The sequence below is a fragment of the Enterococcus sp. C74 genome, assembly GCF_040887125.1.
Taxonomy (GTDB): Bacteria; Bacillota; Bacilli; order Lactobacillales; family Enterococcaceae; genus Enterococcus_B; species Enterococcus_B hirae.
Window position 1 is genome coordinate 57672 of record NZ_JBFOFA010000008.1, and the last position, 57671, is coordinate 115342.

A 57671-nucleotide genomic window follows, 5' to 3' on the forward strand; every position below is an offset into this window, starting at 1 on the left:
AAATTGTTAATAGATAGCGATTTATTACAAAAAGTAATTCAACCACGCCCAGAAAAGTCACATAAAGGAACATTCGGTCGTACTGTCTTGATTGGCGGTAACCATCAATTTGGTGGTGCGATCATCATGAGTGCACTAGCGGCTGTACACAGTGGCGCAGGATTAACGACTGTTGCTACAGACCAGCGGAATCAAGCACCGCTTCACGCCCATTTACCTGAAGCAATGTGCATCGACTGGCAAGAAAAAGAACAACTGTTAGCAGTGATGGACACGGCAGACGTTCTATTGATTGGTCCAGGATTAGGGGACTCCTCATTGAGTTTAGAATTATTAGCATTCACTTTAGCACATCAAAAAAGCCATCAGTGGTTAGTGATGGACGGTTCAGCATTAACATTATTCGCTAAAGAAAATCTAACCCTCCATTTTCCCGAGCAAACTGTTATGACTCCTCATCAAATGGAATGGCAAAGAGTAAGCTCACTTAAGATCGATGAACAAACGCCTGAGAACAACCGCAAGCAGCAAGCCAAATTAGGCGCAACGATTGTTTTAAAAAGTCATCGAACCACGATCTACGGGCAACAAAAATGTTATCAAAATACTACTGGCTCTGCCGCAATGGCCACTGGAGGTACTGGTGATACATTAGCTGGTATGATCACTGGATTCTTGGCACAATTCCCTAAAAACGATGAAACGATCGCAGCAGCTGTCTATCTGCATAGTTTTATTGGGGATCAACTGGCAAAAAAACAATATGTTGTTTTACCGACACAAATCAGTCAAGCAATCCCTCAATGGATGCACTATTTTAGTCAGAAAAAAGATGGAAACAAGGAGTTCTAATGATGGAAAAATTTACTGGATACATGCGTGAGCCGTTTTACTATGAAACCGATCAAATGGGGATCATCCACCACAGCAACTATATCCGTTGGATGGAAGAATCTCGTGTTGCTTTATTGGATCATTTAGGTTTCAGCTATACAAAAATTGAAAAACTAGGGGTGATCATCCCTGTTTTAGAAGTCACTTGCCAGTACAAAGAAATGATTCGTTATGGTGAAACTGTTCGTATTTTGCCTAAAATTGAACAATATAGTGGCACAAGATTAAATTTTAGTTATGAAATCTACGGTTTAGATGACGGAAAATTACGAACAACTGGCTCTAGCAAACATTGTTTTTTACTCGCTGACAATCAGAAGTTAACCAAACTTGAACGGGTAAATCCTGCATTAGATCGCTTATTCCACGAGTATGCACAGTTGGATAGCTGAAGAATAGTCTTTACCTCTTGTATTTTTTAGAATTTCCATTACGGATTTTCTTAAAAAAAATCAAAAAAGCTGCCTTTTTTCTTGTGTTGGCTTGATTCATCCGTATAATAAAATAAAAAGCAGGTGATCATCATGTATGTTGTGAAAGTATTGCACGGTTACATTGATAAAACAGGCTGCCGCACAAGAGAAAAAAATCCAGATAACTTATTGATTTTCAAAGAAAAAAAAGCATCAGAAGCTTTTGCTAAATCGATCGGAGGGCGTGTCAAATAACTGCACGAAGTACGCCCTGATTGAAATAAAACCTCAATCATTAGTTAGTCAACATGGTTGAGGTTTTTGCTTGTCCAAAAAATTTCTTTAAAAAACGAGCTTACCAAAAATAGTGATCCTTTTGGTAGGCTCGTTTTTCTTACTATTTTCTCTCTTCTATCTTGAGAGGGTTAGTTTGTCACCAGTTAATTGAATATTAACAGCATCTACTATTTTTCCTTCTTTTGACAAAACAGCAATATTTATGCCCGCTTTATTTCTTGCAACATTTATATCGCCCACTTTTATCGCAGCAAACTGTTGGTCAGCATACGGTGTAAAACTTGAAGATACTGAGATCTCTTTCCCATTGATTTCTTGGCTAACAGAATTATAGTTCTTTGTCTGTGAAAATTCAGGATTTTTTCCTAACAGACGGATACCCGAAAAATTCCAAGAACTTTCTGAATCCCCATTTTTAAACTCAGGGAACAGCTTACGGATCTCTTCAGCTAACTGCTGGTTCATTTGTGCCTTGTCTCCTGCACCTGCCATCACAACCAAATGATCAGTTTGACTTAATGCTTCAAAATAGGTGTTAGCATTCCAAATACTCATCCATTTTGGATCTCCCTGTTGATAGATTGTTTCCCAAGCCTCTTTTGGTACTGAATGAATGGACTCTAAACCAAAATATTTTGCATTCGCTCGATTGACTTGTTTCGTTATATCCGTTTTTACGTGGGATAGTCCTCCCGAGTAAGCAGTATGACCAGTTTGATTATAAATCGTAAAGTTGGCAATCACCGGATTCAAATTCCCTTGTTTTTTTTGCTCTCTGACGTAATGGTATTGTTGATTGATCTCTCTATAAGAAAGTGCTATGTCATTGACTCCTAAAGCAAAAGTAAATAGAAATTGGGTAATCAATACGCCACTAATCACCCCATAAAACGCTCCCTGGGTAGATTTCAACACTTTATCTGGCCATTCAAACGCCATCGCCATAATGATAAATAAAACACCACCAAAAAATGATCTTCCCCAATCAAGTCCAGCTGGTGAAAGAGATAATACATAGATCGTGGCTATCCCTGCAAAGAGATAGATATAGGATAGTCTCAACCATTCTTTGTGTTTACTAAAGAAAATTCCCAACACGATCAGAACCGCCATCAACACAAAAAGAGCTAAACTATTTTCATATAGCGTTTTTGTGATTGAAAAAACGCCCGAATACAATTTCCGAGGTAAAGACCACTGGCTACGAGCAAAATAAGTAGCTCGAACAGCATTTCCAGGGGCTGTTACCATCATGAATAAGCCAAAAATTGCTCCTAACAATCCTGTGAACATCCATTGTCGTAAAGGCTTTTTCTTTTGATAATAAAAATAGAGGTAGCCAAGAACGATCAAGATCATCCCACCAGAAGTGTTTTCATTACACCAGCCAGCTAAGATTCCTAAAATGAGTAGCAATATGCTATTTACTATAGGATTAAAAGACAATTCTTGCTCTTTCTCATAATAGCGGTGGTAAAGAAATAGGAAACTGACAACGATGATACCTCCCCATAAATAGTTAGCAGCACCAGTTTCCCATAAAATTGTTTGACCGAAAGCTGGGACAAATAACCATAAAAATACATTAATTAAAAAATATTTGAAGGAATAAAACGTAGTATTATCTTTTGTGGTCATTTTATAAATCAATAATGTCAATAAAACATAGATCAGTGGATTGACCAAATTAAATACTGTTTTAGGCATCAACAAAAACAAACGTGCAATGATATGGACAACGGATCTTCCCGTCCAAGTCATATATTGTGTGTATTCATCATGTAAAATAGACGAAAAACTACTTGTTTTATACATATACTCAATATCATCTGCAATTAACGGTGTCAAAAAATTTAAAACAACCATGATAACATAGGCAGAAATAAGAACTAAAATTTTTTTATTATTGCGGATAGTCTCTTTTATTTGTTTCACTTCGCTCCTACTTTCTTCTTAAATTTTGCTATAAAAAGGGTTCCTGTGATTCACAAAGAAAATTATAGCATTTTTTGATTCAACTTACATTCTTACTTTTGTATTCGACTGCCACATAGATCAAATAAGGAAACAACCATCAGTAATCATGAATGCGTGTTATGTACGAATAATCAAAGGACTAACCCTATTCTCCGCCCCTGAAAAAGGGAGATAAAGACAAAGCACCTGACCTGTTCGTTATTCGAAATAAGGCAGCATAAGCAAGATTATCGTAATAGCAAGAGGTCGTGAAAGAAGCGTTCAGCTCCGAGCGAATAAGAGAGGATTTTTTAAAATAGCTCCTCATATTTTAGAAAATCATCGCTTATTGTTGAGGAGTTGCTTCTTGAACGCCGTTTATTCACTTTTAGAGACATCCGAAGAGACTGAGGGGAGTTTTGGACTCCGAGGAAAATAAGAAAATACTTTTCGAAATACTTTCTCATTTTTTGAAACATTAAGGTTTATTTCAATTTGCCTATGTATAAACACCTTCTAGAACAAGAAATCGTGAAAGAATCTTTTCTTCTTTCTGTTCAAATTATTCTAAGATTTCTCTTCACCCACATCATTTTTCATAGCGCACAAATTTTTAGAACATAAATAAATCCCTTATGCTAAAAGCACAAGGGATAAAAAATCTTTTACACTTCATTCGTGTAAGGGTCCCATCAAAATTAAATTGATGCACCGAAAAATAGTATTATTTGTATACGGTTAATTCTTATTTACAAATTAATTGTATTTTCTAAATTCTTTTTTGTCAAGCCACTTATAAACCTTGACTTCTTCTATTAATTAATAATTTTCCCCATATTAACTATCTCTTTAGAAAGAATAAAACAAACAAAGGTTTCTATAAAATCCATCATAAAAGCGCATTTATTTCTATGCTTAAATGTGAATAAATTATCAATCTACGGTTTAGTCAGAACTCTTTATCCTATGCCATAAAAAGGAGATCTTTTATGATATAAATTAAACAATACAAAAAGCAGATAACACAATCAATTACATGTTTGATTACTATGTAGGCACTAGTCCTATAACTAGTAAGAAAATTAGAACCGAATATAAAAAGTATGGCTACAAACTGTTGTCAGACACTATAAAAAGAAGACTAGTAAAGACCTAACATTTATTACTATTCATAGTTTTAGGCATACACTTGTAAGCCTACTATAGTTATCAGAAAGAAATCTAAAAAAAGTACAGGAATATTTCATTCTAATGTGAGAACTACACTAAATGGATACACGCATTTAAATGATAAGCACAGAAAACAAACCGCTGATAAGCTAATGGAGTTTATGAGTTTAGATTAAATTTTAAATAACAAAAAAACCCACTAATTAAAGTGGGCTTGTGGGTATTGAATACCCTTTATTTAGCTAAAGCATCTTTAGCTTGGTCAGCTAATGCAGTAAATGCTGCTGCATCGTGGACAGCTAAGTCGGCTAACATTTTACGGTTGATGTCGATTTCAGCTAATTTCAAACCGTGCATCAATTTTGAGTAGCTCAAGCCATTCATACGTGCTGCTGCGTTGATACGAGCAATCCACAATTTACGGAAGTCGCGTTTCTTTTGACGACGATCGCGATATGCGTAGTTGTATGAATTCATTACTTGTTCTTTTGCTGTTTTAAATAAAGTGTGTTTTGAACCGTAGTAACCTTTTGCTAATTTTAGCATTCTTTTACGACGTTTACGAGTGACTGTTCCACCTTTAACACGTGCCATGTTTAATTCCTCCTAATAAAAATAAATCTTCAAATTTCGATCTTTTTGTTTTTTTTATTTCATTTTTGCTAGTTGTTGGCGAATACGTTTGAAGTCGCCACTAGAAACCATGCTTGCTTTACGCAATTGACGGCGTTGTTTTTTAGTTTTACCGTGGAAACGGTGACTTGTAAACGCGCGGAAACGTTTTAATCCGCCTTTACCAGTACGTTTGAAACGTTTTGCTGATCCGCGGTGTGTTTTTTGTTTTGGCATGACTATATTTCCTCCTCAAAATCTTTCGTTATCCGACTATCGACTGTCCAACAGTCAGTGAGTCATTCAAATTACTTACTGTCGTTTTTCGGTGCCAGCGTCAAGAACATGCTGCGTCCGTCCATTTTCGCTTTTTGCTCAACTGTCGCAATATCAGCAGTTTCTTCAGCTAAGCGATCCAAGACTTTTTGACCAATTTCTTTGTGGGTAATGGCACGGCCTTTGAAGCGGATAGAAGCTTTCACTTTATCGCCCTTCTCTAAGAACTTACGTGCATTACGAAGTTTTGTATTGAAGTCATTCACGTCAATTGTTGGACTTAAACGAACTTCTTTAACATTGATCACTTTTTGTTTTTTACGCGCCTCGCGGTCTTTCTTTTGTTGCTCGAAACGGTATTTTCCGTAGTCCATGATTCGCGCAACTGGTGGCTTCGCACTTGGGGCAACTAACACAAGATCTAAATTTGCTTGTTCTGCAATTTTCAATGCTTCTGCTTTTGTCTTAACTCCTAATTGCTCACCATCTGAACCGATCAATCGTAACTCACGTGCACGAATGCCGTCGTTAACCATCATATCCTTTGCTATGGTCATTCACCTCCAAATATTATGAGAGAAAGAAAAGCGTACCGAATATTCGGCAATAAAAAAACGAGTTCTCTTCCAGAACCCGCACGTACTTCACCTAATTCAATAGATGAAAACTATCTAGCCCAGTGACTGAATCAACTAAGGCGAGAAGCGGGTGCTTCTGCTTTTATTTCTCAACTTCAATAGTATAGCAAATCTATATTTCTTTGTCAATCTTTTTCACTAGAGACTCTCGAAACATTCCCCAACCATTTAATTACTTTAGTTGTATACTTGTCTAAATAAAAAAACTTTTAGCTATCGAAACACACCCTTCATCAGACACTCAACTTTTTTGGTGACCGTCTTCCTAGAAACTACCGAATCCTACGCCACAATGCGATCAGCATCCAAACTGACAATATCAGACTGATGAATAAGGCGATCCCCCAACCAAAGACAGAATGTGTAAAAGGCAATTGTAGATTCATACCGAAAAAGCCTGTCACAATGGTAGGAACAGTCAGAATCAACGACCAGACTGTCAAAAATTTCATCGTGTCATTTAAGTTATTGTTCAACAAATTATTATACGTTCCCGAAAGTTGATCAAGGATCTGGGAGGCCAAATTGGTCATTTCCACTGCCTGTTTTGCTTCAATCAATGCATCATCCAATTGTTCCTTCTCTTTTTCAGTGAGCTTTCGATAAATCGCTAATGCTTTGATTTGTTCTAATAATACGACATTTTGTTTTGTACCAGTCACTAGATAAACTAAACCAACTTCGAGGTCAGATAAAGCTAGTAAATTGCGGTTCGTAGTTTTTTCTCGCAACTTTTGGTTTAAGCGTTGTCGTTCACTATTCACTTCTTCAATCAACGGGAAGAAGGAATCTGAAATCAGAAAGAGCGTACGAAAAAGTAAACTATATACATTTATCTCGGAATCTCGATCTAAGATTGAACGAATCAGGCGAATCACATATTCTGTATTTTGAGTCGTAAATGTAAATAGACCATTTTCTTTTAGAATAAATGCTACTGGACTTGTTTCATAGTGGTTTTCGATTTTTTGTTGATGAGGAACATTGGTGACTAAAAGTAAAATATCATCAAGAGTATCATATTCCACACGAGCACGTTCATTTTTGTCTAAAGAATAGGTAAGCATCTCATCACTAATGCCATACTCTTCCTTAAGATTTTTGATTCCCATTACATCATCTCTAGGCACATTCAGCCAAAAATTTTGATCAAAATTAAAAAAATGTTTTTCTCTCATACCGTCCCCTTCTTCCTGCTTCGATAGATTCATTAGGTATCTCACGACGATTCTTCTAAGTATTCTTGGCGAATTTACAAATCATCAGCACTTCTGACCGCTGTCCTCGCTCTTAAAAATAAATAAGCCGATGAAAAGCGAAAATAGCTCTCCTGTTTTCAATTTCTTCGGCTTAGATATCGAAGTTAGATCTTGTCTTCTTTATACTATCATTTTTTATTGGACTCAAGGAACAAAGACTTCTTGACGAATTTCTGCTAACTTTGCTTCAATCATGTTCAGCACTTCTACTTTTGCTTGGGGATCTTCCACAAAATTGAATCGATCGCCATCAATTTGGATTTTGGGACTTTCATTGTACTCGTCATACCATTGATCATAGCGACGATTCAATTCTTTGTAATAATCATATAAGCTTGGATCGAAGGAAAGTTGTTCATATGATCGTCCTCTTTTTTCGATCCGTTCAAGCATCGTATCAAATGAAACACGAATATGAACCAATAAATCCGGATGTTTTTTATGTGCGGCATACGGCAACTCTTCCATCATATTTGCTAATAGCTCGTCATATACTCGAACTTCTGTTTCAGTTGCCCGACCCAAATCAGCATTCAAATGAAAAAGCAAAGAATCTTCATAGATCGAACGATCTAAAACATTGTTGTCTTCTTTCATTGCCTGCTTGATACTTTCAAAACGTTTATTCAAAAAATAGATTTGTAACAAAAACGCATACTGCTCAGGATTGGCATAAAATAAAGGCAATACCTCATTATCCTCGATTGACTCATAAAAAGCTCGACTTCCAAAGTGTTCCGCCATCATTTCTGTTAAACTTGATTTTCCAGCGCCAATGGTACCTGCTAAAACAATCACACTCATTAACCTCCAACTCACTTTATCACTAAATGTTGTGTCTTTTTCCAATTCTTTTTAAATATACCCCCAATATCTGGTGGTGTCAATTAGGAATAACAGGATATTTCCATTCATAAAATTCAATAAAATCTTAAGAAAAAAGAGGTTTTTCAACAGAAAACGTATTCTTTATTTTACTTCTGGGAAGGTTTTAGTAAAATAAAGATGAATTGTTTTTTGAACTTCTATGTTATACAATCTGTTCGTTAGCGCAAAGGATCCAAGGCGCTTTATTTTTTGCTCAAAAAAGTTATGGGAATAAAAGAAGGAGTTAGATTATGGCAAATTATGGCCAAGGGGAATCAAATGGTAAAATTATTCTGATGGGCGAACATGCAGTTGTCTACGGCGAACCGGCTATCGCTTTTCCTTTTCAGGCAGCAAAAGTAGTTGCTTCCTTGAATGAACACATCACTTCGTCAGGAGATCAGCTTGTTTCTTCCTACTATACAGGAATACTGCGTGATGCCCCACATTCGTTAAAAAACATCAAGCAGTTAGTATTCAACTTAAAAAAGGAACTGCAAATTGAGCAATCATTAGAGTTAACTATTCACAGCACTATCCCTGCCGAACGTGGAATGGGCTCAAGCGCTGCAGTAGCTACGGCAGTTACTCGTGCCTTTTACGATTATCTCGAACAACCACTTTCTCGCGAACAGCTCTTGACAAATGTTCAAATTTCAGAAAAAATTGCCCATGGTAATCCTAGCGGTATCGATGCTGCGGCAACAAGCAGTTTAGAACCAATCTACTTTGTGAAAGGACACCCGTTTGATTATTTCTCTTTAAATATCGACGCTTTTTTGATTGTCGCTGATACCGGAATCAAAGGTCAGACGCGAGCAGTGGTCAAAGACGTTGCTCATTTATTTGAAAAAGATCAGCAGAAAGTTGGACAAAAAATCCAACAACTAGGATACTTAACAAGGCAAGCCAAAAAAGCCATTGTTAAAAATAACCCCGAGCATTTAGCCCAAGCGATGAATGAAGCCCAACTAATTTTAAAAAATTTAACGATCAGCAACGATTTTCTTGATGTATTGATCGAAACCGCTAGAGATTCAGGCGCTTTGGGAGCAAAACTAACTGGTGGTGGTCGAGGTGGCTGCATGATTGCGCTAGCTCAAACAAAAACAAAAGCCCAAGAAATCAGCGAAGCCCTCTTACAAGCGGGAGCAGCTGCAACTTGGATTCAAGGATTAGGAGTACATACCTATGTTTAAAGGCAAAGCACGAGCATATACGAATATCGCCCTTATCAAGTACTGGGGTAAAAAAAATGAATCGTTGATTCTCCCAATGAATAACAGCTTATCACTCACATTAGATGCATTTTATACGGAAACTGAAGTCAGCTTTTCAGAAGCTTACACAGAAGACCAATTTTATTTAGATAATCAATTGCAAGATGAAAAAGCAACCAAAAAAATCAGTACTTTTTTGGATATTGTGAGAGAAAAAGCGGGTACCACGAAAAAAGCAAAAGTGATCAGCCAGAATTTCGTTCCGACTGCTGCGGGTTTAGCTTCTTCTGCCAGCGGCTTAGCGGCTTTAGCCGGAGCATGCAACGAGGCATTGAAATTAGGATTAGATGATCAAGCTTTATCAAGACTGGCTCGTAGAGGATCAGGTTCCGCTTGTCGGAGTATTTTTGGTGGATTTGTTGAATGGGAAAAAGGACACGATGATCAAAGTTCGTATGCTCATCCAATTTCCTCAGACGGTTTTGAAGATCACTTAGCGATGGTCTTTCTATTGTTGAATGAACAAAAAAAGGATGTCTCAAGTCGTGATGGTATGCGCCGAACGGTTGAAACTTCAAGTTTTTATCAAGGATGGTTAGATTCTGTCGAAGCCGATCTTTATCAATTAAAACAAGCAATCAAAACTAAGAACTTTCAACTTCTAGGTGAAACTATGGAACAAAATGGGTTAAAAATGCACGGAACGACATTAGCTGCTCGTCCGCCATTTACCTACTGGTCTCCTGATAGTTTAAAAGCCATGCAAGCGGTGCGGGATTTAAGAAACCAGGGGATTCCTTGTTACTTTACTATGGATGCTGGCCCAAATGTGAAAGTGCTAGTTCAAAAAGACCATCTAGATAAGGTCAAAACAACATTTAGTGACTTATTTAGTAGCCAACAAGTCATTTCGGCTTTTGCAGGTCCAGGAATGACGATTATTGAATAAAGGGAGATTTTTATGATTGAAGTATCTGCACCAGGAAAACTTTATATTGCTGGAGAATACGCAGTTGTTGAAACCGGACATCCGGCTATCATCGTAGCCATTGATCAGTTTGTTACTGTAACCGTTGAAACCGCACGAAAAGTCGGCAGCATCCAATCTGAGCAATATAGTGGCATGCCGATTCGTTGGACTCGGCGTGATGGTGAACTTGTCTTGGATATTCGTGAAAATCCATTTCATTATATCCTTGCTGCCATTCGTTTGACTGAAAAATACGCACGAGAAAAAAATATTTTACTTTCTTTTTATGACCTAAAAGTGACAAGTGAATTGGATAGTTCTAACGGACGCAAATACGGTCTAGGCTCAAGTGGCGCCGTAACTGTCGCAACAGTCAAGGCATTGAATATGTTTTATGCGTTAAATCTTACACAGATTGAAATTTTCAAAATTGCTGCACTAGCAAATTTAACGGTTCAAGATAATGGCTCGTGTGGAGATATTGCAGCTAGTTGTTATGGTGGTTGGATTGCTTTTTCAACCTTTGATCACCAGTGGCTCCAAGAACAAGAAAAACAACATACGATCGTTGAACTCATCGAAATGGATTGGCCTGGTTTATCCATTGAGTCTCTTCCGACACCGAAAGATCTGCGTTTACTGATTGGTTGGACTGGCAGTCCTGCATCAACTTCTGATTTAGTCGATCAAGTCCATCGCTCACGTAAGGAAAAAATGGTAGCCTATCAAAAATTTTTACAAGATAGTACCTTATGCGTTCATGAAATGATTAAAGGATTCAAAGAAAATAACATTGATTTGATCCAAGCCATGATCAGGAAAAACCGACAACTACTCCATGAGCTATCGTCAATTACGGGCGTATTGATCGAAACCCCTGCTTTAAATAAATTATGTAGCTTAGCAGAAGAATACGAGGGTGCAGCAAAATCATCTGGAGCAGGTGGTGGCGATTGTGGTATCGTAATCGTGGATCAAAAATCCGGTATCTTGCCTTTGATGAGCGCTTGGGAATTAGCAGAAATTACACCCTTGCCATTACACGTCTATAGTAACCAACGAAAGGAAAAAGGATGAATCGAAAAGATGAACATGTCTCATTAGCTAAAGCTTTTCATAGTAAACAAAAAAATGAATTTGATACGGTTCGAATCGTTCATAACCCCTTACCTGAAGTTTCCATGTCAGAGATTGATCTACATACGACTGTTGCTGGCTTAACTTTAGACTATCCTTTATATATCAATGCTATGACTGGTGGAAGTGAAAAAACTAAAAAAATCAACCATGATTTAGCGATGATCGCAAAAGAAACAAATTTAATGATTGCCACGGGTTCAGTCAGTGCAGCTTTAAAAGATCCTGCTTTAAGCGATTCTTACACGATCATGCGTGACGTTTATCCAGAAGGAAAGATCCTTGCCAACGTAGGAGCCGGCACCTCTTTAGCACGAGCAAAAGAGGCGATTGAACTATTTCAAGCCGATGCTTTACAACTCCATCTCAATGCACCACAAGAATTGGTGATGCCTGAAGGGGATCGTGATTTTTCCAATTGGAAAAAATTGATCAAAGAAATCAGCGAAGGCATTTCGGTTCCTTTGATCGTGAAAGAAGTCGGTTTTGGCATGACCAGAGAAACGATTGATGAACTAGCCGAGTTGGGGGTTCAGACAATCGATATCAGTGGCCGAAGCGGAACCAGCTTCACTCAAATCGAAAATGCTCGTCGCAAAAAAAGAGAGTTAGATTATTTAGTCGATTGGGGACAATCAACGGTTACTTCTCTGCTAGAGGCAAACGAAGCCCAACACCAAGTAGAGATTCTTGCTTCTGGTGGTATTCGCAATGCCTTCGACCTCTTCAAAGCACTTTGTCTTGGTGCCAATGCAGTAGGCGTTTCTGGAACGATCTTAACGCATCTCATGACACACGGCGTGGCAGAAACGATCCAACTAGTCCAACAATGGCAAGCAGAACTTCAACGGCTATTGACCATGGTAGGAGCTAAAACTATCCAAGAACTTCATCACCAACCCTTGATTTTATCTGGAACTACTAAAGATTGGTGCGAAGCCCGAGGAATCCCTCTGACCAAATATGGCACACGAAAGAAATAAACAAATCGATTCAACTCAAAAAGGTTGTCCAATCATCGAAAAGATGAATGACGACCTTTTTTGTCTACAAAAATACAAAGTTTTCTTAGAATGAGATTTTCTTATGGCGTTGACTCTATTTTATCCTTCACCAATCGCCTCATACGTTTGTTCTAGTTTTCATGCGATAAATAATAGGATACCAACTCTTTTGCATCTGATAAACAAAAATAAAACCTATGTATCTTTGACAAACGGCTATAATTCCATTCCTGGCATCATTGGCGGAGCGCTAGGTTTTATTATACCCATCCCCTTCCCTATCTCAGGATTACTCGTTTCACATACTTTCCCTAGTTCTTTGCTTATTAGATCAGTCAATTGTTTTTTCCCCTGCTGTTTTTCCTGAACTGCTGTTTCACGCTTAAAGTTATCTGGATTGGTTAGTAGATAACTATAAATATCTCTCCAACTCATCTGAAGATCTCGTTCTATTTTTTTTCGTTTTTTATCCACTTTACCACCACTAAATAGATTGAGCGTTTTTCCGCCAGGGTTAATCCTGAATCGTATAATTTTTTCTAGCTGCATAGATCTTTTAAGATATAAACGTATTATGACATAATAGTCTATTTTATTTTGATTAAAACAAGGATTCTTTACATTCCCTAATTTTTTTAACGTTTGATCTAGCTCCTTAAGATTGTGGAGATTATTTTTTAATTGTTGCTTTCGTTGTTTTTCAGTCAATTCTTTAGTAACCAGTTTTAGTTCTTTTGTTGTTACTTTTTCTTTTGCTGCTATATTTTTTTCGGTTGCTGCTTCCTCTTTTAGTTTGTCATCCTCCGGTGTATTTTTTTCATCTGCGACAACTTTAGTGTTCACCACGTACTTTAATAAAGAATGATCGATCCATTTTTCACCTCTCCTACCAGTTAAATACTGCATTTCCTTCGTCAGTTTTTTTATCTCAGACTTGCAATTTTTGATTTCTTTTGCTATTTCGTTAAGCTCTTTTTTTTTGCTCTTGATCGTTTCACCATGTACTCGCTTGGTGCTTTTATATAATGCATTTTTTTTTGCTTTCACTGCGTTTTGAAGTTCCTGCTCACAATATTCCTTTTTTTTAATTTGCGAATGCTTTTTCTTATACCAATCCTCTCTTTTCTTAGCCCGTTCTTCAATTTCTCTCTTTAGTTCATTTTTCAACTCTATGTATAGCTCAGTGCATTTGTGTACGTTTTCAAGTGGTTCTAAGTTTTCCCGCAATTTGACTTCTAATGAATCAACGGTTGACATCAATTGTTCTTTTCCCATATTTTCTTGATTTTTTGTTTTCTCAAATAATGGTTTTGTCATCCTAACAACTTCCTTTCTTTTTTCATTTTTACTTATCTAAAGTAACATGGTTCATTGGTCTTGATAAAACTACTTTTTCTAAAAAAGCGAATTAATCGTTTTTTTCTAACAAAAGAAATTCCTACGCTAGTTCTAACGATATTGATCCCCTTTCCGACAAAAAAAGCCCCTCTTTCCAGATCATCTTTATCTGGAAAAGGGGCTTGATTAACTATACTTGTATTGAATTAACCATTATAAGCATCAATAATGATTTGTTTTAGCTCACTGATCAATGGCTCTTTTGGATTTGCTGTTGTACATTGATCTTCATAAGCAAGTTCTGCCATACGGTCAACCGTTGAATCTAAGGTTTCTTGTGTCACACCTTGAGCCTTCAAACTCATATTGATTCCAACTGATTGTCCTAATTCATAAACTGCTGTTGCTAAAGCTTCAACTAATTCCGCTGTTGTTTGTCCTTTTAACCCTAAGAACTTAGCAATATCTGCATAGTCTGTATCTGCACGGAAGTAATCATATTTAGGGAACATTGCATGTTTTTGTGGATCTTTTGCGTTATAGCGGATGATATGTGGTAATAAAATGGCATTTGTACGACCATGTGGGATACCATATTCTCCACCAATTTTATGCGCAACTGAGTGACAAATTCCTAAGAAGGCGTTCGCAAATGCCATCCCTGCCATTGTAGAAGCGTTGTGCATTTTTTCTCGTGATTCCATATCAGGAGTTTTCACTGATTTTTCTAGGTAATCGAAGACTAATTTGATTGCTTGTAAGCTCAATCCTCTTGTATAATCAGAAGCCATAACAGAAACATAAGACTCAATCGCATGAGTTAATACGTCCATCCCTGTATCTGCCGTGACAGAAGCTGGTACTGACATGACAAATTGTGGGTCGACGATTGCTACATCTGGTGTTAATGCATAATCTGCCAATGGATATTTCACATGTGTATCACTATCTGTGATAACGGCAAAAGGTGTTACTTCAGAACCCGTTCCTGAAGTTGTCGGAATACACACAAATTGTGTTTTTTCTGGTTTATCGATCTTATATGTCCGTTTACGGATATCTAAGAATTTTTGTTTTGCTCCAAAGAATGAAGTATCTGGGTGTTCATAGAACATCCACATTCCTTTAGCAGCATCCATTGCAGAACCGCCACCTAATGCAATCACTGTGTCTGGTTTGAAATCAGCCATCAATTTCGTTCCTGCATAGACTGTGTTTGTTGAAGGATTTGGCTCAACTTCTGAGAAGACTTCGATTTTCACATCATTCTTACGTCTTGATAGTACTTCACGAACCGTATCACAGTAACCAAACTGCACCATACCAGGATCACAAACGATCATGACACGCTCTACGTTTTCCATTTTTTCTAAATAAAGCAAAGAGTTCTTTTCAAAGAAGATTTTTGGTGGTAATTTGAACCATTGCATATTATTTCTCCGTTTCGCTACAGTTTTGACATTGATCAAGTTGATGGCACTTACATTTCTAGAAACAGAATTTTTACCATATGAACCACAACCTAAAGTTAGTGAAGGGATCATTTCGTTATAGATATTTCCGATTCCCCCTTCTGCTGAAGGAGTATTTACTAAGATACGGCAAGCTTTCATCCGTAGACCAAACTTCACATGTAGCTCTTCATCCTCTGAGTGAATCACTGCAGTATGGCCTAACCCGCCTAAGTTCAACATTCCTTCGCATAATTCAAAGGCATGTTCTGTATTGTTTGCTTTAACCATTGCAAGTACTGGAGAAAGTTTTTCACGTGAAAGAGGGTAATCCGCTCCGACACCTTCTAATTCAGCTACTAACATTTTTGTCCCTTCTGGAACTTTGATGCCAGCTAGTTTTGCAATGTCCATTGCAGAATGTCCAACGATTGCTGGATTTACTGCGTATTTACCTTCATTCATCACTGCATCTTCTAATTTTGAAAGTTCAGCTGGTTTCACAAAATAGACTTGATGTGCTTGGAATTCTGCTTTAACTGCAGCATAGACTTCTTTGTCAACGATTACTGCTTGCTCAGAAGCACAAATCATTCCGTTATCGAACGTTTTAGAAACGATCAAGTCATTCACTGCTCGTTTGATTTTTGCTGTTTTTTCAATATATGCTGGTACATTACCTGGTCCAACACCTAAAGCTGGCTTTCCTGTTGAATAAGCAGATTTCACCATTCCTGCCCCACCAGTAGCTAAAACAATTGCGATCCCTGGATGATTCATCAACATTGAAGTCGCTTCAATCGATGGATGTTCAATCCATTGAATACAATTTTCAGGTGCGCCAGCTGCGATCGCTGCATCACGAACGACACGTGCTGCTTCAGCAGAAGATTTTTGAGCACTTGGATGGAATGCAAAAACGATTGGGTTTCTTGTTTTCAACGCGATCATTGATTTAAAAATTGTCGTTGATGTTGGGTTAGTTGTTGGAGTTACCCCACAAACCACACCAACTGGTTCAGCAATTTCAATCAAGCCTTTTTGAACATCTTCATTGATGACACCAACTGTTTTATCGTGCTTGATGTTATTCCAAATATATTCAGAAGCATACATATTTTTGATTGCTTTATCTTCATAGATCCCACGACCAGTTTCTTCAACTGCCATTTTAGCTAACGGCATATGTTGATCTAATGCTGCCATTGCCATTTCATGCACAATATGATCTACTTTTTCTTGATCAAAGTTTTCCATCTCTTTTAATGCGACATTTGCTTTCGTTGCTAATTCATCAATCATTCCTTGAACATCAATAGTTTTTGGTTGTTCTTTCTCCATTACTTTAGCCATTGTCTTCCTCCTAATGGGTCATGGTTGTTTGTTAATTAATTCACATTCTCATCATACAACAAACCTTTTCAGATGTAAACCTTTATTGTGATTTTTTTCACAGTTTTTTAAATTTCGATTAAATCCTTTATTTATCAGTATTTTTATTTATTATCCTAATTATCCAAAGTATTTTATCAAAAAAACAGTTTATTCAAAACTTAACAAAGTCAGAGTTTTAGGATAAAAAAAGAGCCCGAGACACCGTCTCAGACTCAACTACTAAGCTTTACCTATTTGTTTTCTTTACTATCTTCAGGTGTTTCAACAGTTTCAGTAGCTTCTTCTTTCACTTCTACTGTTTCAGCAACTTTTGGTTCTGTTTTTTCTACCGTATTTACTGTCGAATCATTGGTTACGACAGTTCCAGGTTTAACCGTTTTGATGGCTGCTCGATCGTATTCTAGAAAAATCCCTTCACAATCTATAACGACTGTGCGTTTTTCATTGTCGATCTCTGAAACAACACCATGTAATCCGCCGATTGTAACTACTTCATCGCCTGATTTCATACTGTCTAGTAAATTTTGTCGTTCTTGTTGTTGTTTCTTTTGTGAACGTGACATAAAATACCACATTGCTAAAAGAGCAACGAACATGACTAACATTGGTAATGATCCCATTTTTTTCACCTCACTAACATGTATCTACACACTCAACTTTAGCAGAAAAAGGCGTGAGACACTAGTTTTTTACATAAATTTAGTGAAAAAGATTAGAAACTTTTGGCATTCTCTTTATTAAACCCATATTCCTCAAAAAAGGCTGCTCGAAATTCTAATAAATTGTCATCCATGATCGCTTGACGCACTTGTTTCATCAAGTTTAATAAGAAGTACAAGTTATGGTAAGACGTTAACCGTATCCCAAATGTTTCATCACATTTGATCAAATGACGAATATACGCACGTGTATAATTTTTACATGTGTAGCAGTCACATTTCTCATCGATTGGGCGGAAGTCATGTGCGTATTGTGCATTTTTCACGACTAAGCGTCCTTGTGAAGTCATACAAGTACCATTTCTTGCGATACGTGTAGGCAAGACACAGTCAAACATATCGACTCCTCTAATCACGCCGTCAATCAATGAATCTGCTGCACCAACACCCATTAAATAACGTGGTTTATCCTCAGGGATCAATGGTGTTGTAAACTCTAACACACGGTTCATTTCTGATTTAGGTTCGCCAACAGACAAACCACCGATTGAATAGCCAGGGAAATCCATTGAGATCAAATCTTTTGCACTTTGGCGACGTAAATCTTCAAACCCAGCTCCTTGAATGATACCAAATAATCCTTGACGATCAGGATTCAGATGGGCTTTTAAGCCTCGCTCAGCCCAACGTGAGGTTCTTTCCACTGATTTTTTGACATAATCATAGCTTTCATCAAAAGGAGGACATTCATCGAAGCTCATCATGATGTCTGATCCTAATTTATTTTGGATATTAATTGCTTTTTCTGGTGATAAAAACATCCGAGAACCATTTAAATGATTTTTAAAATGGACACCCTCTTCTTCGATGTTACGCATATCGCTTAGCGAGAACACTTGAAAACCACCTGAATCTGTCAAAATCGGTTGATCCCAATTCATGAACTTGTGTAAGCCGCCTGCTTCTTCTACCAAGTCTTCTCCAGGTCTTAACCATAAATGGTACGTATTACTTAAAATGACTCCCGCACCCATTGCTTTTAATTCTTCAGGTGACATGGTTTTGACAGTTGCTAGTGTTCCCACAGGCATAAACATTGGTGTGGGAAATGTCCCATGAGGAGTAATCAATTCACCAAGACGGGCACCGGTATGTTTTTCTTTTTTGATTAAACGATAACGAATGGCAGGTTGTGTCATTCAATTCCCTACTTTCTCTATAATAATCGCATTGACAACTCCCATCATCATAATCGTTCTAACTCTTTTTTGCAAGGGTTCATTGGGTGACAGGTGTTTATTTAACCTTCATTTTTTAAAAAAATTATAATAACAGATAAAAGATAAAGAAAGCCAAATTGTTTCTTCTTTGTTATACTTATGGCATAAATAAAAAGGAGTGAAACTCATGCTATCTTCAAAAGAACTGAAACAACAAGCAAAAGACAGTTTAAAAGGACGCTGGGGACAAGCTGTATTATTGAATTTAGTCCCAACGTTAATCACAATTGCACTCATTATGATCATTGCTATCCCGACTGCTTTATTATTTGCTCATTCTTATAATGATCCTGCAGCTGTCCAAGATATGGCAAACAATACCAACGGAGGTGCTGCTTCTAGCGGTGGTGGTATTGTGTCTGGTATTATCAGCGCACTATTTATGAGTGGGATCTCATGGACCTATCTAGATATCCTGCGTGGAACCAAATCGACCATCGAACCATTTAAAGATGCCTTTCGTGGTTTTACAGGATTATTTCTTGGTGGTGTGATTTTACTAGCTATTTTGATTTCGATCTTTACTACTTTATGGGCGTTATTATTCGTTATTCCTGGTATCATCAAAAGTTATTCTTATTCCCAAAGTTACTTCATTTACTATGATGTTATCACTGAAACAGGGGAAAAACCGAGTGTTCTCAATACGATCACTGCTAGTCGTAAATTAATGGATGGCTACAAAGGTAAATTGTTCTGGCTTGATCTATCCTTTATTGGCTGGCATATCTTAGCCATGCTAACTGCTGGAATTGGTTATTTATGGTTAAATCCTTATATTACAGCAACTAAAGCAGCTTTTTATGAACAATTGCCAAAAAACGTATAAAAATCAATGTCCAATGAAACGACCCTCAAAAGTTAGACCAAAAATCTAACTTTTGAGGGTCGTTTCACATGCTTCAGCCGCAGTCGCTTTTTTCATTTCGCTCACTTCTGCTCAGCTTTTAGAACTTCGCCAGTATACGCATCAACTTTGACTGTCACTTTTTTTATTTTTTCTTTAATAGTAATTGTCCAATACGATTTTCCTGATTGTCTTTCGAGATACCACATTACTGCTTTTCCTGTCCCAGTCGTTTTTTCAGCTACTTTTTCAGCTATTTCAGTAACTTCCGATAAACTTTTTAAGTTTTTGATATTGAACAGATCTGCGGATTGCTCGGTAGTGGCTTGTTCGTGTTTGTTTCGTATCCGATATACTTTTTTTTTTGATGTTCGCTGTTTTAGTTGAAATTCTTACGCTGCATTCTTTAGTTGCATCTCTACCAGTAATTTCGTAATAGTAAGGACCAACAGTCTGACTAACTTTCACAGAAGTAATCGCTTGATGAGGATAACAAGTCTGATAAGTTTCAAGTGCTTCTTTTAATGATACATTGAATTTTTCCGGCTCCTCAATTTCATCCGCAGATGTGGACGAACTAGAAACATTGGCAGCCTTGATTTCTTTCGTTTCATTCCCATAATTTTCATAAGGATAATTAAAAACAAACATCACCAACATCCCCAAACTAAAACTAGTTAATACCGTTAAACACCATACAAACAACTTCATCTTTTCCGCTCCTTCACAATCAATTGTTAGATTCTTGAAATGAACGATTAATCGTTCTTTTTTTAGGAGTTTGAGGCTGGATGAATTGAATCCTCCAGCCTCATTGAGAGAATATAAGAGATAAAGCAAATAATATATCCCTATGTCTTTATTCTACTTAAATCTTTCATCTTATTTTTTTTATTTTTTTACCATCTAGTCATGAACAAATAAAAAAAAAACATATTAGAAAAGCTCCCCCATGGCTTTTCTAATATGTTTCATCATTACTTTTGATGGAAAGGAACGATTTTAGAAGTCAGTGTCACTGATTTCTAAATTTACTGTTACATTTCCACGCAAAGCTTTTGAGTAAGGGCAAACTTGATCTGCTTCTTCAACAAAACGTATTGCTTCATCTTTCGGCATATCTTTGATAAAGACTGTCAAAAGAACTTCTATTGTAAAATCTGCCTCTCCATGATTCAGCAAAGCAACGTTTGCTTTTACTGAACTAGGTTGATTGATGTTTTTTCTAGATAAAACTAATTCTAAGGCACCGTTAAAACAGGCACTATAAGCTGCTGCAAAGAGCTCTTCGGGATTTGTTGCATCCGTGTTTTGGGTTCCAGGTGCTGCGACATCATACAAAAATTTTTTCTCTTGTGAATAAATTTTACCACTACGACCACCTGTATTAATAGTAGCTACCTCATAAATTTTGCTCATAAATTTCGCCCTCCAAAGTTGATTGTAAATATAGTAGTTGGCATCTAGGTAATTGGGTATCACATAAAAGGTTAGTGTATAGGAATGATTGGGTTGTTTACAAGAATAGTAAATTTTACCTAAAACCAAACTGCGTCTATTTACTTCTTTACTCTAAAGGATTATTCAACGTCATTTTTTCTTAAAAAAAAATACGAATCTACTCTTTATTGAAATTATTAAAAATTTTGAGCAAGGAAACTACTCGTGTTCAATTTTCTTTTTTCCATTTCCCTAAACCACTCAAAATAGGGTTATAGCCAAACAAAGACGTTAATAAAAAATAGATAGGGACGGCTATAGAAACTTGGATTAGATTAGTCAAAAAGGTAGGTGACATGCCATTTGTAATTATTCTTGTAACGAACCACATAATAATGGATGAACAAAAAATAACCAGTAAGTTTTTTTTCTTAAAGCTAAAATTTGTTTGATTCAAGAATGATTTTGTACGTACCACTGTTACAAAAATTTCTGCTAAAAGGTTTGAAAAAACCACTCCAAAAAAACCGATCCACGGTAACAAGATTAAATTAGATAAAATATTGATAACCGCACCAATTAATACAGATTTATTGTAGATTTTTACTTTGCCAATCGGTATCAAATATTGTCTAGAAATGGACATACCTAAGGGCATCACAACGATCAAAATAGAAAAAAGTGGAATAACTTTATTGATGAATAAGAATTCTTTCCCAAAAAACCAGGGAACTAATTTATCGTAAACCGTAAGCATCCCGAACATCGCTGGAACACTAAAATATAATTGTAAATGAATCGTCTTATCAATGATATCCACCATCTTATTAATGTTTCCTTTGGCATATAACCCACTCATGTGCGGTAATAGCACCATATCAAGCGTTGTAATAACCGTGATAAATACCGTATTGATTGTTAATGAATTAGTGTAATAACCAACAGCTGTACTACCAATAAAAACACCCAATAAAGTCTTGTTTAGATTCGTATAAAGTAAAATAGCAACCTGTGGGATAAAAAATTCAAAAGATGATCGGATATGTCTAAAGCTATCTAAGAATGCTACCTTTTTAAAATTTATATGTTTATGAATAAATAGCCATGTCAATAGTTGAGATAATAAGGTTCCTACTGACTGTAGTAAAACATATAAAATCGTATCAGAAGAATCTTTAATCAAAAAGATAATTAAAATGAAAGTAACAAATTGAATTCCCAGATTGATCATGCTCGTTTTTCTGAAATCCTCGATTCCCATAAAAAACCACGAAATGTCAAACATAACAGCTATAATAGTGAGGCTTTGTATATAGAAATAGATCTTATTACCTAAAAAAGTAGTAAATAACAAAAAAACTAAAAGTGTAATACATGTTAAAACTGCTTTTAATAAACAGATTTCCCAAAACGTTTTTGAAATATTTTCTTTACGATTATAAACTAATGCGATTTCTCGATTCCCATACATCGAGATCCCTAAACTAGCGACTAACACAAAATATTGAGTAATCGAATTGGTGTAATTAAAAATCCCTAATCCTCCAGGACCTAATGCTTTTGAAACAATTGGGACTGTAATGATTGGCATGATAATCTTTGTCAGTTGAAATAATGACTGATACCCAAAATTTTTAAGCACATGTTTCAATTCTATTAGTCCCTTCCAAATATATCTCGCGTATAGACTTTCATTTCTACATCTTTGAGTAACGGATCAAATCGATTGGCTAATATCACATCTGAATGCTTCTTGAACTCATCAATGTCCTTTATTACTTTAAATGTCGAAAAATGCTCCTTCTTCACTGTCGGTTCATAAATGACTACGTTAATGCCTTGATCTTTCAAAAGACGCATGATACTTAAAATAGATGAATATCTGAAATTATCAGAGCCCGCCTTCATTGTTAAACGATAAATCCCTACTACATCTGGATTTTTTTCCATGATACGATCTGCAATAAATGTTTTTCTTGTATCATTTGACTGAACGATGGCTTGGATCAGATCATTTGGCACGTGCTGGTAATTCGCTAGTAATTGTTTCGTATCCTTCGGTAAACAATATCCGCCATAACCAAAAGAGGGATTATTATAATAGTCCCCTATTCTTGGGTCCATTGAAACCCCCGAGATAATTTGAGCTGTATCTAATCCATTCATTTCAGCATAAGTATCAAGTTCATTGAAATAAGCAATCCTTAATGCTAAATAGGTATTAGAAAACAGTTTGATCGCTTCTGCTTCTGTTGAATCAGTTAAAATAACAGGAACATCTTTTATTCGAGTATTTTTTTTAAACATCGAAGCAATTTTTTGTCCTCTTTTCGTGTTTTCGCCTACAACGATACGAGAAGGATAGAGATTATCATACAATGCTTTTCCTTCCCGCAAAAATTCTGGTGAAAAAATAAAATCCTCTGATTGATATTTCTTTTTTAAATACTTAATATAACCTAAAGGAATCGTTGACTTAATGATAAATACAGCATCCGTACGTACTGCCTTTACCTTTTCGATTACTTCTTCTATGGAGGAAGTATCGAATAGGTTTTTTTCTTCATCATAATCGGTTGGAGTAGCAATCAAAATAAATTCTCCCCATGATGCTGCACTTTTGAAGTCTTGTGTAAAAGTTATTCCCAATTCTCTATTATTCAAAAATTCTTGGATCTCTTTATCTTCGATTGGGGAACAACCTTTTATTAGTTTCTCGATTTTTTTCTGATCGATATCATAAGCAACCACATCATTATTTTGGGCAAGCAACAATGCATTTGCTAGCCCTACATAGCCCATACCGAAAACAGATAGTCTCATTTCTTACACCTTACTTATTTTTTTATTTTTTGCTTGTTTTAAAATTTTTTGTATTTTTTTATTATCCCCCCATACAGCCTTAGAATCATATTTTCTATCGGGATAGGCACCATAATCCAAATGAATATTCAAGTGATTATCTGCAATGAATTGTTCGACACGTTCTTTTAATTTAACAGGATAACCTGAGCAAATATTAATGATTCCTGAGATTTCGTCTTGTTCAACAGCTGCTGCTACTTGAAAACAAAAATCATCATAGTCTAAAAAATCGTATTGGTTTTCCCCCATTGTAAAAGGAAAGTTTACCTCTTCTTCCTTGGCTTTCTCAATGATTTTTGAAAAAACCGAACTACCACCCGGTTGATTCGATACAATGTAATAAGCACGCAACCATTGAAATTTTTTATTGGTTTCTTTAGCCATAAACGAACTGAAATTTCTCAATGAATCTTTTGCAATGCCATAGTAACTCATTGGGTGTGTACTAGTGAATTCGTTAATGCAGCCTTCATAAAATCCAACTTCATGCATCGATCCCATCACTACGATTTTATCGATTCCTGATAAGAAAAATTTTTTTAAAAATAGTGCATGATCGGATAAGTTTCTAATATGACTTTCTGCATTATGGATAAACCCATCTTGCCATGCAAGATGGACTAATACGTTCGGTTCACCAAAATAATGATACGGATCAGAAATATCAAAAAGATTTTCTTGATAGATAGTGGCTTCTTTATTTATTCGATTCGTTCTGACATCTGTCGCAATAACTTCATTTCCATCATTGATCAGTTGGTCTACAATTCCAGTTCCTAAATAACCGTTTGCTCCAGTTACTAATATTTTCATCAATTCTCACTCCCCAAATTTACTATTTTTTCTATTATTTTTTCCCATGAGAAGAGGTCGAGTAACACCTGATCCCCAACAGGGATACGTTTTTTTTCCAAAAATTGAAGCATTTCGTTGATTGAGATCGGTGAATCATCATCCTTTACTTGATAAATATTTTGTTTTACTGCACTAAAAAATGGTGTTTCGCCTGATGTAATCACTGGAATTCCTTGATAAAGTGCTTCGGATACTTTGATAGCTGTCTCAATATTGGCACCTCGTAGATGTAACTTTAATGTACCGATAGCCATTGAAGCTTCACCATAAAGCTGTTCTAATTCTTGACGATCTTTATACCCATGAAATATAACGTATCCTTGTAATCGGTAAGATGCTACCAGTTGTTTTAACTCTTCAATTGCTGGTCCCCCACCAACAATGTCAAAGAAGACCTCTGGTGCTATCTCATCTTTTGTCCGATAATAATATTCAAGTCCTTCAATTAAACGATCCAGCCCATGATAAGGATAAAAATTTCCAACAGCAACTACCCGATGTGTAGGCTGTTCTTCATTTTTCTGATATAAATTGACTGGCAAATTATCCGGATCTACACCATTGTAAAAAGAAACCATCTTCGCCTTTTTTTTATTACTTGTCTTCGCCTCAATTACTGCAATCTTATTGCATTTTTTTTCATACAATCGATCACCTAAGTAATTCCATACTAGACTCAATCCACCCTTTAACTTATTGGGTGCTACATTCAATTGTTCTTTATAATAAGGATAAGTAGGAATTTCCATAATCGTTTGAATTGTTTTTTGCTGAGAGATACTTAGCAGTTCACTCATTATTTTTGTATAATATTGATCCCGAAAATAGAAATGAGTCCATTCTCTCGACAACAATAATTTTTTTGTTGCTATTTGGATATCTTTTATTTTTTGACGGTGATTCGTTGCATCACTCTTTGTTAATAAACTGTCGTGAATCATCTGCTTGTCATAAAACTCACGTACTCTTATTTCTTGTTTTTTAAAATAAAGTAACCAACATTGCTTTTTATGATTGCTCATATACTTTGCTTGGGAACAGTTCTTTTTAAAAATACCTTTATTTTCTTCTGCAGAAATCCCACTCAAAAATAAGATGCTCATTGTATTTTGTCCTTTCTTATAGCCATTCATTCTGATAAAATAGCGGATTAAAAATCCTTTCAGGTATAGAGATCGAAAAATAAGAAACATAAAACCAAGCCAGAAGGTGAATAACTAACATCCCCCACAAAACGAGTTGATAATAGGTGACTTTTTTGTATTTATAACTAGCATTGATCACAGAAATATAAATCAAAGGCAATATACCTCTGGCTAAACGGTAAAATTCTACAGAATACCAAAGCAAAGGAATAAACATCAATAAAATCACCGAAGCATAAAACACATATTGTGAGAATAGTTTATTTTTTTGACTGATTGTACTTTTAGGAAATCCTAAATGTGCCCAGTATGCTAACCCCACATTCAGCAAGAAAAGAAAAATAACTTGTATCGAACCATTTGTTATTTTTTCAGTATATTGTTGGATTCTTCCGGAATTTGTTGAGAACTCTTCGATTAAATAATTCAAATAGGGAGGAGTTCCACTATAGATTACATAGATCAACTCCAGAAAAATTGCACCACCAACCATTAGTTGAATAAAAAACTTTTTGTTTTTTGAAGATAAAAATAAAAACGGTAGATAAAATAAACTGATCGTATGAAATAAGCTAGCGCTAATTATGCCAAAAAAATATTTTATTTTTTTATTTTCTACTAAATATGGAAATGAATAAATCACAAGAGATATCGCCACTAAATTCCTTAGTTGAATAGCATCAATAAAAAATAAAAATAACGTATAAATAATTATAAATAGATGAGTATTTACGCAATATTTTTTAACTGTCGCACCGATTAATAGGGTTGCAAATAAAAAGACCAACCCACGCATACCAAAGAGTCCTAAATTTAATTGTCGGCAAAACTGTGCAAAATAGTAAAAGCCGAATTCTGTCGCTTTATATTTGATACGTGCATCATCAAAATAAGTTGCTTTATAGTAGACCATGTCTGTATTTTCAGTACCACCTGCAAAAATCAATCCGAGGATCAAAACACTTAATAAGAGTAAATATTTATTGCGTTTATTTCTGAAAACTTCAATAAAATTAAGTATCAGTACAGCAAAATAAGCAACGATGATCATCCAGCAGACACCCTATTCAACATTTTTTTTATAAAACTGGTTCCATAAATCAACTGATTCAAGGTTCGATATCTCCGTTTTTCCATTAAACGACTCACCAGACATAAATAGTTTCTATAATACCGTGATGATTCTATGATTAAAGGTTTCTGTATTTTCTCTTTGGACAATAGTTGTTGGATATCTTGTAGCATCTTTTTTTGATTCGCTGTATTCATGCCGAATTGGGTATAGATATTCAACCCATGTCGTAAAAAATAAGTATAGCGATATTTTTGATAGTAGGGATAAACGCGTTCATTCCATTCAATTTCTCCAATTGTTTCTATAAATATTTGAAAATCTTTCACAGCTGAGGGATTATTTTTTAAAGAAGTACTCGTCAATTCACGTTGACTATATTGATAAACTACTTCGGGGACCAGCTGAATCGTTTGACATTTAGAAACATAGTTAAAATTGAATAAAGTATCTTCTTGCCCATAACGAAATCTTTCATCGAATTTCAAATCATACTCATCTATTATTTTTTTTCGGTACAAACAATTCCATAAATGGAGAAACGTCATTCGATGATCTAAATTAAACAAAGCATAAGCAATCTCTTTTTGATCCTTTAATTGCTTTTCTTCATAGGAGTAATCTATTTCAGACAAAAGCAGTTGTTTCTTATCAATCAACTGCATCGATTTGCCGCCTACGATCATATCTGCATCTCCGATTTTGTTAGACAAATAGACATAGATATTGGGATCAATTGCATCGTCTTGATCGATAAAACTAACAAATTCGCCTGTCGCATAAGCTAAACCTGTATTACGGGCTGCACAGATCCCCGCGTTTGTTTGATGAATCAATAATATACGTTCATCTTGTTGTGCAAATTTTTGGCAAATTTGATAACTATCATCTTGTGAACCATCATCAATCAAAATCAACTCGATATTTTTGTAGGGCTGATTCAATAACGCTTGGAGTGTATTTTCTAAATACAAGCTTCCGTTATAGATTGGAACAATCACGCTAATTCTCTTCAATTTTCTTACTCCTTTCCACTGAAGATCCGATCGAGCCAAGTGGATAATTGATAGTTTTTGTAAAGTTGATCATTTAGTAAATGGTAGTCTGTCTCAATAAAACGTTGTGGAATAACTGGCTTTTTTCGGTCAACTACGCAAATGTTATCAGGATGGTAAAAATCATAATTTTTCACTTCTGGATTTGTTGTAATCAGTTTTCTTCTCATTCCATGTGTCTCAATCGTACGCATCGTGAGACCTGATTGATTTGCTAGCTCTAGATCCAAAATAATTTTGCTCTCTTTAACCACTTCATTAACGATTGTTTGCGGAAGTGGTTGATAGATGAATTCTTCTTTTTTGGCTGTTGCGAGTGTCTTAGTTCCATATTTGTAATAATAAAAATGCCAGATAGAAGGAAGATATAGTTTGAAATAGTAGCTATATTGTTTTTTCTCACAAAGTTCTTTTACTTGATTGATAAATGAGTAACGCATGCTATGACCGAATCCCACAAAAGAAAAAAGATAGGTTGGCTCTTTTTTGTTTTTCTCATCGGAATTTATGTAGAATAATGGCAAAAAATTTAATTCTGCGTATTTCTTGCAGTCTTTCGCATCAAAACTATATAAATAATTAAAATAATCAAAGTATCTAGTCACTTGTGAAAATGTAGCAATTGAATCCCACAAATAGGCTAATTTAGGGATCGGTCCAACAATATCGGTCACCTCTTTGATGAACTTTTCAGGAAACAGTACTGGATTGATAACGAAAAAGTAATCATAATTTTCTTGTCCTATCGCTAATAAAATTTGCTTCAGATAACTCTCTCTTAAGGTATTGAACTTTGTAGAAAGTTTCATTTTGAGGTGTGAGTCCGAAGGGATCGCATTATAATACGTCACTTTTGCGCCTTTTCTTTCTAATTCTTCGATGATCAGCTGTGGATAATCGTAAAATTTCCATGCAATAAACAATATTTTTTTATCCTTTAAGCGTTTGTCCATACTATGCCTTCTCTCAATTTTCTCCGTTGTACTGTTTTGTAATCTCTCGAATCATTTGATTTAATGAATAATTTTTTTGATAGATCGCTATTATTTGTTGTTTGTCACAGCTATGCTCTGCATTTAGGATTGCTCGTGCAAATGAGTGAGGACTATCTGTATTTAATAAGCAACCACCTGTTTGTTCAATAATTTCTTCTACTCCTGTCACCTTTTTGCCAATAATCGGAACACCAGCGCGAATCGCTTCGATCAAAGAATAAGGCAACCCTTCATATCTCGAAGTGATCAAATAATGATCATACCCTGCAACGATTCGTTCACTATCCGTTCTTTCTCCTAATAAATGGACATTTCCCGTCAAATCGTGCTTGATTAAAAATGCTTTGACTTCTTTGAATAGTGGTCCATCCCCTGCCCAGACAAAATGATAATTAGGGTCTTGTTGAATGACTTCTTTTGCTACTTCCATAAATAAAAAAGGGTCTTTTTGAAAAGAAAGACGTGCGTTGTTACCAATAACAATATTCGATTCCTTCAACCCTAGAGATTCTTTGATCGTTTTTTTAGAAGGAAAGTCGATTGCAGGCAATCCATTGCGGATGACTATAAATTTGGATGGGTTATCAAGGTGTAATTTTATACCTGCCATTCGTTCTTCTTCAGATACATTAAACGTCTTCTTCGTTGCATACCTACTTAGCATCTTCTCTATCCAAATAAATAGTGTCTTCTTAGATTGCTTAAATTCCGAAGATAAGAAAGAATACGCATGTGGTGTATAAAAAACTTGCTCAATACGATTTCTTTTAGCAGCTATTCGCCCTAGCGCACCGGCTTTCGAACTATGACAATGCACAATATCCGGTTGAATTTCTTTCATTTGTTGTTTCAAGAAGCGGTAAGTAACATAATCATTTTTCACATCGACATTTCTAGTAAAGGTAGGACAGGGAATAAAAGTAGCTCGATCTTTTAACTGCATATATTGATCAGAAAAACAGTGATCCATTTTTTTTGTTCCATGAATAAAGTAAAGATCAAATTCTTCTTGGTCTAATTGTTCAATCAATTGAACGATATGTTTTCTTAAGCCGCCTTCCATTGATTCACTCAAGAGCAAAACTTTTTTTTTCATTTCCCTATCAACACGCTCCTTCAGGACGCAAAATAACAAAAAATGTACGATAGATGATTTTGAAATCAATATAAATACTTCGCTTTTCGATATATTCTAAATCTAGCATCACCATTTCAGAAAAACCGATATTGCTACGCCCGTTAATTTGCCATAAACCGGTACAACCTGGTTTGACCAATAGTCTTTGCTCATCATATTTCGTATATTGCGAAACCTCTCTTTGTAAAGATGGACGAGGACCAACTAAACTCATTTCACCTTTCAAAACATTCCATAGTTGTGGTAATTCATCTAAGCTTGTTTTACGAATGAATCGTCCAAATTTTGTTACACGTGGGTCATCTTTCATCTTGAACATCGCCCCTTCTACTTCATTCTTGCTCAGTAGCGTTGGGAGCTTTTTTTCTGCATCGACACACATCGAACGAAATTTATACATTTTGAATAACTGCTTATTTTTGCCTACTCGGTATTGGGAAAAAATGATTGGTTTTCCCGGCTCTTCCAGATATATCCTAAGAGCAATCCAAAGTAAGAGAGGTGATAAAACCACAAGGCCAATAAAGCTAAAAACAATATCAATGATTCTTTTAGAAAGTTCATATAATTTTTTGCGTTTCAGCTTCACACGATAAAATTGGACTCTCGAGCCAAAGCCCTCTTGAAATTTTTTCGTAACCTCGATATTTTCACTCATCCCATTGCCACCTTTCTTTATCGAATGGATCAAATCAACGAAAGAAACTAAATCGACGATGTTTCACTCTTTGATAAGTAAACGGCTCAATTTTGTTTTCGTATAGGATATCCATCGGCATTTTCTTTAATGATTTAACTTTTTCATTACCATAATCTTTTTGAATAATGTGATATGCTTCTTTTAAATAAAAATTCCTTTTTTCTAAACTATGGGCATCGGAAGCAATCATTTGAACCATATTTAATTGAATCATTGTTTTGGCAGTCTTTTGGATTTTTCGTCCAAACAAACCGACGATACTTGGTGCCGTTCCTTGAGCTAGCGCCCCCATATCTAAGAAAGGCAACAGTTTATTCGGATCATTAATGAATATCCTATTTCTTTCTGGGTGGACGATGATTGGTATATAGCCTTTAGCAATTAATTCAAAAAAGAGCTTTGTTGCATAAAGGGGAACGTCATTCGTCGGGAACTCTATTAGTAGAAACTGTTTTTTCTGCCCAAAACCAATAATTTCTCTTTTTTCTAAATCTTCTATCAACGTACCAGTAATACGATTTTCTTGACCTACGAGCAATTTCAGCTCAATATTGTTACGATCAAATTCAGTTTGTAATTTTGCTACTTCATTGGCTACATTCGTAGCGGGATTCAAAAATCGCCCATTCTTATGATGGGGGGTACACATCAAATGTGTGATTCCTTGTTCTCTGGCTTTCAACGCCATTTTGAGACTTTCATCGATGGTTTTCGGCCCATCGTCAACTCCTGGTAAAATATGACAATGTAAATCGATCATTTTTGAGCCCTACCTTTATTGATAACGACCTTTCTTTTTATCTCACTGATTACATACATTCCAATAGCCATAACCACAGCAAGTATCCCTGCATATATAAATGTTTGGACGAAAGACAATAAGTACCCCCGTACAAAGTAATAAACACTTTCCGTTAAAATACCGATCCGATCAATCACACCACTAAAATAGATCCATGTGGGTAATAATAGGAGTGTTCCGCCAGCGCCTAAAAACATCAAGGCGACAAATCGGAATTTTTGATGTGACCAATGAATGGTGTGGAGTAATAGCAGAAGTAGGCAAACCAAGATCACACCATTTCCAATAATCAATTGATTCAGCAATGGCTTAAATTGCTTCACTTTATTCACATAGTTAGCTAAAAATGGAATTTCTAACGATTTTTCGGTTGCTTCGATCGAAGAATCCACTAGCCTATTGATTACTTGTTCCTTGTCTTTCGTTACTTGTATGTTTTTTGTTTGAATATAGTGATTTAAATGTTGTTGGATTTTCTCTTTGATTTCTTCTTCTCCAGATAAATCGTATGTTTTCCTCATATAAAGGCTAGTTACATACTTTTTGACATTAGTTTGGACAAATGATAACGAGACAATCTCTTTTAACTGATTCGCCGGGACATTGCTACCTCTTCCAATATCTTGAATTTTCTCGTTAATTTCTTGTTGAACTAATTTTGTATATCGAGAATTTTCCATTTGCTTGCTCATGAAATTAGGATTTGCTAAGGTTACTCTGATACAAAGCAAAGACAAAAAGCAAAGACATGCAACCGAGCAAATATAGGTCAAAAATAAGCGTGCTGTTTTCTTTCTTAAACCTTTCTTCATGCCGACTATCCTTTGTTTATTTATTTTCATTGATCATCGGTCCTGCATGTAATTTTGCAGTTACAAATAATCGTTGATCCGTTAAGCCAATGCTGTCGATCGGATAACAGGTATATAGTATTAATTTGGCATTATTTCTTTGACGAATCTCCTGCTTTATCTGAGTATCATGTTTATTGGCTACTCTTACTTCTTCTACCTCATATTGATAGCTACCGTAATTCGTTTGGATTGTTATAATCTCTTGCGCTTTGATGTTAATTAACTTGCCAAATGAATCACTATTATGCCCAGCAATCAATGTAGTTCCTATTTCTCCTGGAAAAGTGGAACCCATATATTGTCCCGCGCCTTTTCTTAAAATAGTTGCTGAATCGCCAAAATATAATGGTGTTTTTAATTGGATCGAAGGGACAGATATCTCTCCATACAATTGACCATAATGAGGAAATTGAATTTTACTAGAAGAAATCTCGCTTTCTCCATTCGTAGAAAGTTGTTTGATAGCTTCTTTATGATTGTTCTCTTTAAATGTGGGTGCCTCTGCAAGTAACAATGTCTGGATAGAGGAGGTGACAAAGTGAATGACTGGTTTGCCAATCACATAAATCAAAGAATAATTGATGACCAAAAAAAGAAACGCCAACAGACATCCGTTAACTATTCGATTTAGCCCTCCCTTGATTCCTCTCTTACTCACTTCTACGTGCCACCCAATATGCGCCTCCAGCCAACATCAATACAGCACCTAAAGCCACATAGCTCGTGGTATAATCTGCACCGGTTTGTTTGATTTCATCTTCTGTAGAATAAATAGGAGTACCTGAAGGATCGACAACCGAAACGCCATCTCGATAAAAAGTCACTCTCAGATTTAAAATTTCTCCAATTTTTAAGACAATCGTTTTTAATTGCTCAATCACTGGACGTGGTAAAGCTTTGATCAGATTTTTTAGTGAATGGATCGAACGAACATCGACATTTTGTGAATTATCTAAGATCAATTGACGTGCTTCTCTTAAGTAATTTGCTACCTTTAACGCATTTTCATCTGACACCTGATGGACCTTCAGATAATTTTCTGCTTTTGTGATATCTGTAATATCAAAATCATATTTTTTCCCTTTCACCGTTACACCGGTATAAAGCTCATTTAAAATATCTCTTTCTGCGTTGGTGATTGCCCCTTGTGTTTCAGCATGAACTGCTGTCGGCAACAATAAACAGATAACTGACACCAATGTAAACAATATCCCTTTAAAATTTTTCATGATCTCTCCGCCTTTCATTAATAAATCCTGTAAATTTAGGATTAACTATGTCTTTTATTCTACTGAGAACCCTCACTTGATTTTTTTTGTTTTTTTAGCCTTCAAACGAATTACTTAAAAAAATAAAAAATGATTTGTATACATAAAAAGAGTTTGAGACAAAAAATTTTTGTCTCAAACTCTTTCATAATTATAAAAGGAAATAAATGAGAGACCTCAGTGTCAGCCTCTTACGACAAATGATTTTTTTCAAAACTTAGGGTCTTCTTTGAAAAAGTTCTTTTGTTTTGTCATTCGTGTACTTTGATGCTTTTCTCTTTAGCAAAGAGTTTCATTTGGAACATGATAGCAGGTCACGATCCATAGTAGTAATAGCCTTGATTTTCATCCTCTTTAGAAGCATTGTAAACTACTCCTAAAATATTGGCATTTACTAATTCCAGTAGATGTTTAGCTATTCGAAAATTCGCTTTTTTTGTTAACTTTTCACTGACTACCATAATCGTTCCATCCACTTTTGAAGACAATATTTGTGCATCTGTCACGGCAGTCAAGGGAGGGGTATCGAATATGATCATGTCATAGGTTGCTTCCAACTCCTCAATCACTTCTTCTAAGCGAGAAGAACCTAACAATTCAGCCGGATTAGGAGGTTTCGGTCCACTTGTCATAACAGAAAGATTTTTTTCAAAACTTTCTTGTATACATTCTTTAGCCTTGATGTTTGTACCTAATAATGTGCTAAGACCTACATGTTTCTCTAAAGAAAAAATTTTGTCTAGGGTTGGCTTCCGCATATCTGCATCTATGATCAATACTTTTTGCCCTAGATTTGCGTAAACCACTGCTAAATTAGCTGCTGTAGTTGATTTACCTTCACCTACACCTGGCGAAGTAACCACTAATGTTTGCACTTTTTTACCATAAGGAAAACTATATTGGATATTGGTCCGAATCGTTCGATAGCGTTCTGTAATCGGTGAAGTTTTATCCATGATTGTAATTAAATTTTTTCTGACTGTGGCATTTCTTCCTCTTCTTGTCTTTCTCATTGATTACACCCTTACTTCTTTTTTCGATTTTTTTTCTCATTGTCATCCATATAAGGGATACTTCCCAGTACCACCATATTAAATTCATTTTGAATCGTCTCACTATCACTGATTGTTCGATCCATGAATTCTAATATCATAATGATCATCAAACCAATAAATAAACCAATAAGCAATCCTTTGGCCAAAACTATTTTTTTATGTGGCTCTGTTGGTGTTGCACTAAGCGTAGCTTTTGAAATAATCGAAATGCGATCTACATTGAGTAATTTTTTTGCATTCTTCTGAAATTTTTCGGCTGTAACGTTAGCAATGTATTGGGCAAGTTTTGGATCAGGATCCGTTGCGACAATCGAAAACATTTGAGAATTTTCCTTTTGTTTGATACTTATAAGGTTTCGTAATTGCTCAATTGTTAAATGGACACCAAAATTTTTCGCTAAGTCTTGAGACACCTCATCCATTATCAAGTCTCCAGTAATAATGTCTTTATAGGTGGTAATCATTTGCAAGTTGCTGTTGACATCATTAATGTCTGCCGTTTCGTTTTTAGGTAAAGTAACGATTAATTGGGCTTGTGATTCATACTTTGGGACTAAGACAAATGCAATCAAAAGCATGGACATAATTAAACCTAATAAAGCAGAAATCACAATCGCAAATTTTCTTTTTTTTATGATACGCCAAAATTTCTCTATGTTTACTGTTTGCTCCATCCTTATCTCTGATTCTCCTAAATAAAATTATTTATAAACTATTTTTGCTCGTTAATTGACGATGTTCACTTTGAAAGAAAATAATACTTTTTTTATCTTTCTTAGTTGCTATCAATTATCTAAGGGATACTACAGTCAACTATTGACTTAATCAATCTTACTGAAATTAGTTTTTTCATTATCCGTTACATATTTGATGACTGTATATTGCTTGAATGAATCTGGTTTTTCAAATGAAATCACTAGATCAAAATCAGACTCTTTACCTTCATAACTATATTTCCCATAAATTTCTTTGACATTTTTATATTCTTGGCCTTTTCCTTTAACTGTCTTTAAATCAGCTGTTGATAATGTTTCTTTAATAAACTTCAATTTTTTTGGGTCCAATTTATTATTTTGGGTAATCGTTTTTTCAGCAATTTTTGTTAATTGCTTTACTTCTATATCTTGCTTATCGGCCCATGTCATTTCACTACTTGTCTGCGTTGGTTGACTGGAAGAAGCTGTACTATCAGTGCTAGTTGTATTAGTAGTTTTAGTTGATTTACCTGCCGAGCAGCCTGCCAATGCGAAGACAACCATACTTGCTAAAATTATTTTTTTCATTTGTTCATCTCTCCTTAAAATCATTTATCTCATTCTTCCTAAATTAGTACAAAAAAATTTAGTTGCTATATTAGTATAGTATTTTCGTTCATAATACTTTCCTAATTTTTTTATAGAACCCCACAAAAAAATTAATAATAAAAAAAATCCCTTTTAAAATTGCTTATAGAATAACTATAGTTACCTTTATTTATATTGGTTCCCCCAAAATTTAACGAACAAAAAATGGATATTTTGCGTTATAAAGTGATATTTACCAAGCGAAGGAAACTTCAAATGGAAGAGAATCAAATCTGTTTAGGAGAATTTAAAATGATTGAAGATTATATAGAAAAAGACATTATTAGAAAAGTAAAGTTAGTTGAATTTTTATTTGAATTAAAAGAACTGAACGTAAGCGAAACTGCAGAAAGATTGGGTGTGACATTCAACACAATCAAAGCGGATTTCCAAAAATTAGTCATTCGACTCGAAGATGATATCGACTATTATAAAATGACTAGTAGTCATCTACTGATATTTTTCAAACCATCTATTAGGCGCTATGATCTCATCAAACAAATTTACCAAGATTCTAATTTTTTAAGAGTTTGTTCCCGATATATCATGGGAGAAAATGATTATTTAACACTTGTGGATGAAGAGTTTTTATCTGTGACAAAAGTATTCAAAATAAAAAAAGATGTAGAGAACTATTTTGCAGAAGCACTCACCCCACTTACGAAGGAACCCGAAGAATCGCATGAGTTACAGTATCGCTTTTTGATCCTTTCAGTTTGGATGCGGTGTGACTATTTAGATACACAAATTGATCCCATAACAATGGAAAAAGCTGAAAAATATGCAGACAAACTACTTCATATCCTGTCTAATCGTTTAAATAAAACTCAATATACTTTCTTCAAATCCGCCATCTATCTTTCATTGGAACGGCGAAAAAGCAATCCAATTGTCTTTCCAAACGACACTATGAACATTTTTAAAGATGGTATCATTTTCAATATGTTTAGAGAGATTTTCATACAAATCGAGGAACCTTTAACAGATGAAGAGATAGCCTATCTAGCCCTTATTTACCGTACACTTCCTTACAATTCACCAAATTATTTCATGATCGAGATCGATTATCATTATGTAAGAAATCGCTTGATCACCAAGTTTAAAGAAATCGATTTATTGATCGAAATGTTTGAAAAAGAATTTGGTGTGAATTTATTTGGCAATATTTTGTTTGAAGTCCCCCTCTTTAACCTGCTATACACGTGTGCTTTGAACGTTGGTAATTTCTTAGTTACCAAACATATTTTCTTAAGTGCAGAGCAACTAGATTTATTAAATAAAGTCAAGTTTATTTTAAATAAATGGATTGAAGAACTTGATACTCCTATTCATCATATTCCTTATTTTCATCTGCAAGAATTTTGTCAGTTGACCTTTTTCATCTTGACCCATGGGAACCAATCAAAAATAGGTGTGGTCATCGTAGCAGAAAGTGAAACTTCGCATATCGTATTTCGGAATTCATTAGAAAAGAAAATGTCTACAAGTGATTTATTGATTGACACTACCCTTTATTATTCCATGGACGATGTGCCTAAATATATCAAAAAAACCGGTCATCTAATTATTTGTGAGCGAACGCTTTTGAATAAGGAAACCTTTAACACCGAGAATATTTTCCCAATCTCATTGAATTCCATCTCTAAGGATATCAATAAGATTGCGACACGTATCATGAACTTTGATTGATCTTCACTTGATACTGAAAAGAATTAGCAAGCAAGATCCAATTTGCTTGCTAATTCTTTTTTCTTTTCTATCACTAATAAAAAAGCTAGTTCAGTACCAATGATTTCACTCTGTTTGTTCGAATAAGCAATATTTCTTTTTTCCACTCAGTAAACTAGTTTGAACAAACTAAGAGCAAGGATGGGACAAAGATTATTTCTCTTCAAATCGCTACTATATAATCTTTATAATCTTTTGCTAATTCTTCTTCTGGCTCTTCGATGATATATCCTTGTTCCTTCAGCACTTTCTTAGTAACAACATAGTGTTTGACACCTGCTTCTACAATAACGACATTCGTTAAAATATTACTAATCTTCCCTGTAGCTAATTCCCCAGAGACAGCACAGGCCGAAACAGTGATTCCACGTTCTAATTTCATGATCATTTCTCCTAACTTCCTAAAATTACTTACTGTTATCATTATAAAAATTTACTTCTGCTCATTTTACAATTATTTTGGTAAAAATTTCTTCTAAGTTACTAAAAATGAAAAACATTCGTTCAAAGACCTTAAAGAATACTTTTTGCAATGAACTAGCAGAAAAAGAGAGCCGCTTTCCTCTTTTCTTAATTTATATTTTAGCAAAACATACAGATAACATTTTTTTATCTATTTCACCTCAGCCTATTTTTTTATCAATAAAATTAACTATCCATTCTTTTTCATTTTTAAACATACTGCTATATTCATACTAAAAACTTAAATGAATCTAGTTGAAAGATAGGATAGAAATAATACATTTCTTTAGCTTCCTTCGGTCAATGACTCTATTTAGTTGCACAAAGTATTAATTTTAACTATTTCTTCCTTTTTTTTAGAACAGCCTCAATAATTGAAAAAAAATCAAAGTCAGTTGGAATTTTTTACTTTTATATCAAAAAGACGAACTTTAACAAAAAAACGCTCAAAGCGTTCTCTATGCTTTGAGCGTCTTTCATACCTTTTATTTAACAGGTACATTTACAGAAACAAGTTGTTTTCCATCGAAACTTAGACTTTCAATTGTAAAACTATTTGCTGAAGCTGGAATCTTATTACCAATATAAACTTCAAATTGGTTGCCTTCTTTTAATTTAAAGCCTGGTTTGTATTCCTTATTATCAACAGTTAATTTGATAGAACGGATATCTCCTTTGTAAGTCCCTGTTAGATACTCTGAATTACGTGTATATTCATTTGGAACTAATTCTGGTTGGGAAACTGAAACTTCTTGACTTACTAAGACATTTCCAGATTTATCTAGACCTTCTAATTTTATAGATTTTGAATCAGCCGTGATTTTATTACCAATATAAACTTCAAATTGGTTTTCACCAGTGATTTTAAAACCAGGATTGCTTTCTTGTCCATCTACTACTAATTTGAATTTCTTAATGCCGTCACCGTTGAATGTACCTCTCATATATTCATCGCCACGGACATATTCATTGATACTTAAAGTTGGGGATTGCACAGTGATTTCTTTTGAAGCCAATTGTTGTCCTGATTTATCTAATCCAATCAGCGTAAATGTCGTTGTTCCTACTGGTACTTTGTTACCAATATATACTTCAAATTTATTACCTTCAGTGATTTTAAATCCTGGGTAATTTTCTTGTCCATTAACTACTAATTTGAATTTTTTAATTGCTTGACCTGTGAACGTCCCTGTTACATACTCATTGCCAGCTAGGTATTCATTTGGTTGTAACTCAGGATTTTGTACATTCACATCTTGAGAAACAATTTCTTGACCTGTTTTATCTATTCCCACTACTTTAATAGAATTAACATTTGCTGGTACTTTATTACCAACGTAAATCTCAAATTTACCGTCAGTTAATTTGAATCCTGGGAAGCTTTCTTGTCCATTAATAATCAATTTGAATTTTTTAACGCCTTCCCCTGCAACAGTACCTGTTAAGTATTCATTACCACGAATGTACTCATTAATTGTCAATTGCGGTGCTTCTACTGTTACATTTTGTTCGACAATTGTTTTACCGGCTTTATCTAATGCTTCAAGCTTAATAACTTTTGAACTTCCAGTAATTTTACTTCCGATATAAACTTCAAATTTACCATTTTCTAATTTAAAGCCTGGTTCATATACTTTACCATCAACAGTTAGTCGGAATTTATTAATGCTGTTGCCTTGGTAAGAGCCTGTCATGTATTCACTACCTAAAACAAATTTATCGACAGACAATGATGGTGCTTGAACTTGTACTGTTTGAGAAGCAACTTGTGTGCCTGCTGGGTTAAATGCTTTTAATGTAAACTCAGTTGTTCCTTCTGGGACACGATTTCCTACATATACTTCAAGTTTTCCATTTTTTAATTTAAAACCAGGTTCATAGGTTTGTCCATTGACAATCAATTGGAATTTTTTGATGTTCCCAGTAATTGTACCCGTTACATATTGATCTCCTAATGTATATGGATTAAGTGTTAATGTTTGTTTCGATTTTTCTTCAAGTGCTTCTTGTGCTTTTTGGATTTTGGCTAATAATTCTGTTTTTGTTTCGCTTGCTTTTAAAGCATCCACTTTTGCTTTGGCTGCATTGATTTGCTCTTGCGTATTTTCTGGTTTTGGTGTTTCTCCATTGAATAACGCATTTACTGCTTCTGTGGCTGCTTGTACTTTCGCAGCTTCTTCAGTTGCTTCATCCAATGCTTGTTGTGCAGCAGTGATTTTTGCTAGTAAAGCTGTTTTTACTGTCTCATTTGTTAATGCATCTACTTTTGCTTTGGCTGCGTTAATTTGTTCTTGTGTATTTTCTGGTTTTGGTGTATCACCATTAAATAACGCATTTACTGCTTCTGTGGCTGCATTTTCTTTTTCTACTTCTGCATTTAAAGCATTTTGAGCTGTCGTAATTTTTGCTAATAAAGCTGTTTTTGCATCACTATTTGCTAATGCATCCACTTTAGCTTTAGCTGCATCAATTTGTTCTTGTGTATTTTCTGGTTTTGGTGTATCTCCATTGAATAACGCATTTACTGCTTCTGTGGCTGCATTTACTTGTATTTCGTCTAAAGCATTCTGAGCTTTTGCAACCTTTGCAAGCAAGTCTTCTTTTGCTTGACTATATGGCAGAGCATTTACTAATGCTTTGGCAGCGTTAACCTGTTCACTTGTATTATTAGGTTTAGGTACTTGATTATCATTGAATAAGTTATTCACTGCTACCGTAGCTTTATTTATTTGATCTACTTCAGCGGATGCTTTATCTAGAAACGGTGTAAGGAAATTAGCCCAGTATGCTGAGATATAGCTACTACTAATATCTCTTGGAATATAATTATTCATTTCTTGACGAACATTATCAATTCTACTTTGAGTAACACCTGGAGCTAAGACACCACTCGTTGAATAAATTGAGTCAAGCAATGTACTGATTCTGTTTCTACTTGTGATTGCACTTTGTGGGACATCGGTGAATTTACGATAGTTACTTGTATTCCAACGAGCAATATCTCCCTTACCAGTAGCCACATTAATAGAAAAATTAGTTGATGTTCCTTCAGCTTGGAATGTCACTTGAACATTTATTGTATTTGAATATTGCGAAGTAGAAAACTTCACATTTTTCCCTTGAACATTAACCTTTATGTCATTCGCTGTTAATGTGGAACTAGGTTGTTTGAAGATTGAAAAAGTAATTTGAAAAGTAGCTCCTCGCACAGTATTTGGTAGTGTCCCAGAATAATTATTCGTCGGTGTTGATGGTAATACTTCTCCAATATTCCAATCAAAATTGGAAGGATTCACTGTTTTTCTTTCTGTAGCTGTTAGATTTTGTTTTTGAGTCAACGTGTTCTCGTTTGAAATAGCCTCCGAATTTTTTGTATTTTTTTCAGCAGTAGTTGCTGTTTGATTTTTTTCTGCTGCATAAACCAATGAGGTTCCTGCACTAGCTGCACTTGAAACAAGCACTAAGCCTGCAGCTGACGCAGCAAGTAGTTGTTTTCTAAGTTTTTTGCTTTTTGATAGATTTTTCTTTCCCATTTTACATTAAAACCTCCTATTAAATTGTCAATAAATTTTTATTGATAGACAAATTATAGGCGACCTCCAAAAAAAATTTTTCACGTTTTTTCAATTTCAAGAATACTTATGTTAAAAAATAAAAATCTCCAATCGAATAAACGTCTATCCTTTTTCCAATAAAAAATGATTGCTCTCCTAAAGTTATCCACATCAAATATTGTTATATCAATGTCTTAACCTATTTCTAGCAAAATAAATTTCTTCTATCTTTTTTGAAATATAAAAAAAAATTATCTGAGCCACTAATAATATGCTTAGGTCCTAAACAGAAATCTTTATTTGGATAGGAGAAAGGATGAAATACAATGAAAAAGAAAATAATTGTTACTTCAGCTACTGGTATCATGCTATTTTCAAATTTACTTTTACCAAGTGCCCAAGTACTAGCTACCCAAGAAAATCTCTCATCAACTAATACTCAAGTTATTCCTAAAGCCTCAACGCAAAGTTTTACATTAAAAGGCTACGATAATACAACTTTTGCTCAAATCAGTGTTGCTAACAGTAACCTTCACTTGCAAACCTTCGCTGTTCAACCACATTGGGGCTTCTATGGAGATACTTACGCAAGTTTACAAATTAAGCGTGGAACACAAGACGTCTACAAAAAAAGCTTTGTCGGCAACCAAAAATTGACAGCTGAACAAAAAGATATTCCTTTGCAGGATGGAGATATCGTAACAATCACTCATCGTGAAGCGAATGATACTCGTTTTGCTGTCAATGACCCATCATTAAAAGGTAATACTTCTGGCGATTACACTTATGTCGTTAAAAATGGCAAATTAAGCAATATTACTTTACAACTAGCAGAAGCGACAAAAGCAGTCAATGATTTATTCAATGGCGACACACCTAAACTGGGAATCACCCAAGAACAAGCAGATGCAGCAGCGGCTAAACTTAACGCACTACCAAATTATCTGCCCCAACTTGGTCAATTATGGAATAAGCTAGAAAAAGCTTACAATGCTATCAGTGTCCATGCTGAGACACAAGGTTTCACCCTAAAAGGTTACTATGATCGAACATTTGCTCAAATTAGTGTAGTGAATAGTACTCTTCACTTACAAACAATGGCCGTTGAACCACACTCAAGATTTTATAGTGATATTTACGCAAGTTTACAAGTTAAACGTAGAACACAAGTGGTTTATCAAAAGGACTTTGTCGGCAATCAAAAATTGACAGCTGAACAAAAAGATATTCCTTTGCAGGATGGAGATATCGTAACGATCACTCATCGTGAAGCGAATGATACTCGTTTTGTTGCTACAGATCCTTCTTTAAAGGGCAATACTGCCGGCAATTACACCTATTTTGTTAAAAATGGCAAATTAGAAAACATCACTTTGCAACTGGCAGAAGCAACGAAAGCTGTCAACGAGTTGTTCAATGGCGACACACCTAAACTGGGCATTACCCAAGAGCAAGCAGATGCAGCAGCAGCTAAACTTAATGCACTACCAGATTATCTAACTCAACGCGATCAGTTATGGAATAAGCTGGAAAAGGCCTACAATGCCATCAGTGTTCAAGCTGAAACACAAGGATTTACCTTAAAAGGTTATGATAATACAACCTTTGCTCAAATCAGTGTTGCTAGAAGTAACCTCCACTTACAAACCCTCGCTGTCCAACCACATTGGGGCTTCTATGGAGATACTTACGCAAGTTTACAAATTAAACGTGGGACACAAGTGGTTTATCAAAAAAACTTTGTCGGCAACCAAAAATTGACAGCCGAACAAAAAGATATTCCTTTACAAAATGGGGATATCGTAACGATCACACATCGTGAAGCGAATGATACTCGTTTTGTTGCTACAGATCCTTCTTTAAAGGGCAATACTGCCGGCAATTACACCTATCTTGTTAAAAATGGCAAATTAGAAAACCTCACTTCGCAACTGGCAGAAGCGACGAAAGCCGTCAATGATTTATTCGATGGCGAAACACCTAAAGCTGAAAATACACAAGAACAATTAAACACAGCTTTAGAAAAAATCAATGCTTTACCTAACGGATTAGCTGAACGAACAGCTTTACAAAAAAAATATGACCAAGCTTATCTTGCATTAAAAACCTATAAAAAAACGATGTTCACCACAGCATATCCAGGAAATACTGCTGCTGCAGGAATTTTAATGGGGAAAGATCATGATCGTCAAGATTTAGGTATCCAATTAACAAAAGGTGCAAAAATTACCATTAGACAAACGAATCCAAAATTCACTTCAAAAATGACGTTGCGTTTATTAACCAATAATTCAAGTACTGAATCTGCTATTGATTTCACAACAAACAATGTCACACTAACTGCTAAAGCTTTAGCAGTACCATTTGTTTATACGCCATATAATCAAGAAAATGGGGAAAAACCACAATTAGAATTTACTGTAGAAGGACAAAAAATCCTATTACCAGTCTTTAGTAAAAATGGGGATATCGAAGCATTTAAAGATACTTGGAATCAAACAAAAGGTTATGGATTGATCAAAGGAAAGAGATTTCAAACTTTCTTACCTGAACAAAATCGCAATCAAGCTTTAAAAGTGGACCTCAACCGTCTAATTGATAAATATGATAATGATATTATCGGATCCTATAATGAATTATTAGGTTTATCTGACAATGACCCAAATCCATTGAACCGTTCTTCAGAACGTAGATATTTCTATAAAGCAGATGCTTCAGGTGCGGGTGCTCTTTATTATGGTGGCCTTTGGGCAGCACAAACTAGTACGTCTGGCGACGCTTGGTTAGGCGATGGTTGGGGAGTGCTTCATGAAACTGGTCACGGCTATCAAGGAAGCTTTATGAACAAAGGAATGGATGTCGGTGAAGTTTGGAATAATCTATATGGTGTAATTTATAATTACAAACACATGGGTAAAACTGCTGCCGATAAAAATTCTTGGCTTTATGATTATGGACACAAACAATCCATTGAAAATGCATTAAAGAATACAATCAATAGTGCTGATCCAAAATTCAATAGTCAAGATTTACGTAAAAAATTAGTCATTCTTTCAAACATCGTTGATAAAGCAGGAAATGAAGGCTTTACAAATTTCTATACAAACTACCGAAAATTTGCTAGTCAGTCAGGATTCAATGCCAATAACTATCCATTACCAGATTTGATCACAACTGAAATGGGTGCACCGAAGAAAGTGGACTTTTCTGCTGTCTTAAACGCTTGGGGCTTATCAGTATCAGAAAAAGCGAAAAAAGCAGCCGCAGATAATGGCTACCAACAAGTGGCTCATTTGGCACAAGTGGTTCCTGATAATCGATTAGATGCAGCGATTCAACAATTGACACAAAATAATCGTCTAAGTTCCGTTTTATCTTTAGTTACAAATGAAGAATTAAAACCATTGAATCTAACAAGCAACGTTACATTGAAGTTTAAAGATGGCAACTTGTTCGAAGGTATGAAATTGCGTATTTTAGATGGAAATAAACTTTATAAAGAAATTACTTTAGGTAGCGATCCAGTTACGATCAACAACATGCCAAATGGTGTATACTCTCTTGAATTGGGAACAGACACTGGTTATATCCAAAAACCATATCTTTTTGTGAAAGACAATGGTACAGTAACTATTTCATTAAATAACTATCTCAAAGAAGCCACAGAAGCAGTTGACCACTTATTCCAAGACAATGATCATTCGAAAATCAAGACAAATCTGATGCAAAAAGATATTGATCAAGCCAAGAAAAAAGTAACGGCTTTACCAAACAGTAGCCAAAAAGATAACTTATTGACACGATTAAATAATGCTTTTGATCAATTGCAAGAGTTTACTTTCAAAGGATTAGGAAACTTCCATTTTGCTTCCTTTGACGTAGCAAATGGCGTAGCAACCGTACGTACAATAGCTGGTACTCCGCATAGTTACTTCAATGATCGCTATGCAAGTATCACTATTTCACGTAATAATGAAACGCTCTATCAAAAAGAATACATTGGAGATCGTCATTATGATGCTAAAACGGATACGATCAATTTGAAGGAGGGCGACACAGTTACTGTGACACACCGAGAAGCAAATGCAACTCGTTTAGCCATCAATCATGAGAACTTGAAACACAATACAAGAGGAACATACCATTACGATGTACGTAACGGACAATTAGTTCTAAGAAAGTAAAAAATGTTATTAAAAATTCTATACTAACTATTTAACTGAAGCTGGAGCAACGATTGCGGCTCTTTGTCAATCATGAAGAGACTGGGACAAAACTTGTCTCAGTCTCTTCTAGTATTTCTAAATACGAATAAACGGTGAGATAAAACTAGTATCTTCGGAAAATTTGAGGAGCACCAAGCAGGTAACAATCAACATCAAAAACTAGTGTTTGTATTTCTTGTCAATTTTCGGAAATTCTTTCTTATTTCTTGATACTGAACAATTTTGTCTCAACCTCAAATTATAGAGTCACTATTGCCCCAGCCACTTTATTAAGGATGATTATTTTATGAAACGATCACGCAATCAAAAAATTGATCACTTGAGAGCATTAGCAATTTTGTGTATCATTCTTGCTCATACAGGATTACAAGGAATCCTGTTCAATTTGCGTTGTTTTGATGTGCCATTAATGGCCTTTTGTTTAGCTATTTCTTATTACTATAGCAGCAAGAATCTCTCCTATATTTCCTATGTCAAAAAAAGATTCACTCGTTTAATGGTTCCAACTTATATATTTCTGGCGTTATTATTTACATCACTTTTTTTCATTGCTCAGATTACCGATACTCCTTATCAATTTAATATTTTTTATATTTTGCACGCTTTTTTCATGGATACAGGTTATGGTTATGCTTGGATTATGCGAACGTTTTTTCTTGTATCTTTACTCATGCCCTTCCTGTATAAATTGAGCAAAAAATATCAGCACTTTGTGGAAATACTTGGTATTTTCACTTTATTATTAATCCTCCAAATCTTTTTAGTTTATTTGATTCCTTATGTGCCAAGCTCATGGCAAATCCTTTATACTCAACTCGTTCCTTTAGCTTTTGGCTATTGTCCGATTGCTTTACTAGGATTACTTGTTTTTCAATTAGACCGAAAAAAACTATTACACTTATCAATTGTTATCTTATGTTACTTAAGCATTAGTTTCTATCTCTACGGACTCCATGGATTAACTTACTTTAAATACCCACCACAGTTGCCTTTTATTTTATATGGCTGTTTCTGTGGCTGTTTCTTATGGTATATGTTAGCTAAATATGAAGGGAATTTCTTCGCCCCTATCAGTAATTATCTTTCTCTTCATTCACAAGAACTTTATTTTATTCATATTTTCTATATTTATATTTATGAGTTTTATTTACCAAAGGAAGGAAGTCTGTTAAACAATTGGTTCTTTAATTTTATCTATTTACTTTCTATGTCATTACTTACGTTGTTTTTGATCAATCAAGGCAAAAAGAAAGTAAAACAAATTAAGAACAAAACACGCCAAGTAGAATGTGACGAGTAACCGCAGAAGCAGGAAAGAGAAATCTCTCGCATCAACTTTCCCTACTGAAAGTCAGCTGTTTAAACGTCTTTTAGCCATTTTTTACATGCGAAAGAGCTTGGGCTGTTCGTTTTTGTCCCAAGCTCTTTTGATTTATTCTTCTTCTGCTTCAGGCAATTGATGGAATTTGATCAACTCATTCACAGCCACAGGTACGACTGATAAAAAGCCTACTAACAACCAATGGTTTAAGCTAACATGCACTAAGCCAAATAGTTCTTGGGTAAACGGTAATAGGGCAATGACCGTAGTGATGACCAATGAAAGTACCGCCATTTCCAATAACGATTTATTCGTTGCTAAGTTCACTTTGAAAATTGATTGACTGCTACGCACATTGAATACATGGAGGATTGACGAGTATGCTAACACTAAAAAGGCAACTGTCTGTCCAACTTCTTGTCCTGCATCGACCCAAGGGCTAATGGTATCGACATAGCTTCCCAAATAATAACCAAACAAAGTCACGATCGTAAATATAGTCGCATTGATCGCAATTTTTTGTAGTAATCCTCGAGCAAAAATCCCTTCATTCTTAGGAATCGGTGCTTCGTCCATGATCCCTTTTTCTGCTGGTTCACGCCCCAAAGCAAATCCAGGCAACCCATCAGCAACCACGTTGACAAACAACAATTGAACTGCTGTAAACGGTGCTCCCCAGCCCACTAGCATCGCAATCAACACAATAAAAATTTCTGAGACATTACAACTCAACAAAAAGTTGATCGCTTTACGAATGTTTTGATAGACGGAACGTCCTTGACTAACTGCATCGACGATCGTTGCAAAGTTGTCATCGGTCAAGATCATATCTGATGCACTCTGTGCCACGTCAGTTCCAGTGATTCCCATTGCACACCCTACGTCACTTGCCTTCAAGGCGGGAGCATCGTTGACGCCATCTCCAGTCATAGCAACCACTGCACCAGTTCGTTGCCATGATTTAACGATCCGGATCTTGTCTTCCGGCGTAACACGAGCATAGACAGAAAGGTCTTTGACACGTTCGTCTAATTCATCATCAGATAGTGCTTGTAGTTCTGAGCCCGACAGTGCTTCGGCTGGATTCGATAAAATCCCTAATTCTTTGGCAATTGCGCTAGCCGTTACCACATGGTCTCCGGTGATCATCACTGTTTTGATTCCTGCTTTTTTCGCTCGTTTGATTGCTCCTTTACTTTCAGGACGAGGCGGATCAATCATGCCGATCAAACCAATCAAACGTAAATCTTTTTCTAATGCTTCTGACGTGATTTCTTGCGGTTCTTCTTCATAGATAGCATAACCTACCGCAATGACCCTTAAAGCTTTTTTCCCAAAACTGTCATTGACGATCGTGGCCTGTTCAATGTCTCCTGAAGTAAAACGCGAAGCTAGGACGTCAAAAGCGCCTTTCGTAATTGAAATATATTTTTCACCCATTTGATGAACCGTTGTCATCATCTTACGGTCTGAATCAAAGGGTAGTTCTGCCACTCTCGGGTACTTTTCTTCTAATTCCTCTTTTGTGTGATAATTTTCTTCAACCGCTCGTACGATCGCGGCTTCTGTAGGGTTTCCTTTGACAATCAATTCATCATTTTCTTTTTCGACCGTCACATCGGTACAAAGAGCAGCCATCTTCAAGATTTCCATCGCACTGTTGGTCATTGAGTCCTCTACATCAGTCACTTCATCTTCTTTGCTCCAAACTCGGCGGACACGCATTTTATTTTGTGTCAGCGTTCCCGTTTTATCTGAACAAATCACATTGGCTGTTCCTAAAGTCTCAACTGCGGGGAGCTGACGAATAATGGCATGTTTCTTCGCCATTTTTTGGACACCATATGCTAAAGTCAATGTAACGATAACTGTCAATGTTTCTGGCACCGCAGCGACGGCTAAAGAAATGGATGTCATAAACATTTCCAGTAAGGGTTCTCCTTGGAGTTCACCAATAATAAACACTAACGCTGCAGCAGCTAATGCGATAAAACTGATGCGTTTGCCTAGTTGATTCAATCGAATTTGTAATGGTGTTTTTTGAGCAGTGTTGTCATTTAAAAGTCCAGCAATCTTACCCATTTCGGTTTTCATCCCGATAGCGGTCACAATCGCTTTCCCACGACCAGCTGCGACTGTACACCCTTTAAACACCATATTGATTTGATCACCTAAGGCATCATCTTCTTGACTCACATAATCTGCATCTTTTTCGACCGCTTCACTTTCACCAGTCAGTGCCGATTCCTCTACTCTTAATTGAGAGGTTTCAACTAATCGAGCATCCGCCGCAATGGCTGAGCCAGATTCCAAGACCAGAATATCTCCCACAACTAGGTGTTCAGCATCCACTTTTTCAACTTTGCCATCTCGGATGACTGTGGCAGTTTGCTTGTTCATATCCTGAAGAGATTCCAACGCTTTTTCGGCATTTCCTTCTTGTACGATAGCTAATACTGAATTAATGATTACGATCGCAATGATCAACAGTCCTTCAAATAAATCCCCATGTTCGGTGGCAAAGGCAGTATAAAAAGAAATGACTGCTGCTACAAGTAAAATAATCGTAGTAAAATCAGATAAACTTCGTAAAAACTTTTTTGCCAATGACTCTTTAGGCGCTTCCTCAAATTTGTTTTTCCCTTGTTCTTGACTTCTTTTTTCTGCTTCTTGGGTCGTTAACCCCTGTTCAATTGTTGTTTTTGTTTCACTCTCCACTTCTTTCACTGTTTTCTTAAAATCATCCATCCTATTCCTCCTTTATTTTAAGCACACAAAAAAGGTACTTATTTTACTATACCATTGTTAAATTGCCTTATTCAACTATACCGCTTGTTGCTTCTCTAAAATAAGCATATCTCGTGAGCTTCTTTTTTGCAACCGCTAACAAAGTGTGCTATATTATAAGTGTAAGGAAGGAGGATACCATCAAATAAACAAAAGAATTTCTCGATAGATTAGTATAAGCAAACAAAGTTGTTAAAAGGTACAGGTTTCACCAATGAGGTCATGTGAAGTATAATCTTTTACAAATAGTGAATGCGTATGAGGCGTTAGATCATGCAGTATCTAAACCAGAAGTAACATGATACGTAAAAAAGAAGAACATGAATATCTGAAAACTGAATAGAATCAAGAGATGTTTCAACTGTTGAAGATGTAACAAAAACAAGATTTTTTGTTTATCAAGAAGAAATTCAACACGGTACTTTGCATGGGTCATGGAAAGTTACACTTATTTTGTTTATTTGATTCCTTCCGCATACGAAGAGCTGGGCTTATCGAGAGCCCAGCTTTTTTTGTCGCCTGAGTTTATTTATCTTCTGCAAGAAACGAATCCATGTCTCCTACACTTTTTAATTCCAACTAAAACAAAGAATAGAAAAAAATCAGTCAAAGAACCCATTTTTCTAGTTGAGGATTCTTTGACTGATAATTTATAATGGGCAATTACTGCCATTTTGTTTAATCGTATTGAAACAGCTTTTTTATCTTTATTTGACAAACATTGCATCGCCGAAACTAAAGAAGCGATAACGTTCATCAATAGCATGTTGGTAAGCTGCTAATGTTAATTCTCGTCCAGCAAAGGCACTCACTAACATGACTAACGTTGATTTTGGTAAATGGAAGTTTGTTGAAAAGGCCTCTACTACTTTAAATTGATAACCTGGTGTGATGAAAATATCTGTCCAACCACTATCTGCTTTGATTTCACCATCAAATTTAGTTCCAATCGTTTCAAGTGTACGGATCGAAGTCGTTCCTACGGCGATGATCTTGCCCCCATTTTGACGGACTTTATTTAAGCGACTTGCTGCTTCTTCTGTTAGACGATAAAATTCACTGTGCATGTGGTGTTCTTCAATCTTGTCCACACTGACCGGCCGGAATGTTCCTAACCCTACGTGAAGTGTCAAATAGACGAGTTCTACCCCTTTTGCTTCGATTTCTGCTAACAATTCTTTGGTAAAATGTAATCCAGCTGTAGGAGCTGCTGCCGACCCGTTTTCTTTTGCATAAACAGTTTGGTAACGATCTGGATCCTCTAAACGTTCTTTGATATAAGGCGGTAAAGGCATTTCGCCCAATGATTCCAATGTTTCAAGAAAAATACCTTCGTATTCAAATTCAATGATTCTTCCGCCATGTTCTAATTCTTCTTTGACAACTGCTTGTAAACGACCATCACCAAAGGTAATCCGCGTGCCTACTTTTGCTCGTTTTGCCGGTTTGATCAACGTTTCCCAAGTATCTCCTTCTGTATTTGTCAAAAGTAATACTTCGAGGTGTGCACCTGTTTCAATTTTTTCACCATATAAACGAGCTGGCAACACACGTGTATTATTCATCACTAGCGCATCTCCTGGATGCAATTCTTCTAAGATGTCATGGAAATGTTTATCCGACATTTCCCCAGTTGTACGATCTAAAACTAGTAACCGAGAATGGTCACGGTCTTTTAGTGGTGTTTGAGCGATCAACTCTTCTGGTAAATCAAAGTCAAAATCTTCTGTTGTTAACATATCGTCACTCACTTTCTATCTTCTGCCTTGTCATTCTAACATTTTTACTGTTACCTTGGCAAAACCCGCACTCGAAAAAAGAAGAAAGAGAAACGAACGAACAAACCGATTTCTTGCAAGTGATCGTTTTATTTTTTTATAGATTTGATTGCCTCATTGATATGATTGAGTTCAAAACGTTCAATTGTGCCTCCAAACTCCACAGTGATTAAGTCATTCAATTTCTTTGCATCCATTTCTTTGACAATCGCTAAGACCCCTTCTTGTCCTTCTGGGATACAGTTAGCAATATAATGAAAAACATTTTCAGATTTTTTCTCTGCATGATGCGCTTGCCCAAAACCAATGACATCGCCAATTGCCCAGCCAAAGATCGCCCCTAATGGACCACCGATAAAGCCAATGATAATACCTAAAATACTATCACGCCACTCATTCTTTTCGCCTGAAAGATTCTCAAAATCCATCACTGTAAATCCTCTTTCGTCAAACGCGCGTTGAGCTAACATCACTTGTTGAACCTCAACATCTGGTTTTAGATCATTTCTTTTAAGTTTATTGAACACTTCTAAGCAGTGAACATCTTCCGCCATGTTGATCACTATTAGTGTATTTTCCGGCTCTACTTCGATGTTTGGATCTAGAGCTAGATCTTCCATTTCATAAAAAGAAGAATAATCATTTAGATCACCTGAAGCAATTTTAGCCATCAACATTTCTGACTTATTGAGTTGATCGTCAGATACTTTTTGAAAGTTGCCCATTTGATCCTTGATTTCTTTATATTGATCTTCCGTCAATACCTTCCCATTTTCAGTATTTCTATAATATTGTGCCATTGTCTTTTCAGCTCCTTCAAATAAATTGGATAAACATGTTCTACTAAAAAAATACATCAATTAAGTGACACTTTTTTATTTATTTTTTTTGTAATTAGAAAATAAATAAATAAATAAATAAAAAATGCCTGAGTTTCTCACTCAAGCATTTTTTGGTCTTTAACATTTATTTCTTCAAATGATAACTATACGTACTTATCACGATATTTTCTCGCCAAGATAAACGAAGTCTTAATCGTAAACTTGTTTGATTGTGTAAGATATTTTGCCAACGACGGTTTGGTACAAACTGTGGAATCAATACTGTCGTCGTATAGTTTTGTTTTGCGGCATTTTTACTTACCAGATCAACGTAGCGGATAATTGGATTTTCAATAGAACGATAAGAAGAATGAACAACTGAAAAACGGACATCAGGAAAATGTTTCTTAAAGTCTGCTTCAATTTCTTTTTCTTTTGCTATATCTTCATCCAATGACACGTGCATGGCCACCACATAATCCCCGATCGAACGAGCATAATTGATCGCACCGATGTTAACACGTGTGACATTTCCTACTAAAACCAGCACGGTATTTCCATCATAGTCATGTAACTTGGCGTCCGTTTCAAGTCGCAGCTGTTCTGCTACCTTTTTGTAGTGATCATGAATGCGATAGAAAATATACATCACAATTGGCATGATGATAAAGAATGGCCAAATATCACCTAAGCGGTAAACGAACAAAATCGCAATGATCGCATAAGAGATAAACGCACCTGTGATATTTGCAATAGATTTTCCTAACCAGTTCTTTCCTTCTTTTTTCCATTTAACGACCATTCCTGTTTGCGATAGCGCAAAAGGAATAAATACACCGATCGAGTATAACGGAATCAAACGTTCCGTTGAACCATGGAAAATAAATAAGAGAATGATCGAACCAAAAGCTAATGTCATGATCCCATTTGAGTACCCTAAACGATCTCCACGATCTTGATACATATGTGGCATGAACTTATCTTTTGCCAAATTGTATGCTAATACTGGGAATGCAGAGAATCCAGTATTGGCAGCAACCGCCAAGATCAAAGCGGTAGCAAATTGTAATACATAATACAATACGCCATGGCCAAAGACAGCTTTCCCAATTTGAGACAATACAGTAACTTCTTTTTCAGGTACGATCCCATACCAATAGTTGATGAACGTGATACCGACAAAGAAGAAGCCTAAGATCAAAGCCATCATTGTTAAAGTTGCTGCTGCATTTTTTGCTCGAGGTTTCTTGAAAAATGGTACGGCATTACTAATTGCTTCAACCCCTGTTAAAGAAGAAGAACCAGAAGAGAATGCTCGCAAAATCAATGCGATCGACACCCCTGGGATTGCAGCTCCAGGTAAGGCTGTTGCATGTAATGGTACGGCACCAGTAATGATATTAAACAGTCCGACCGCAATTAGCAACGTAATCACAATGATGAACGTGTAAACAGGGAATAGCAAGAAAGAAGCCGATTCCCTTAACCCGCGTAAATTCAGCATCATCAAGAGCAATACGATCGCAACTGAGATTGCTACTTGGTGACCATACAATGCGGGGATTGCCGAGGTAATCGCTTCGGCACCAGCTGACACGGAAACAGCTACCGTCAACATATAGTCGATCAACAAGGAACCTCCAGCGATCAACCCGGCATTTTTCCCAAGGTTTTCACTGCTGACGACGTAAGCTCCTCCGCCTTGAGGATACGCGTGAATGATTTGACGGTAAGAGAGAGTTAATGAAATCAATAGAATAATAACAAATGCTGCAATTGGCAGTGAATACCAAATGGCTGCAGTTGACAAGGCAACTAAAACAACCACAATCTGCTCTGTACCGTAAGCAATGGATGATAGGGCATCCGATGACAGCAATGCTAACGCGGCAAAACGAGTTAATTTATGCTCGTCGTTTTCAGCAGATTTCAACGGCTTACCTACTAACAACCTTTTTAAGTAGTCCAATTTTTTTACTCCTTTACACACATATTTACTTCAAAATTATTATTGTCAAAATTAAAAAAATTTATCTTAAACAAGATGTTATAGTACGCTCCCATAATATAAAAGTCAATAAACTTTCATAAAATTAATTGAAAAAAATTAGAAAAAAAACAGTATTTTTTTCAATCGTACGTTAAATTAGCAAATGCCTTACATTTCAGCGACTTTTTTCCTTTTCTGTCAAAAAATGTAACATCTCACTCATCGAGATTTTTCTTTCCTATTCAATAAAAACTTTTACTTTTCGTAGAACTTGAACAACCAGCACTTTCCAAAAAATAAGTAAACGGACTGTGATTTTTTCTAGCAATCATCAATCATTGTGGAATCAGCCATAACAAACTTTACTTTTCTATTTTCAATTTTTTCAATTAAACTCGTTGTTTCTACAAAAAGAAAAAAATAGCTCCTCTGATCACCTAAGCTCTGTTAATAAAATAAAGGCCTTGTCAGACGAAAATACATGACTATTTCTGTCTAACAAGGTCTTCTTTTTTCAAACTGGTTATTGCTTTAACTACTAGTGGAAAATATGACTCTGATGTGCTGCTTCTTTGAATTTGACCATTTTTTCTTGGACATAAGGCGCAACAGCCGTTCCAATAACACCAAAGCTAACGAATAGACCAATCATGATCCAAATCGCATTTGCAGCATTTGGCCAATAGATTCCTCCTGCTGATTCTCGTAATAGATTAACCGCATGAGTGAATGGCAAGAATGGATTGATCATTTGGAAGAACTTCCCTGATACTTGGATAGGATAGTTCCCACCTCCACCAGAAATCGATAGCACGAGGATAATGATCGCAAGTCCCTTCCCAACGTTATCAAAGAGCGCCGCTAAAACATACACGATCATCATAAAGGCTAGCGAGATCAAAACGGCAAAGGACACGCTATAAACTGGATTATGGACATCCACGCCTAATAAAAAGATATTTCCTAAAGTAACGATCAAACTTTGTGCGACAGCCATCGTTAAGAACGTGAGCATTCGTGCAACAAATTGTTCTCGTTTTGTAAAATTGTTTCTTTCTTTTTTACCTAGATAGTAATCGGTTGTCGCTACACTTGATAGCAAGACAGCTCCCACCCACAAACAAAGTGCTGTATAAAATGGCGTACTTGCCGAGCCGTTGTTTGCAATTGGATACATCGTATTGGTTTTTAATTCTACTGGTTGCGTAAAGAAGTCACTCTCTTTCGTGGCATCTAGTTTCAATAATTTGATCACTTCTCCTAGATCAACTTCTTTTTCTCCTTTACGAATAGCATCTGCTGCTTTTTGGATACCTGTCTTGATGTTTGGCCAATCATTATTGATCAAATCAGCTGCTGCATTTACTGCCGTTTCAACTTGTGGCATTTTTTCATTCGCTGTTGTCATCGTACTTGTGATTTCATTTTTGATCGTTGGCCAGTCATTTTGGATAAAGTTAGCAGCTGTACTCAATTTGTTGGCTAACACTGGCAAATCATTATTATACAGATCGGCTCCTTTATTGATCCCATTGACGATCGTTTCCATATTACCATTCAACATGGTGTTTGCATCATGGATCTCTTGTCCGATCGCTGGCATTTCTTTTTGGTACTTCTCTAATATCGCCACTGCATTGGTCACTGTTGCTTTTGTTGAATTTAACAGCGAATCAAAATCGATTTGGTCAGCCTTGCTTAACGCACCTTGAGCTGTTTCAATCGTACTGATGACTTGATTTAATAGTGAATCAACGGTTGAACTGACTTGGTTCACATCGATTCCAGAAATCAAGTTATTGACATTTTTAGCAGCAGTTTGAATTTGCCCTAAGATATTTCTTACGTTATCGATATTTCCTTCTTGAATGGCTTGTTTCAACGCTGGTAGGCGATTTTGTAAGCCGCTTAAAACTGGTTTGATACTATTCAATGTATTAATTATTTTTTGAAGTTTGGTATTTCCCGTTTGATTCTGTAACTGTGTCAAAAAGGTAATCAACTGATCAATCGCTTGTTGCTGTGCTGGTAAACTATTGTAGAGATTATCCAATAATTTGAGTAAGTTTCCCTTCTCTTCTTCCGTCAATTGATTATCTGCAATTGCCTGATCGACACTCGCTGTGAATGAATCAATAGACGTTGCTACCTGACTAATCGATTGTATCGTTGTATTCACACTTGTTGTGATACCTGGTAATGCGTCTTTTAATTGCTCTGCACCTGATTTTGTTTGAGTAGCTAGGTCGTTTGCTTGTGTTTCTAATTTCTTCACGTCAGGTAAGATTTCTTGGACTTGTTGAATGATCGACAACCCTTGTTTCGCTTCAGTGATTCCTTGATCCATCGTTTCTTGGATCGATGAAAAATCCTGATCGATCTCAGCAATTTGTCGACCTGCATTTTGGATTTCCGGTATTTTTTGTTGTAAATCTAAAATGATTTTCGCTTGCTCTTGGAGCTGTGGCATTTTATCATTCAGTGCAACCACTTTTTGTCCCATTTCATCGACTTGTGGGAGATAGTTCACAAATTCATTGGCTTTGTTTAACTTTTCTTTAATAGAAGGTAGTTGTTTTTGTAAATCGAGTACTTGTTGCGTATAACCGTCGATCGTATCAAGGTTCTCATCCGTTGAAAGTATCATTGATTTGACCTTATTGATACTTACTAGATTCGAATCAATGTCATAACCGATCTCGTTAAAGACCTTCAATAACGTTGAACTAGCTGT

At 35.7% G+C, this 57671-nt stretch carries 47 protein-coding genes and 1 other annotated feature (1 of these 48 only partly in view); of the genes, 11 read left to right on the forward strand and 36 right to left on the reverse strand.

All coding sequences use genetic code 11. The features are described from left to right. Positions 1-3: 3 nt before the first annotated feature. The 3 genes from AB3H93_RS10740 (at position 4) to AB3H93_RS10750 (ending at position 1562) form a co-directional block, all read left to right on the forward strand. A complete protein-coding gene (locus AB3H93_RS10740; RefSeq protein WP_368020561.1) occupies positions 4-852 on the forward strand; it encodes an NAD(P)H-hydrate dehydratase in 849 nt (282 codons plus the stop codon). 2 nt (positions 853-854) lie between these two features. Next, a complete protein-coding gene (locus tag AB3H93_RS10745; RefSeq protein WP_014834326.1) occupies positions 855-1286 on the forward strand; it encodes a thioesterase family protein in 432 nt (143 codons plus the stop codon). A 132-nt stretch (positions 1287-1418) separates the two neighbouring features. Then, positions 1419-1562 (forward strand): hypothetical protein, encoded by a 144-nt coding sequence (locus AB3H93_RS10750; RefSeq protein ID WP_368020562.1) that lies wholly within the window; start codon positions 1419-1421, stop codon positions 1560-1562. 156 nt (positions 1563-1718) lie between these two features. Here the strand turns inward: AB3H93_RS10750 and AB3H93_RS10755 are convergent, their stop codons facing one another. From AB3H93_RS10755 to AB3H93_RS10780, 6 genes are all read right to left on the reverse strand, one after another. Continuing rightward, the gene (locus tag AB3H93_RS10755) at positions 1719-3539 is read right to left on the reverse strand and encodes a DUF6056 family protein (RefSeq protein ID WP_368020563.1); all 1821 of its coding nucleotides are present in this window, start codon (positions 3537-3539) and stop codon (positions 1719-1721) included. Between the two features lie 1425 nt (positions 3540-4964). Then, entirely contained in the window at positions 4965-5324 is a 360-nt protein-coding gene (gene rplT / locus AB3H93_RS10760) for a 50S ribosomal protein L20 (RefSeq protein WP_010720283.1), read from the reverse strand. 54 nt (positions 5325-5378) lie between these two features. Then, a complete protein-coding gene (gene rpmI, locus AB3H93_RS10765) occupies positions 5379-5579 on the reverse strand; it encodes a 50S ribosomal protein L35 (protein WP_002289309.1) in 201 nt (66 codons plus the stop codon). Positions 5580-5650: 71 nt separating this feature from the next. Continuing rightward, the gene (gene infC, locus AB3H93_RS10770) at positions 5651-6175 is read right to left on the reverse strand and encodes a translation initiation factor IF-3 (RefSeq protein WP_010720284.1); all 525 of its coding nucleotides are present in this window, start codon (positions 6173-6175) and stop codon (positions 5651-5653) included. A gap of 43 nt (positions 6176-6218) precedes the next feature. Next, positions 6219-6344: a sequence feature (ribosomal protein L20 leader region), on the reverse strand. A 184-nt stretch (positions 6345-6528) separates the two neighbouring features. Beyond that, on the reverse strand, positions 6529-7434 hold the full coding sequence (locus AB3H93_RS10775; RefSeq protein ID WP_010736889.1) for a magnesium transporter CorA family protein: 906 nt from the start codon (positions 7432-7434) through the stop codon (positions 6529-6531). Positions 7435-7659: 225 nt separating this feature from the next. After that, complete coding sequence (locus AB3H93_RS10780; protein WP_368020564.1) at positions 7660-8319, reverse strand: deoxynucleoside kinase; 660 nt, start codon at positions 8317-8319, stop codon at positions 7660-7662. A gap of 314 nt (positions 8320-8633) precedes the next feature. Here AB3H93_RS10780 and mvk point away from each other — a divergent pair, with 314 nt between their 5' ends. From mvk to fni, 4 genes are read left to right on the forward strand one after another with little or no spacing between them, the layout of a single operon-like run. After that, entirely contained in the window at positions 8634-9581 is a 948-nt protein-coding gene (mvk, locus tag AB3H93_RS10785) for a mevalonate kinase (protein ID WP_010720287.1), read from the forward strand. Continuing rightward, the gene (gene mvaD, locus AB3H93_RS10790; RefSeq protein WP_010736887.1) at positions 9574-10551 is read left to right on the forward strand and encodes a diphosphomevalonate decarboxylase; all 978 of its coding nucleotides are present in this window, start codon (positions 9574-9576) and stop codon (positions 10549-10551) included. The genes mvk and mvaD overlap by 8 nt, the downstream gene beginning before the upstream one ends. Before the next feature lie 12 nt (positions 10552-10563). Continuing rightward, complete coding sequence (locus AB3H93_RS10795; protein WP_010720289.1) at positions 10564-11649, forward strand: phosphomevalonate kinase; 1086 nt, start codon at positions 10564-10566, stop codon at positions 11647-11649. Beyond that, positions 11646-12692 carry a type 2 isopentenyl-diphosphate Delta-isomerase gene (gene fni, locus AB3H93_RS10800; RefSeq protein ID WP_161652305.1) on the forward strand — a complete coding sequence of 349 codons (1047 nt, stop codon included), beginning with the start codon at positions 11646-11648 and terminating at the stop codon, positions 12690-12692. Before AB3H93_RS10795 ends, fni begins: the two co-directional genes overlap by 4 nt. 237 nt (positions 12693-12929) lie before the next feature. Here fni and AB3H93_RS10805 read toward each other — a convergent pair whose 3' ends face one another. The 4 genes from AB3H93_RS10805 to tgt all read right to left on the reverse strand — a co-directional run bounded on the left by AB3H93_RS10805 (position 12930) and on the right by tgt (position 18755). After that, positions 12930-13880, reverse strand: a complete 951-nt coding sequence (locus tag AB3H93_RS10805) for a hypothetical protein (protein WP_368020566.1) — start codon at positions 13878-13880, stop codon at positions 12930-12932. Between the two features lie 377 nt (positions 13881-14257). Then, positions 14258-16855 carry a bifunctional acetaldehyde-CoA/alcohol dehydrogenase gene (gene adhE / locus AB3H93_RS10810; RefSeq protein ID WP_010736883.1) on the reverse strand — a complete coding sequence of 866 codons (2598 nt, stop codon included), beginning with the start codon at positions 16853-16855 and terminating at the stop codon, positions 14258-14260. A 272-nt stretch (positions 16856-17127) separates the two neighbouring features. Beyond that, on the reverse strand, positions 17128-17517 hold the full coding sequence (gene yajC, locus AB3H93_RS10815) for a preprotein translocase subunit YajC (RefSeq protein ID WP_010720295.1): 390 nt from the start codon (positions 17515-17517) through the stop codon (positions 17128-17130). Between the two features lie 92 nt (positions 17518-17609). After that, positions 17610-18755: a tRNA guanosine(34) transglycosylase Tgt gene (gene tgt / locus AB3H93_RS10820; RefSeq protein WP_010720296.1), complete on the reverse strand. Its 1146-nt coding sequence runs from the start codon at positions 18753-18755 to the stop codon at positions 17610-17612. Positions 18756-18963: 208 nt separating this feature from the next. On the opposite strand from tgt, the gene AB3H93_RS10825 reads away from it, so the two are divergent. Then, positions 18964-19665, forward strand: a complete 702-nt coding sequence (locus AB3H93_RS10825; protein WP_126344801.1) for a DUF975 family protein — start codon at positions 18964-18966, stop codon at positions 19663-19665. Between the two features lie 101 nt (positions 19666-19766). Here the strand turns inward: AB3H93_RS10825 and AB3H93_RS10830 are convergent, their stop codons facing one another. From AB3H93_RS10830 to AB3H93_RS10920, 19 genes are all read right to left on the reverse strand, one after another. Then, positions 19767-20030 carry a PepSY domain-containing protein gene (locus AB3H93_RS10830; protein WP_080704599.1) on the reverse strand — a complete coding sequence of 88 codons (264 nt, stop codon included), beginning with the start codon at positions 20028-20030 and terminating at the stop codon, positions 19767-19769. Further along, positions 19942-20394 carry a hypothetical protein gene (locus AB3H93_RS10835; protein WP_368020567.1) on the reverse strand — a complete coding sequence of 151 codons (453 nt, stop codon included), beginning with the start codon at positions 20392-20394 and terminating at the stop codon, positions 19942-19944. The genes AB3H93_RS10830 and AB3H93_RS10835 overlap by 89 nt, the downstream gene beginning before the upstream one ends. A 291-nt stretch (positions 20395-20685) precedes the next feature. After that, on the reverse strand, positions 20686-21102 hold the full coding sequence (locus AB3H93_RS10840) for an Ohr family peroxiredoxin (RefSeq protein ID WP_010736880.1): 417 nt from the start codon (positions 21100-21102) through the stop codon (positions 20686-20688). 250 nt (positions 21103-21352) lie between these two features. Beyond that, positions 21353-22774, reverse strand: a complete 1422-nt coding sequence (locus AB3H93_RS10845) for a flippase (RefSeq protein WP_010720300.1) — start codon at positions 22772-22774, stop codon at positions 21353-21355. A gap of 5 nt (positions 22775-22779) precedes the next feature. Continuing rightward, positions 22780-23946: a nucleotide sugar dehydrogenase gene (locus AB3H93_RS10850; RefSeq protein WP_010720301.1), complete on the reverse strand. Its 1167-nt coding sequence runs from the start codon at positions 23944-23946 to the stop codon at positions 22780-22782. A 3-nt stretch (positions 23947-23949) separates the two neighbouring features. After that, positions 23950-24801 (reverse strand): NAD(P)-dependent oxidoreductase, encoded by an 852-nt coding sequence (locus tag AB3H93_RS10855; protein ID WP_010736877.1) that lies wholly within the window; start codon positions 24799-24801, stop codon positions 23950-23952. Further along, positions 24801-25946 (reverse strand): glycosyltransferase family 4 protein, encoded by a 1146-nt coding sequence (locus AB3H93_RS10860; protein WP_034699377.1) that lies wholly within the window; start codon positions 25944-25946, stop codon positions 24801-24803. The genes AB3H93_RS10855 and AB3H93_RS10860 overlap by 1 nt, the downstream gene beginning before the upstream one ends. A gap of 16 nt (positions 25947-25962) precedes the next feature. Then, positions 25963-27039: an EpsG family protein gene (locus AB3H93_RS10865; protein ID WP_010720304.1), complete on the reverse strand. Its 1077-nt coding sequence runs from the start codon at positions 27037-27039 to the stop codon at positions 25963-25965. Beyond that, positions 27036-28076, reverse strand: coding sequence for a glycosyltransferase family A protein (locus tag AB3H93_RS10870; RefSeq protein WP_010720305.1), 1041 nt, complete (start codon positions 28074-28076; stop codon positions 27036-27038). The genes AB3H93_RS10865 and AB3H93_RS10870 overlap by 4 nt, the downstream gene beginning before the upstream one ends. Positions 28077-28081: 5 nt before the next feature. Next, a complete protein-coding gene (locus AB3H93_RS10875) occupies positions 28082-29068 on the reverse strand; it encodes a hypothetical protein (RefSeq protein WP_010720306.1) in 987 nt (328 codons plus the stop codon). Positions 29069-29081: 13 nt separating this feature from the next. Further along, positions 29082-30206 (reverse strand): glycosyltransferase, encoded by a 1125-nt coding sequence (locus tag AB3H93_RS10880; RefSeq protein WP_010720307.1) that lies wholly within the window; start codon positions 30204-30206, stop codon positions 29082-29084. Positions 30207-30213: 7 nt separating this feature from the next. Then, a complete protein-coding gene (locus AB3H93_RS10885) occupies positions 30214-30906 on the reverse strand; it encodes a sugar transferase (protein ID WP_010720308.1) in 693 nt (230 codons plus the stop codon). Positions 30907-30940: 34 nt separating this feature from the next. Beyond that, positions 30941-31708, reverse strand: coding sequence for a tyrosine-protein phosphatase (locus AB3H93_RS10890; protein ID WP_368020568.1), 768 nt, complete (start codon positions 31706-31708; stop codon positions 30941-30943). Next, the gene (locus AB3H93_RS10895; protein ID WP_223603459.1) at positions 31705-32430 is read right to left on the reverse strand and encodes a hypothetical protein; all 726 of its coding nucleotides are present in this window, start codon (positions 32428-32430) and stop codon (positions 31705-31707) included. The genes AB3H93_RS10890 and AB3H93_RS10895 overlap by 4 nt, the downstream gene beginning before the upstream one ends. A gap of 148 nt (positions 32431-32578) precedes the next feature. Further along, a complete protein-coding gene (locus AB3H93_RS10900) occupies positions 32579-33262 on the reverse strand; it encodes a class D sortase (protein ID WP_010736874.1) in 684 nt (227 codons plus the stop codon). Continuing rightward, a complete protein-coding gene (locus AB3H93_RS10905) occupies positions 33255-33833 on the reverse strand; it encodes an LPXTG cell wall anchor domain-containing protein (protein ID WP_223603460.1) in 579 nt (192 codons plus the stop codon). Before AB3H93_RS10905 ends, AB3H93_RS10900 begins: the two co-directional genes overlap by 8 nt. A 353-nt stretch (positions 33834-34186) precedes the next feature. Continuing rightward, entirely contained in the window at positions 34187-34885 is a 699-nt protein-coding gene (locus AB3H93_RS10910) for a CpsD/CapB family tyrosine-protein kinase (protein WP_010720313.1), read from the reverse strand. 11 nt (positions 34886-34896) lie between these two features. Further along, a complete protein-coding gene (locus AB3H93_RS10915; RefSeq protein WP_010720314.1) occupies positions 34897-35601 on the reverse strand; it encodes a YveK family protein in 705 nt (234 codons plus the stop codon). A 147-nt stretch (positions 35602-35748) separates the two neighbouring features. Beyond that, complete coding sequence (locus AB3H93_RS10920) at positions 35749-36210, reverse strand: hypothetical protein (protein ID WP_010720315.1); 462 nt, start codon at positions 36208-36210, stop codon at positions 35749-35751. A gap of 276 nt (positions 36211-36486) precedes the next feature. Between AB3H93_RS10920 and AB3H93_RS10925 the strand changes: the two genes are divergently transcribed. Then, positions 36487-37959 carry a helix-turn-helix domain-containing protein gene (locus tag AB3H93_RS10925; RefSeq protein WP_010736872.1) on the forward strand — a complete coding sequence of 491 codons (1473 nt, stop codon included), beginning with the start codon at positions 36487-36489 and terminating at the stop codon, positions 37957-37959. Between the two features lie 202 nt (positions 37960-38161). On the opposite strand, the gene AB3H93_RS10930 is transcribed toward AB3H93_RS10925, so the two are convergent. Both AB3H93_RS10930 and AB3H93_RS10935 read right to left on the reverse strand, forming a co-directional pair. Continuing rightward, positions 38162-38380, reverse strand: coding sequence for a hypothetical protein (locus tag AB3H93_RS10930; RefSeq protein WP_010720317.1), 219 nt, complete (start codon positions 38378-38380; stop codon positions 38162-38164). Between the two features lie 565 nt (positions 38381-38945). Then, positions 38946-41993, reverse strand: coding sequence for an immunoglobulin-like domain-containing protein (locus AB3H93_RS10935; protein ID WP_368020569.1), 3048 nt, complete (start codon positions 41991-41993; stop codon positions 38946-38948). 347 nt (positions 41994-42340) lie between these two features. On the opposite strand from AB3H93_RS10935, the gene AB3H93_RS10940 reads away from it, so the two are divergent. Both AB3H93_RS10940 and AB3H93_RS10945 read left to right on the forward strand, forming a co-directional pair. Continuing rightward, the gene (locus tag AB3H93_RS10940; protein ID WP_016249923.1) at positions 42341-46198 is read left to right on the forward strand and encodes a putative mucin/carbohydrate-binding domain-containing protein; all 3858 of its coding nucleotides are present in this window, start codon (positions 42341-42343) and stop codon (positions 46196-46198) included. A 328-nt stretch (positions 46199-46526) separates the two neighbouring features. After that, positions 46527-47540 carry an acyltransferase gene (locus tag AB3H93_RS10945; RefSeq protein WP_010736869.1) on the forward strand — a complete coding sequence of 338 codons (1014 nt, stop codon included), beginning with the start codon at positions 46527-46529 and terminating at the stop codon, positions 47538-47540. 132 nt (positions 47541-47672) lie between these two features. On the opposite strand, the gene AB3H93_RS10950 is transcribed toward AB3H93_RS10945, so the two are convergent. From AB3H93_RS10950 to AB3H93_RS10970, 5 genes are all read right to left on the reverse strand, one after another. After that, entirely contained in the window at positions 47673-50309 is a 2637-nt protein-coding gene (locus AB3H93_RS10950; RefSeq protein WP_161637976.1) for a cation-translocating P-type ATPase, read from the reverse strand. 746 nt (positions 50310-51055) lie between these two features. Next, a complete protein-coding gene (queA, locus tag AB3H93_RS10955) occupies positions 51056-52087 on the reverse strand; it encodes a tRNA preQ1(34) S-adenosylmethionine ribosyltransferase-isomerase QueA (protein WP_368020570.1) in 1032 nt (343 codons plus the stop codon). 128 nt (positions 52088-52215) lie between these two features. Further along, a complete protein-coding gene (locus tag AB3H93_RS10960; protein WP_228197238.1) occupies positions 52216-52926 on the reverse strand; it encodes a hypothetical protein in 711 nt (236 codons plus the stop codon). Between the two features lie 166 nt (positions 52927-53092). Continuing rightward, entirely contained in the window at positions 53093-54916 is a 1824-nt protein-coding gene (locus AB3H93_RS10965) for an amino acid permease (protein ID WP_010720326.1), read from the reverse strand. 559 nt (positions 54917-55475) lie between these two features. Then, a protein-coding gene (locus AB3H93_RS10970) for a YhgE/Pip family protein (RefSeq protein ID WP_368020571.1) crosses the window boundary here: on the reverse strand, positions 55476-57671 show its 3' portion. It continues 510 nt past the right edge of the window; 2196 of the gene's 2706 nt are visible here — the last part of the coding sequence; the start codon falls outside the window, past its right edge; it ends in the stop codon at positions 55476-55478.

Excerpts from the sequence above, each read along its gene's own strand:
- AB3H93_RS10780 (WP_368020564.1), bottom strand. The coding sequence starts at position 8,319 with ATGAGTGTGATTGTTTTAGCAGGTACCATTGGCGCTGGAAAATCAAGT.
- queA (WP_368020570.1), bottom strand. The coding sequence starts at position 52,087 with ATGTTAACAACAGAAGATTTTGACTTTGATTTACCAGAAGAGTTGATC.
- AB3H93_RS10875 (WP_010720306.1), bottom strand. The coding sequence starts at position 29,068 with ATGGACAAACGCTTAAAGGATAAAAAAATATTGTTTATTGCATGGAAA.
- AB3H93_RS10885 (WP_010720308.1), bottom strand. The coding sequence starts at position 30,906 with ATGAGTGAAAATATCGAGGTTACGAAAAAATTTCAAGAGGGCTTTGGC.
- infC (WP_010720284.1), bottom strand. The coding sequence starts at position 6,175 with ATGACCATAGCAAAGGATATGATGGTTAACGACGGCATTCGTGCACGT.
- AB3H93_RS10860 (WP_034699377.1), bottom strand. The coding sequence starts at position 25,946 with ATGAGCATCTTATTTTTGAGTGGGATTTCTGCAGAAGAAAATAAAGGT.
- AB3H93_RS10855 (WP_010736877.1), bottom strand. The coding sequence starts at position 24,801 with ATGAAAATATTAGTAACTGGAGCAAACGGTTATTTAGGAACTGGAATT.
- AB3H93_RS10880 (WP_010720307.1), bottom strand. The coding sequence starts at position 30,206 with ATGAAAAAAAAAGTTTTGCTCTTGAGTGAATCAATGGAAGGCGGCTTA.
- AB3H93_RS10950 (WP_161637976.1), bottom strand. The coding sequence starts at position 50,309 with ATGGATGATTTTAAGAAAACAGTGAAAGAAGTGGAGAGTGAAACAAAA.
- AB3H93_RS10750 (WP_368020562.1), top strand. The coding sequence starts at position 1,419 with ATGTATGTTGTGAAAGTATTGCACGGTTACATTGATAAAACAGGCTGC.
- rplT (WP_010720283.1), bottom strand. The coding sequence starts at position 5,324 with ATGGCACGTGTTAAAGGTGGAACAGTCACTCGTAAACGTCGTAAAAGA.
- fni (WP_161652305.1), top strand. The coding sequence starts at position 11,646 with ATGAATCGAAAAGATGAACATGTCTCATTAGCTAAAGCTTTTCATAGT.
- mvk (WP_010720287.1), top strand. The coding sequence starts at position 8,634 with ATGGCAAATTATGGCCAAGGGGAATCAAATGGTAAAATTATTCTGATG.
- adhE (WP_010736883.1), bottom strand. The coding sequence starts at position 16,855 with ATGGCTAAAGTAATGGAGAAAGAACAACCAAAAACTATTGATGTTCAA.
- AB3H93_RS10850 (WP_010720301.1), bottom strand. The coding sequence starts at position 23,946 with ATGAGACTATCTGTTTTCGGTATGGGCTATGTAGGGCTAGCAAATGCA.
- tgt (WP_010720296.1), bottom strand. The coding sequence starts at position 18,755 with ATGACACAACCTGCCATTCGTTATCGTTTAATCAAAAAAGAAAAACAT.
- AB3H93_RS10920 (WP_010720315.1), bottom strand. The coding sequence starts at position 36,210 with ATGAAAAAAATAATTTTAGCAAGTATGGTTGTCTTCGCATTGGCAGGC.
- AB3H93_RS10745 (WP_014834326.1), top strand. The coding sequence starts at position 855 with ATGGAAAAATTTACTGGATACATGCGTGAGCCGTTTTACTATGAAACC.
- AB3H93_RS10940 (WP_016249923.1), top strand. The coding sequence starts at position 42,341 with ATGAAAAAGAAAATAATTGTTACTTCAGCTACTGGTATCATGCTATTT.
- mvaD (WP_010736887.1), top strand. The coding sequence starts at position 9,574 with ATGTTTAAAGGCAAAGCACGAGCATATACGAATATCGCCCTTATCAAG.
- AB3H93_RS10795 (WP_010720289.1), top strand. The coding sequence starts at position 10,564 with ATGATTGAAGTATCTGCACCAGGAAAACTTTATATTGCTGGAGAATAC.
- AB3H93_RS10835 (WP_368020567.1), bottom strand. The coding sequence starts at position 20,394 with ATGAAGTTGTTTGTATGGTGTTTAACGGTATTAACTAGTTTTAGTTTG.
- AB3H93_RS10825 (WP_126344801.1), top strand. The coding sequence starts at position 18,964 with ATGCTATCTTCAAAAGAACTGAAACAACAAGCAAAAGACAGTTTAAAA.
- AB3H93_RS10910 (WP_010720313.1), bottom strand. The coding sequence starts at position 34,885 with ATGAGAAAGACAAGAAGAGGAAGAAATGCCACAGTCAGAAAAAATTTA.
- AB3H93_RS10840 (WP_010736880.1), bottom strand. The coding sequence starts at position 21,102 with ATGAGCAAAATTTATGAGGTAGCTACTATTAATACAGGTGGTCGTAGT.
- AB3H93_RS10905 (WP_223603460.1), bottom strand. The coding sequence starts at position 33,833 with ATGAAAAATTTTAAAGGGATATTGTTTACATTGGTGTCAGTTATCTGT.
- AB3H93_RS10895 (WP_223603459.1), bottom strand. The coding sequence starts at position 32,430 with ATGGAAAATTCTCGATATACAAAATTAGTTCAACAAGAAATTAACGAG.
- yajC (WP_010720295.1), bottom strand. The coding sequence starts at position 17,517 with ATGGGATCATTACCAATGTTAGTCATGTTCGTTGCTCTTTTAGCAATG.
- AB3H93_RS10775 (WP_010736889.1), bottom strand. The coding sequence starts at position 7,434 with ATGAGAGAAAAACATTTTTTTAATTTTGATCAAAATTTTTGGCTGAAT.
- AB3H93_RS10930 (WP_010720317.1), bottom strand. The coding sequence starts at position 38,380 with ATGAAATTAGAACGTGGAATCACTGTTTCGGCCTGTGCTGTCTCTGGG.
- AB3H93_RS10925 (WP_010736872.1), top strand. The coding sequence starts at position 36,487 with ATGGAAGAGAATCAAATCTGTTTAGGAGAATTTAAAATGATTGAAGAT.
- AB3H93_RS10945 (WP_010736869.1), top strand. The coding sequence starts at position 46,527 with ATGAAACGATCACGCAATCAAAAAATTGATCACTTGAGAGCATTAGCA.
- AB3H93_RS10960 (WP_228197238.1), bottom strand. The coding sequence starts at position 52,926 with ATGGCACAATATTATAGAAATACTGAAAATGGGAAGGTATTGACGGAA.
- AB3H93_RS10915 (WP_010720314.1), bottom strand. The coding sequence starts at position 35,601 with ATGGAGCAAACAGTAAACATAGAGAAATTTTGGCGTATCATAAAAAAA.
- AB3H93_RS10890 (WP_368020568.1), bottom strand. The coding sequence starts at position 31,708 with ATGATCGATTTACATTGTCATATTTTACCAGGAGTTGACGATGGGCCG.
- AB3H93_RS10865 (WP_010720304.1), bottom strand. The coding sequence starts at position 27,039 with ATGATCATCGTTGCTTATTTTGCTGTACTGATACTTAATTTTATTGAA.
- rpmI (WP_002289309.1), bottom strand. The coding sequence starts at position 5,579 with ATGCCAAAACAAAAAACACACCGCGGATCAGCAAAACGTTTCAAACGT.
- AB3H93_RS10935 (WP_368020569.1), bottom strand. The coding sequence starts at position 41,993 with ATGGGAAAGAAAAATCTATCAAAAAGCAAAAAACTTAGAAAACAACTA.